Annotated in this window: 54 protein-coding genes, 1 tRNA gene, 2 pseudogenes and 1 riboswitch (2 of these 58 only partly in view); of the genes and pseudogenes, 12 read left to right on the forward strand and 45 right to left on the reverse strand. The window is 69.8% G+C overall.

The genetic code is table 11. The annotated features are described in order from the left end of the window. Positions 1–621, reverse strand: partial view of a bifunctional UDP-N-acetylglucosamine diphosphorylase/glucosamine-1-phosphate N-acetyltransferase GlmU gene (gene glmU, locus QWI33_RS09285; RefSeq protein WP_289956976.1) — the beginning only. It extends 819 nt beyond the left edge of the window; 621 of the gene's 1440 nt are visible here — the first part of the coding sequence; its start codon is at positions 619–621; its stop codon lies off the left edge, out of view. 167 nt (positions 622–788) lie between these two features. Here glmU and QWI33_RS09290 point away from each other — a divergent pair, with 167 nt between their 5' ends. From QWI33_RS09290 to QWI33_RS09305, 4 genes are read left to right on the forward strand one after another with little or no spacing between them, the layout of a single operon-like run. Beyond that, entirely contained in the window at positions 789–1886 is a 1098-nt protein-coding gene (locus QWI33_RS09290) for a sugar ABC transporter substrate-binding protein (protein ID WP_289956977.1), read from the forward strand. 3 nt (positions 1887–1889) lie between these two features. Further along, positions 1890–2663, forward strand: coding sequence for an ATP-binding cassette domain-containing protein (locus tag QWI33_RS09295; RefSeq protein ID WP_353895441.1), 774 nt, complete (start codon positions 1890–1892; stop codon positions 2661–2663). Continuing rightward, the gene (locus QWI33_RS09300; RefSeq protein WP_289956979.1) at positions 2660–3922 is read left to right on the forward strand and encodes a sugar ABC transporter permease; all 1263 of its coding nucleotides are present in this window, start codon (positions 2660–2662) and stop codon (positions 3920–3922) included. The genes QWI33_RS09295 and QWI33_RS09300 overlap by 4 nt, the downstream gene beginning before the upstream one ends. A gap of 3 nt (positions 3923–3925) precedes the next feature. Then, positions 3926–5014 (forward strand): ROK family transcriptional regulator, encoded by a 1089-nt coding sequence (locus QWI33_RS09305; protein ID WP_289956980.1) that lies wholly within the window; start codon positions 3926–3928, stop codon positions 5012–5014. Positions 5015–5121: 107 nt separating this feature from the next. Here QWI33_RS09305 and QWI33_RS09310 read toward each other — a convergent pair. The 19 genes and pseudogenes from QWI33_RS09310 to QWI33_RS09400 all read right to left on the reverse strand — a co-directional run bounded on the left by QWI33_RS09310 (position 5122) and on the right by QWI33_RS09400 (position 23614). After that, positions 5122–5196, reverse strand: a tRNA-Gln gene (locus QWI33_RS09310). A gap of 57 nt (positions 5197–5253) precedes the next feature. After that, positions 5254–5937: a hypothetical protein gene (locus QWI33_RS09315; protein WP_289956981.1), complete on the reverse strand. Its 684-nt coding sequence runs from the start codon at positions 5935–5937 to the stop codon at positions 5254–5256. 66 nt (positions 5938–6003) lie between these two features. Then, positions 6004–6672, reverse strand: a complete 669-nt coding sequence (locus tag QWI33_RS09320) for a hypothetical protein (protein WP_289956982.1) — start codon at positions 6670–6672, stop codon at positions 6004–6006. 76 nt (positions 6673–6748) lie between these two features. Further along, complete coding sequence (locus tag QWI33_RS09325) at positions 6749–7615, reverse strand: LemA family protein (protein ID WP_289956983.1); 867 nt, start codon at positions 7613–7615, stop codon at positions 6749–6751. Between the two features lie 81 nt (positions 7616–7696). Further along, the gene (gene glmM, locus QWI33_RS09330; RefSeq protein ID WP_289956984.1) at positions 7697–9025 is read right to left on the reverse strand and encodes a phosphoglucosamine mutase; all 1329 of its coding nucleotides are present in this window, start codon (positions 9023–9025) and stop codon (positions 7697–7699) included. Between the two features lie 148 nt (positions 9026–9173). Continuing rightward, a complete protein-coding gene (gene rpsI / locus QWI33_RS09335; protein ID WP_353895412.1) occupies positions 9174–9749 on the reverse strand; it encodes a 30S ribosomal protein S9 in 576 nt (191 codons plus the stop codon). Positions 9750–9774: 25 nt separating this feature from the next. Next, complete coding sequence (gene rplM, locus QWI33_RS09340) at positions 9775–10218, reverse strand: 50S ribosomal protein L13 (RefSeq protein WP_270115708.1); 444 nt, start codon at positions 10216–10218, stop codon at positions 9775–9777. 259 nt (positions 10219–10477) lie between these two features. Continuing rightward, positions 10478–11638 carry a hypothetical protein gene (locus QWI33_RS09345; protein ID WP_289956985.1) on the reverse strand — a complete coding sequence of 387 codons (1161 nt, stop codon included), beginning with the start codon at positions 11636–11638 and terminating at the stop codon, positions 10478–10480. Continuing rightward, complete coding sequence (locus tag QWI33_RS09350; RefSeq protein WP_289956986.1) at positions 11625–12857, reverse strand: hypothetical protein; 1233 nt, start codon at positions 12855–12857, stop codon at positions 11625–11627. Before QWI33_RS09350 ends, QWI33_RS09345 begins: the two co-directional genes overlap by 14 nt. A gap of 111 nt (positions 12858–12968) precedes the next feature. Further along, on the reverse strand, positions 12969–14561 hold the full coding sequence (gene thiC, locus QWI33_RS09355; RefSeq protein ID WP_289956987.1) for a phosphomethylpyrimidine synthase ThiC: 1593 nt from the start codon (positions 14559–14561) through the stop codon (positions 12969–12971). After that, positions 14558–16039, reverse strand: a complete 1482-nt coding sequence (thiD, locus tag QWI33_RS09360; RefSeq protein ID WP_289956988.1) for a bifunctional hydroxymethylpyrimidine kinase/phosphomethylpyrimidine kinase — start codon at positions 16037–16039, stop codon at positions 14558–14560. Before thiD ends, thiC begins: the two co-directional genes overlap by 4 nt. Positions 16040–16071: 32 nt before the next feature. Further along, complete coding sequence (locus QWI33_RS09365; RefSeq protein WP_289956989.1) at positions 16072–16872, reverse strand: thiazole synthase; 801 nt, start codon at positions 16870–16872, stop codon at positions 16072–16074. Positions 16873–16874: 2 nt separating this feature from the next. After that, complete coding sequence (gene thiS / locus QWI33_RS09370; protein ID WP_289956990.1) at positions 16875–17066, reverse strand: sulfur carrier protein ThiS; 192 nt, start codon at positions 17064–17066, stop codon at positions 16875–16877. Beyond that, entirely contained in the window at positions 17063–18244 is a 1182-nt protein-coding gene (gene thiO, locus QWI33_RS09375) for a glycine oxidase ThiO (protein WP_289956991.1), read from the reverse strand. Before thiO ends, thiS begins: the two co-directional genes overlap by 4 nt. Before the next feature lie 149 nt (positions 18245–18393). Next, positions 18394–19002 (reverse strand): annotated as a pseudogene (gene thiE, locus QWI33_RS09380) (thiamine phosphate synthase); the annotation flags it as partial. A gap of 29 nt (positions 19003–19031) precedes the next feature. Further along, a riboswitch (TPP riboswitch) is annotated at positions 19032–19140 on the reverse strand. Positions 19141–19230: 90 nt separating this feature from the next. Continuing rightward, positions 19231–20487, reverse strand: a complete 1257-nt coding sequence (locus QWI33_RS09385) for a family 1 glycosylhydrolase (protein WP_289956993.1) — start codon at positions 20485–20487, stop codon at positions 19231–19233. Next, positions 20484–21320, reverse strand: a complete 837-nt coding sequence (locus QWI33_RS09390; protein ID WP_289956994.1) for a carbohydrate ABC transporter permease — start codon at positions 21318–21320, stop codon at positions 20484–20486. The genes QWI33_RS09385 and QWI33_RS09390 overlap by 4 nt, the downstream gene beginning before the upstream one ends. After that, positions 21317–22264, reverse strand: coding sequence for a carbohydrate ABC transporter permease (locus tag QWI33_RS09395; protein WP_289956995.1), 948 nt, complete (start codon positions 22262–22264; stop codon positions 21317–21319). The genes QWI33_RS09390 and QWI33_RS09395 overlap by 4 nt, the downstream gene beginning before the upstream one ends. 93 nt (positions 22265–22357) lie before the next feature. Continuing rightward, entirely contained in the window at positions 22358–23614 is a 1257-nt protein-coding gene (locus QWI33_RS09400; protein ID WP_289956996.1) for an extracellular solute-binding protein, read from the reverse strand. Between the two features lie 299 nt (positions 23615–23913). Here QWI33_RS09400 and QWI33_RS09405 point away from each other — a divergent pair, with 299 nt between their 5' ends. Further along, positions 23914–26013 (forward strand): RICIN domain-containing protein, encoded by a 2100-nt coding sequence (locus tag QWI33_RS09405; RefSeq protein ID WP_289956997.1) that lies wholly within the window; start codon positions 23914–23916, stop codon positions 26011–26013. A gap of 171 nt (positions 26014–26184) precedes the next feature. On the opposite strand, the gene QWI33_RS09410 is transcribed toward QWI33_RS09405, so the two are convergent. Both QWI33_RS09410 and QWI33_RS09415 read right to left on the reverse strand, forming a co-directional pair. After that, positions 26185–27198 carry a LacI family DNA-binding transcriptional regulator gene (locus tag QWI33_RS09410; protein WP_289956998.1) on the reverse strand — a complete coding sequence of 338 codons (1014 nt, stop codon included), beginning with the start codon at positions 27196–27198 and terminating at the stop codon, positions 26185–26187. Between the two features lie 206 nt (positions 27199–27404). Continuing rightward, entirely contained in the window at positions 27405–28022 is a 618-nt protein-coding gene (locus tag QWI33_RS09415; protein WP_289956999.1) for a class I SAM-dependent methyltransferase, read from the reverse strand. A gap of 279 nt (positions 28023–28301) precedes the next feature. Between QWI33_RS09415 and QWI33_RS09420 the strand changes: the two genes are divergently transcribed. After that, entirely contained in the window at positions 28302–29288 is a 987-nt protein-coding gene (locus QWI33_RS09420; protein ID WP_289957000.1) for a hypothetical protein, read from the forward strand. 628 nt (positions 29289–29916) lie between these two features. Further along, the gene (locus QWI33_RS09425; protein ID WP_289957001.1) at positions 29917–30945 is read left to right on the forward strand and encodes a proprotein convertase P-domain-containing protein; all 1029 of its coding nucleotides are present in this window, start codon (positions 29917–29919) and stop codon (positions 30943–30945) included. A 91-nt stretch (positions 30946–31036) separates the two neighbouring features. Here the strand turns inward: QWI33_RS09425 and QWI33_RS09430 are convergent, their stop codons facing one another. The 15 genes and pseudogenes from QWI33_RS09430 to QWI33_RS09500 all read right to left on the reverse strand — a co-directional run bounded on the left by QWI33_RS09430 (position 31037) and on the right by QWI33_RS09500 (position 44540). Further along, positions 31037–32119, reverse strand: a complete 1083-nt coding sequence (locus QWI33_RS09430; protein ID WP_289957002.1) for a cytochrome d ubiquinol oxidase subunit II — start codon at positions 32117–32119, stop codon at positions 31037–31039. Beyond that, positions 32116–33615, reverse strand: coding sequence for a cytochrome ubiquinol oxidase subunit I (locus QWI33_RS09435; protein ID WP_289957003.1), 1500 nt, complete (start codon positions 33613–33615; stop codon positions 32116–32118). Before QWI33_RS09435 ends, QWI33_RS09430 begins: the two co-directional genes overlap by 4 nt. Positions 33616–33824: 209 nt before the next feature. Then, positions 33825–35279: a vWA domain-containing protein gene (locus QWI33_RS09440; RefSeq protein WP_289957004.1), complete on the reverse strand. Its 1455-nt coding sequence runs from the start codon at positions 35277–35279 to the stop codon at positions 33825–33827. Positions 35280–35430: 151 nt separating this feature from the next. After that, positions 35431–36480 carry a glycerophosphodiester phosphodiesterase family protein gene (locus QWI33_RS09445; protein ID WP_289957005.1) on the reverse strand — a complete coding sequence of 350 codons (1050 nt, stop codon included), beginning with the start codon at positions 36478–36480 and terminating at the stop codon, positions 35431–35433. A gap of 201 nt (positions 36481–36681) precedes the next feature. Then, the gene (gene truA, locus QWI33_RS09450) at positions 36682–37572 is read right to left on the reverse strand and encodes a tRNA pseudouridine(38-40) synthase TruA (RefSeq protein ID WP_435367570.1); all 891 of its coding nucleotides are present in this window, start codon (positions 37570–37572) and stop codon (positions 36682–36684) included. A 108-nt stretch (positions 37573–37680) separates the two neighbouring features. Then, positions 37681–38028: pseudogene (gene rplQ / locus QWI33_RS09455) on the reverse strand (50S ribosomal protein L17); the annotation flags it as partial. 67 nt (positions 38029–38095) lie between these two features. Then, the gene (locus tag QWI33_RS09460; protein ID WP_270115736.1) at positions 38096–39142 is read right to left on the reverse strand and encodes a DNA-directed RNA polymerase subunit alpha; all 1047 of its coding nucleotides are present in this window, start codon (positions 39140–39142) and stop codon (positions 38096–38098) included. 96 nt (positions 39143–39238) lie between these two features. After that, entirely contained in the window at positions 39239–39637 is a 399-nt protein-coding gene (rpsK, locus tag QWI33_RS09465) for a 30S ribosomal protein S11 (protein WP_136529806.1), read from the reverse strand. An 11-nt stretch (positions 39638–39648) separates the two neighbouring features. After that, a complete protein-coding gene (rpsM, locus tag QWI33_RS09470) occupies positions 39649–40023 on the reverse strand; it encodes a 30S ribosomal protein S13 (RefSeq protein WP_205325287.1) in 375 nt (124 codons plus the stop codon). Between the two features lie 169 nt (positions 40024–40192). After that, positions 40193–40309 carry a 50S ribosomal protein L36 gene (rpmJ, locus tag QWI33_RS09475; RefSeq protein WP_081913453.1) on the reverse strand — a complete coding sequence of 39 codons (117 nt, stop codon included), beginning with the start codon at positions 40307–40309 and terminating at the stop codon, positions 40193–40195. Between the two features lie 27 nt (positions 40310–40336). Beyond that, a complete protein-coding gene (gene infA / locus QWI33_RS09480; protein ID WP_026929479.1) occupies positions 40337–40558 on the reverse strand; it encodes a translation initiation factor IF-1 in 222 nt (73 codons plus the stop codon). Between the two features lie 350 nt (positions 40559–40908). Further along, positions 40909–41514: a 30S ribosomal protein S4 gene (rpsD, locus tag QWI33_RS09485; RefSeq protein ID WP_344471048.1), complete on the reverse strand. Its 606-nt coding sequence runs from the start codon at positions 41512–41514 to the stop codon at positions 40909–40911. Positions 41515–41711: 197 nt separating this feature from the next. Next, positions 41712–42761 (reverse strand): D-alanine--D-alanine ligase family protein, encoded by a 1050-nt coding sequence (locus tag QWI33_RS09490; RefSeq protein WP_289957008.1) that lies wholly within the window; start codon positions 42759–42761, stop codon positions 41712–41714. Beyond that, positions 42754–43758 (reverse strand): NAD(P)H-dependent glycerol-3-phosphate dehydrogenase, encoded by a 1005-nt coding sequence (locus QWI33_RS09495; protein ID WP_289957207.1) that lies wholly within the window; start codon positions 43756–43758, stop codon positions 42754–42756. The genes QWI33_RS09490 and QWI33_RS09495 overlap by 8 nt, the downstream gene beginning before the upstream one ends. Positions 43759–43769: 11 nt before the next feature. Continuing rightward, positions 43770–44540: a lysophospholipid acyltransferase family protein gene (locus tag QWI33_RS09500; RefSeq protein WP_289957009.1), complete on the reverse strand. Its 771-nt coding sequence runs from the start codon at positions 44538–44540 to the stop codon at positions 43770–43772. Positions 44541–44878: 338 nt separating this feature from the next. On the opposite strand from QWI33_RS09500, the gene QWI33_RS09505 reads away from it, so the two are divergent. The 4 genes from QWI33_RS09505 (at position 44879) to QWI33_RS09520 (ending at position 48006) form a co-directional block, all read left to right on the forward strand. Beyond that, entirely contained in the window at positions 44879–45106 is a 228-nt protein-coding gene (locus tag QWI33_RS09505) for a hypothetical protein (protein WP_270115742.1), read from the forward strand. Positions 45107–45148: 42 nt separating this feature from the next. Then, complete coding sequence (locus QWI33_RS09510) at positions 45149–45364, forward strand: cold-shock protein (RefSeq protein ID WP_289957010.1); 216 nt, start codon at positions 45149–45151, stop codon at positions 45362–45364. Between the two features lie 75 nt (positions 45365–45439). Next, on the forward strand, positions 45440–46357 hold the full coding sequence (locus tag QWI33_RS09515) for an NUDIX domain-containing protein (protein WP_289957011.1): 918 nt from the start codon (positions 45440–45442) through the stop codon (positions 46355–46357). A gap of 365 nt (positions 46358–46722) precedes the next feature. Continuing rightward, positions 46723–48006: a D-arabinono-1,4-lactone oxidase gene (locus QWI33_RS09520; RefSeq protein WP_289957012.1), complete on the forward strand. Its 1284-nt coding sequence runs from the start codon at positions 46723–46725 to the stop codon at positions 48004–48006. Positions 48007–48146: 140 nt separating this feature from the next. On the opposite strand, the gene QWI33_RS09525 is transcribed toward QWI33_RS09520, so the two are convergent. The 3 genes from QWI33_RS09525 to leuC form a co-directional block, all read right to left on the reverse strand. Next, on the reverse strand, positions 48147–48704 hold the full coding sequence (locus tag QWI33_RS09525; RefSeq protein ID WP_289957013.1) for an HU family DNA-binding protein: 558 nt from the start codon (positions 48702–48704) through the stop codon (positions 48147–48149). Positions 48705–48945: 241 nt separating this feature from the next. Then, entirely contained in the window at positions 48946–49545 is a 600-nt protein-coding gene (gene leuD, locus QWI33_RS09530; RefSeq protein WP_289957014.1) for a 3-isopropylmalate dehydratase small subunit, read from the reverse strand. Positions 49546–49560: 15 nt separating this feature from the next. Further along, the gene (leuC, locus tag QWI33_RS09535) at positions 49561–50988 is read right to left on the reverse strand and encodes a 3-isopropylmalate dehydratase large subunit (protein ID WP_289957015.1); all 1428 of its coding nucleotides are present in this window, start codon (positions 50986–50988) and stop codon (positions 49561–49563) included. 67 nt (positions 50989–51055) lie between these two features. Here leuC and QWI33_RS09540 point away from each other — a divergent pair, with 67 nt between their 5' ends. Continuing rightward, positions 51056–51742, forward strand: coding sequence for an IclR family transcriptional regulator (locus QWI33_RS09540; protein ID WP_344469158.1), 687 nt, complete (start codon positions 51056–51058; stop codon positions 51740–51742). A gap of 99 nt (positions 51743–51841) precedes the next feature. On the opposite strand, the gene QWI33_RS09545 is transcribed toward QWI33_RS09540, so the two are convergent. The 5 genes from QWI33_RS09545 to QWI33_RS09565 all read right to left on the reverse strand — a co-directional run. Beyond that, positions 51842–52636 carry a CHAD domain-containing protein gene (locus QWI33_RS09545; protein ID WP_289957016.1) on the reverse strand — a complete coding sequence of 265 codons (795 nt, stop codon included), beginning with the start codon at positions 52634–52636 and terminating at the stop codon, positions 51842–51844. A 91-nt stretch (positions 52637–52727) separates the two neighbouring features. After that, complete coding sequence (locus QWI33_RS09550) at positions 52728–53102, reverse strand: DUF1801 domain-containing protein (protein ID WP_289957017.1); 375 nt, start codon at positions 53100–53102, stop codon at positions 52728–52730. Between the two features lie 80 nt (positions 53103–53182). Continuing rightward, positions 53183–54721: a histidine ammonia-lyase gene (gene hutH, locus QWI33_RS09555; protein WP_289957018.1), complete on the reverse strand. Its 1539-nt coding sequence runs from the start codon at positions 54719–54721 to the stop codon at positions 53183–53185. A gap of 9 nt (positions 54722–54730) precedes the next feature. Beyond that, positions 54731–55891, reverse strand: coding sequence for an imidazolonepropionase (hutI, locus tag QWI33_RS09560; protein WP_289957019.1), 1161 nt, complete (start codon positions 55889–55891; stop codon positions 54731–54733). 220 nt (positions 55892–56111) lie between these two features. Continuing rightward, on the reverse strand, positions 56112–56328 hold the 3' end of the coding sequence (locus QWI33_RS09565) for a formimidoylglutamate deiminase (RefSeq protein WP_289957020.1). 1079 nt of this gene lie beyond the right edge of the window; 217 of the gene's 1296 nt are visible here — the last part of the coding sequence; its start codon lies off the right edge, out of view; the stop codon is at positions 56112–56114.

The following is a 56328-nucleotide window of genomic DNA, read 5'->3' on the forward strand; positions in this document are numbered from 1 at the left end:
GAGCACGTCGGTGAGGTAGAGCTCGCCCTGGTCGTTCGCGGAGGTGAGCTTGGCGAGCTGCTCGCGCAGGACCTGCACGTCGAAGGCGTAGGTGCCGGAGTTGATCTCGCGGATGGCGAGTTCGTCGAGGTCGGCGTCGCGGTGCTCGACGTTGCGGAGCACGTTGCCCTCGCCGTCGCGCACGATGCGGCCGAACCCGGTGGGGTCGTCCACTTCGGCGGTGAGGACGGTGACGGCGTGGCGGGCCTTCTCGTGGACCTCGACCAGTTCGGTCAGGGTGCTGCGGCGCATGAGGGGGGCGTCGCCGCAGAGGACGACGACGGTGCCCTCGAGGTCGGGGTAGGCGTCGAGCGCGGTGCGCACGGCGTGGCCGGTGCCGAGCTGCTCGGTCTGCATGACGGTCTCGGCGTCGGAGGCGGCCTTGTCGAGGAACGCCGTCACCTGGTCGGCTGCCGCGCCGACGACGACGATGCGGTTGTCGGGCTGGAAGGACTTGGTGCTGCGGAGGACGTGCCCCAGCAGGGTCCGGCCCAGGAGTTCATGGAGGACCTTGGGTTTCGCCGACTTCATACGGGTGCCCAGGCCAGCGGCCAGGATGATCGCCGAACGCTCACTGCTCATGATGGGCCATGGTAGTCGGTGGCCCAGTGGTGAACGGCCCTACCCGGGGGCCTGCGTCGTCACCGAATCGTTACGAATGGAAGACGTTCTCCACCCCGCCGACACTTGTGCGAGCTGCGTCACTCATCATATGTTGCAGACAACAACAAACCTCGGAGGTACCTCTCATGCACCTTCTCAGCAGCTCCCGACCCCGAATCGCATTGGCCGCCACCGCAGGCGCGGTCCTCGCCCTCACCCTCACCGCCTGCGGACAAGACGGCGGCGGCGGCGCCGAGGAGACCCCGCTCATCGGCGTGATCCTCCCCGACTCCGCCTCCTCGGACCGGTGGGAGACCGCCGACCGCAAGTACCTCGAAGCGGCCTTCAAGGCGGCCGGCGTCGACTACGACATCCAGAACGCCCAAGGCAGCCGCGAGGACTTCCAGACCATCGCGGACCAGATGATCACCAAGGGCGCCGACGTCCTGGTGACTGTGAACCTCGACTCCGGCACCGGCAAGACCGTCATCGAGAAGGCGAAGTCGCAGGGTGTGGCCACCATCGACTACGACCGGCTCACCGAGGACGGCGGCGCCGACTACTACGTGAGCTTCGACAACGAGCAGGTCGGCGTGCTCCAGGGCGAAGGCCTCGTCTCCTGCCTCGAAGGCGCCGCCGCCCCGCTCGTGGCCGAACTCAACGGCTCCCCCACCGACAACAACGCCACCCTCTTCAAGAACGGCTACGACTCGATCCTCGACCCGCTGTACGCCGACGGCACCTTCGTCAAGGGCCCCGACGAATCGGTGCCCGACTGGGACAACGCCCAGGCCGGCACGCTCTTCGAGCAGATGCTCACCGACACCGGGACCGAGATCGACGGCGTCCTCGCCGCCAACGACGGCCTCGCCCACGCGGTGATCACCGTCCTCCAGCGCAACAACCTCAACGGCACCGTGCCCGTCACCGGCCAGGACGCCACCATCCAGGGCCTCCAGAACATCCTCGCCGGCGACCAGTGCATGACCGTCTACAAGGCGATCGAGGAGGAGGCCAACGCCGCCGCCGAACTCGCTGTGGCCCTTGCCAACGGCGAGAAGCCCGAGACCGACGCCACCGTCGCCGACCCGATCTCCGGGGCCGAGGTGCCCTCCGTGCTGCTCGACCCGGTCGCCATCACCATCGAGAACATCCAGCTCGTCGTCGACGACGGCTTCGCCGACCCGGCCGAGCTGTGCGCCGGCGACTACGCCGCGCTCTGCACCGAGCACGGGATCGGATAGGGGCTGCGCGTGCTGCTCGAACTCACCGGGCTCTCGAAGCGCTTCGGACCGGTTGAAGTCCTCTCCGACGTCGATCTCACGATCGACGCCGGAGAGGTCTGCGCCCTGGTCGGCGACAACGGCGCCGGAAAGTCCACACTCGTCAAATGCGTGGCCGGCATCCACGGCATCGACGGCGGCGCCATAGCCGTCGACGGCGAGGCCCGCACCATCTCCGGGCCGCGCGACGCCGCGGCCCTCGGCATCGAGGTCGTCTACCAGGACCTCGCGCTGTGCGACAACCTCGACGTGGTCGAGAACCTGTTCCTCGGCCGCGAGAAGGTCCACGGCCTCATCCTCGACGAGGACTCCATGGAGCAGCTCGCCGCCGAGACCCTCTCCTCACTCGCGGTGCGCACCATCAGGAACCTCCGCCAGCCCGTCGCCAGCCTCTCGGGCGGGCAGCGCCAGACCGTGGCCATCGCCAAAGCGGTGCTGTGGAACTCGCGGCTGGTGATCCTCGACGAGCCGACCGCGGCCCTCGGGGTCGCCCAGACCCGGCAGGTGCTCGAACTCATCCGGCGCCTCGCCGACCAGGGCCTGGCCGTCCTCTACATCTCCCACAACCTCAACGACGTCTTCGCCGTGGCCGACCGGATCGCCGCGCTCTACCTGGGGCGCATGGCGGCCGTGCTCGACGCCGCCGACGCGACCCAGTCGCAGGTGGTCGAACTCATCACCAGCGGCCGGTCCGGGTCCCTCGGGCTCGGCGCGGACACGAACGGAGCCCGGACGTGAGCACGCAAGTCGAAACCCGGCCAGAGGCCGGGACGGAGCCGGGCGCGGTGCGCGCGGTCGCCGACCACCTGCGCGGCTACTGGGCCGAGGTCAGGTCGGGCGAGGTCGGCGCGCTGCCGGCCGTCGCCGGGATCATCGCGCTGTGCGTGTTCTTCGGGATCTCGCAGCCGGTGTTCCTCTCCGTGGGGAACCTCGCCAACCTCTTCGGGCAGGGCGCGGCCGTCGCGTGCATCGCCATGGGGCTGGTGTTCGTGCTGGTCATCGGCGAGATCGACCTGTCGGCCGGGTTCGCTTCGGGCGTGTGCGCGGCGGTGATGGCGGTGATCCTCACGGACTGGGGGATGCCGTGGCCGCTCGCGATCGGCGCGGCCATCGCCACCGGCGTGGTGATCGGGCTGCTGCTCGGCACACTGGTGGTGAAGCTCGGCATCCCGTCGTTCGTGGTGACGCTCGCGGCGTTCCTGGCCTTCCAGGGGATCGTGCTCATGATCCTCGAAGAGGGCAGCAACATCACGATCCACAACGAGACGGTGAAGGCCGTCGCGGGCGGGAACCTGGAGCGCTGGCAGGGCTGGACGCTGCTGGTGCTGACGATCGCCGCTTACGCCGCGCTGCAGCTGAACCGGTGGCGGCGGCGGGTGGCGCGGTCGCTCGTGCACGAACCGCTCGCGGTGGTGGCGGCGCGGATCCTCGCGCTCGGGGCCCTGCTGACGGCGACCGTGTTCCTGCTGAACCTGGAGCGCTCGGCAAACCCGCAGATCATCTCGCTCACCGGCGTGCCCGTCGTGGTCGCGCTCCTCGGGGCGTTCTTCGCGATCTGGACGTTCGTGCTGCACCGCACCAGGTTCGGGCGCCACCTGTATGCGGTCGGCGGCAACGCCGAGGCCGCGGTGCGCGCGGGCGTGAACGTCGACCGGGTGCGCATCGCGGCGTTCGTGATCTGCTCGGGCATGGCGGCGATCGGCGGCATCGTCGCGGCATCGCGCGCGGCCTCGGTGGACCCGAACACGGGAGGGTCCAATGTGCTGCTGCTTTCTGTCGGGGCGGCCGTCATCGGCGGTGCTAGCCTCTTCGGTGGCAAGGGCACGGTGCGGGCGGCCCTGCTGGGAGGAGCGGTCGTGGCGATCATCAACAACGGGATGGGCCTCATGGGGCTGAGCGCCGGGGTGCGGTTCGGCGTGACCGGCGCGGTGCTGCTGCTCGCGGCGGGCGTGGACGCCATGTCCCGGGGCCGGGGCAAGCTCTTCGGCAGGCACTGACCGGTGGCCCTGCCCCCGGCCGTGGAGCTGCGGCGGCGCAACCGCGCGGCGCTGCTCGAGCAGCTCCACCGGCACGGTCCGCAGACCCGCGCGGAGCTCACCGAGGCGCTGGGGCTCAACCGGTCGACGATCGGCGCGCTGGCGACCGACCTGGCCGATTCGGGACACCTGCAGGAGACGACGGGGCAGTCGACCGGTTCGGCCGGTCGACCGTCCACGCTGGTCGCCTGCGTGCCGCAGTCGATCACGGTCGCGGCGGTGGAGCTCCGCGCCGACCGGCTGCGGTTCGCGCTCGTGGGCCTGGGCGGTGAGGTGCTGGAGCGGTCGGAGACGGCGCTCGACGAGGGCGCCGATCCGATGACGGCGGTCGCGGTGATCACCGGCGGGACCGCTTCGGAGGCGGTCGAGGCGGTGGCGGCCATGCCGGGCCTGGTCGACGAGGGCACGGTCGCGCACTCGACCGAGCTGGGCTGGGTCGGCCGGGCGGTGGCCGACGATCTGGAGTCGGCGACGGGCCGGGAGTGGAAGGTCGTCGACACGGCGACGGCCGCGGCGGTCGGCGAATGGACGCGCGGCGACGCCCGCGACGCCCGCAAGCTGCTGTACCTGCACGGCGGCCGGGGTTTGACCGCGGGCCTGGTGATCGAGGGCCGCGCGCAGCGCGGCGGTTCGATCCAGTTGGGGCACATCGTGGTCGAGCCCGGCGGACGCGAATGCGAGTGCGGGCTGCGCGGGTGCCTGGAAGCCGAGATGGAGGTCCTCGCGTACGCCGAGGACATCTTGCGCACCACGCTCGCGGCGGGCATGGGCGACGCCGCGGCGCGGGACTGGCTGCGCCGCTCGGGCGAGGAGCTGGGCCGGGCCCTAGGGGCGGTCGTGACCGCGACGGGCCCGGACGAGATCCTGTTCGGCGGCTGGCTGCGGGAGCTGTACCTCTCGACGGCCGCGCCGGTGCGCTCGGCGCTGGCGGAGACGACGCTCCCGCATCTGCGCTCGAAACTGCGGCTGCGCACGCCGGTGCTCGGTGACGAGGGCGCGCTCATCGGAGCGGCGGAGACGGGTTTCGAAGCGGCCTTCGACCGCATGCGTTGAACGCTCGCGTCTTGTTCGAAGCGAGGGGTGTCGTACCCGCATGGGAGGATGAATTTTCGGGGGTCCCCTGAAGTCCGATTTGAGCGGATTCACATTCGGGGGTGAGGTGGCTGGCCCGCCAGGACTCGAACCTGAAATGACTGAACCAAAATCAGTAGTGTTGCCAATTACACCACGGGCCATCGCGGGCAGCGCTTCTCAGCGGCCGCGCGCAGCAATCTTAGCAACCCGCCGGGCCGCTACCTTGCCGACCACACGTGCTTCGGGACCTGGGCGAGCAGGTCGATGAGGAAGTCCGCGGACGGCAGCACTTCGGCCGTGTTCACCCCGCCCCGCCGGAACGTCATCAGCCACCCGCCCTCGAAGCGCCAGGGGATCGACCGCGCCCGCCCGTCGGCGAGCATCCACTCCATCGTGCGGGCGTGCAGCACGTCGTGCGCGAACCGCGGGTTGTCCGACATGACCCGGAAGACCTGGTTGAACTCGTGGTTCTCGAACTGCAGGTCCTTCTCGAGCGCCCGCGAGAGGTCGCTCTCCGGGCGGATGTCGAGGAACGGGCGCGCCGTCGGCAGCGCGATCGCCACCACCTGGAAGCCGGCCTCGTAGCTCTCCCACTCCGCCTTCTTGACCCGGCACTCGTAGGCGAGCATGTGGTGGCCCCGGTAGGTGCCGCGCATGACGTGGAATCCGTCCCAGGTCGCCCCGAGTGAACCGACCGGATCCTGGAACGGGGTTCGGAGCGAGGGCGGACCGATGTAATGGTCCTTGTACCGGTACTGGAGCCCGTGCTGCTGCGCGAACGCGTGGCGCTCCGATGTCTGCCGGCGCTCACCGCCGCCCGACCACGGACCGAAGCGCCGGAGTGCGGTCGCACCGGCGATGACGACACCCGCAAGGGCGAAGATCCAGACGTAGGAATCCATGGGCGCGTCCTCCGATCCCGTCGGGTAGGCGAAAGGGCCGCGTCGGATGACGCGGCCCCGCTGCTGCTAGTTGTTCGCCCACACGTGTCTGGGCACCTGGCCGAGGATGTCGATCAGGAAGTCCGCGTAGAAGAAGACCTCCTCGAGCTTGAGCGCGCCCGAGCGGGAGGTCATGAGCCACGGCCCCTCGAACCGCCACGAGTACGACCGCGCGCGCTGGTCCTGGAGCATCCACTCCATGGTCCGGGCGTGGATGATGTCGTACGCGAACCGGCGGTTCGGCGACTTGATCCGGAACGTGTCGTTGAACGCCTGGTTCTCGAAGTCGATGTCCTTCGCGAACCGCTTGGTCAGGAAGTTCTCCTGGCTGATGTCCAGCAGCGGCCGCGCCGCCGGCAGGCCGATCGCGACCACCTGGTGGGTGTGCGTCTGCGACTCCTTGCCGCTGCCGGTCGTGTACTGGTACTGGAAGAACACGATGTGCACGTTCTTGTACATGCCGCGGAAGACGTCGATGCCCTTGCGGGAGTGGCCGACGTTGAACGGCTCCTCAGTGGACAGGCCTGTCACTGAGTTGTCGCTGGGCTCGTAGTGGAATCCGTACTGGGCCGCCCAGGCCCGGAACATCGCGATCTTCTTCTGCCTGGCGCGCCAGGCGAAGTAGACGCCGGCACCGACCACGAGGAGGCACAGGACGTAAGCCCACCACGGCATGTCGCCGCTGGAATCAGACACGGGGTGTTTTCCTTCTTACACGGGCGTTCAGGGCTGGGGCACGGCTCGCAAGCTTCGCCGAGAGAGCAGGTGCGGCCTACCGGCCGTAGGGCTGCTGGCCGTAACCGGGCTGCTGCGGCTGCTGGGGCTGCTGCGGGTAACCGGGCTGGGGCGCGGGCTGGCCGTAACCGGGCTGCTGGGGCTGCTGACCGTAGCCGGGCTGCGGTGCAGGCTGGCCGTAACCGGGCTGCTGCGGCGGCTGCTGCTGGTAGCCGACCTGCTGCGGCTGGCCGTAGCCGGGCGGCATCTGGCCGGGCGCGGGCTGCGGCGGCATCTGCTGCTGCTGGACCGGGGGCTGCTGCATGTAGGCGGGCTGGCCCATGTCGCGCATCTTCGGGGCCGTGCGGGCCGCCGGGTTGTCGAGCTCGAAGTACTCCTCGGGCTTGAAGCCGCCCATCTTCGCGGAGATCGAACCGGGGAAGACCTGCAGCGCGGTGTTGTACTCGCGCACATTCGCGTTGTAGAACCGGCGCGGAGCCGCGATGCGGTTCTCGGTCTCGGTGATCTCCTGCTGGAGCTGCAGGAAGTTCTGGTTGGTCTGCAGGGCGGGGTAGGACTCCTGCATGTGGATCACGCCGCGGATGGCGTTCCCGAGCTGGCCCTCGGCCGCACCCTGCTGGGCGTGGCCGGCGTTCGGGTCCTGGCGGGTCTGCATGGCCGCCGCGCGGGCCTCGGCGACCTGCCGCAGCGTGGCGTTCTCCGAGCCGGCCGCCTGCTGCACGACGTACATCAGGTTGTCCAGCAGGTCGTACCGACGCTGCAGCTCGACATCGATCTGCGCCCAAGACTCCTGGGTGATGTTGCGCATTCGCACCAGTTTGTTGCGTCCGCCGAGGGCGGCGAACACCAGGATCAGGCCGATCAGCAACAGGAGGATCAGGATCCAGACGATTGGGTTGCTCATAGAGCGTGAGCTTAGTGCATCTATGCCAACGGGAGGGCACCGCTCAGGTGCCCTCCCGTTACGCAAAGCAGATGGTCGGAATCAGCCCATGGCGTGTTCGACGACCGCTACGAGCTCGGCCGCGACCGTCCGCGCCAACGGCTCCTCCGAGGCCTCGACCATGACCCGGACGAGCGGCTCAGTGCCTGAGGACCGCAGCAGGACGCGGCCGTCGGAGCCGAGCTTCGCCTGCCACAGCGCCACCGCGCTGCGCACGTCGGCATGGTCGATCACGGACTTGTCGGTCACCCGCACGTTCACCAGCACCTGCGGCGCGGGCGTGAACACGGAGGCGAGTTCCTCAAGGGACTTGCCCGTCGCGGCCATGCGCGCCAGGAGCAGGATCGCGGTGAGCGTCCCGTCTCCGGTCGTCGCGTAGTCGGAGACGATGATGTGCCCGGACTGCTCGCCGCCGAGCGAGTAGCCGCCCTCGCCGAGGCGCTCGAGCACGTACCGGTCGCCGACCCCGGTGACCTCGAGCTTGATCCCCGCCGTGCCCATCGCCTGGTGCAGGCCGAGGTTGCTCATCACCGTCGTGACGAGCGTGTCGCCGCGCAGCTGCCCGGCCTCGCGCATCGACAGGGCCAGGATCGCCATGATCGCGTCCCCGTCGACGTCGGCGCCGTTCGCGTCCACCGCGAGGCAGCGGTCCGCGTCGCCGTCGAGCGCGATGCCGGCGTGCGCGCCGTGCTCGACGACGGCCGCGCGCAGCCCGCCCATGTGGGTGGACCCGCAGTCCTCGTTGATGTTGAGACCGTCGGGGTCGGCGTTGATCGTGACGACCTCCGCCCCCGCGCGGCGCAGGGCCTCGGGCGCCGCGCCCGTGGCCGCGCCGTTGGCGGGGTCGAGCACGACCTTGATGCCCTCGAGCGGGTGCGGGCAGGCCGCGACCAGGTGCTCGATGTACGACTCGACCGGGTCGACCGAGCGCACGATGCGGCCCACGCCGTCGCCCTGCGGCAGCGGCGTCGTGTCGTTCATGGCCGCCTCGATGGCGTCCTCGACGTCGTCGGGGAGCTTGCGGCCGCCGGCCGCGAAGAACTTGATGCCGTTGTCCGGCATGGGGTTGTGGGAGGCCGAGACCATGACGCCGAAGTCGGCGCCGGTCAGGGCCGTGAGGTGGGCGACCGCGGGCGTGGGGAGAATGCCCAGGTCGATGACTTTGACGCCGGCCGCGGCGAGGCCGGCGGCGCTGGCGGCGGCGAGCATCTCGCCGGAGGCTCGGGGGTCGCGGCCGATGACGGCGACGGGGCGGTGGTCAACCGCACCGAGTACCCGCGCGGCGGCGATGTTGAGGCGGAGTGCCAGGTCGGGCGTGAGGTCGGCGTTCGCCCGCCCCCGTACGCCGTCGGTGCCGAACAGTCGTGACACGGTGTGGCTTCCCATCGTTGTGGCATAAAAAAACGGGGGCCGCCGAGGATGTCCTCCTCGGCAGCCCCGTCGCTTGTGCAGACTAGCGTGTTCTCCGGACCGTGCGAACGTGCGGCTTGCAAGCGTCGCCGTGGCCGGAGAAGGCGTGCTAGCGCTTCGAGTACTGCGGTGCCTTGCGGGCCTTCTTGAGGCCGTACTTCTTCGATTCCTTCTCGCGGGCGTCGCGGGTCAGGAAGCCGGCGGCCTTGAGGGCCGGGCGCATGTTCGGGTCGACCTCGAGCAGGGCCCGGGCGATGCCGAGGCGCAGCGCGCCGGCCTGACCGGTGGCGCCGCCGCCCTTGATGTTGACCAGGACGTCGAAGTTGTCGCCGGCCTCGACGGTCACGAAGGGCTCCGCGACGGTCTGCTGGTGGACCTTGCTCGGGAAGTAGTCCTCGAGGGTCTTGCCGTTGACGACGTACTTGCCGGTACCGGCGACCAGGCGGACGCGGGCGATCGCGCGCTTGCGGCGGCCCACGGTCTGGATCGCGCGGTCGGACGGCACCACGGGGATGCTCGGCACGGACGGCGCGGCGGCGACATCGGCGGGGACGTCGACAGGGACCTCGGGAACCTCGACGGCGGTCTCGGCGACCTCGACGGGGGCCTCGGGGGCTTCGGTCTCGACGACCTCGGCGGCCTCGGTTGCTTCAGTGGCCTCGTTGGCCTGGATCTCGTCACTCATGTGGATGCTCCTGTTCCGCCCGCGCCTACTGCGCGATCTTCTTGATCTCGTACGGCTTCGGCTGCTGGGCGGTGTGCGGGTGGCCAGGACCCGCGTAGACCTTCAGCTTCTTGGACACGGCGCGACCGAGCTTGTTCTTCGGCAGCATGCCGAAGACGGCCTTCTCGACGACCTTGTGGGGGGCCTTCTCCATGAAGTCGGCGTACGACTTCTCCTTGAGTCCGCCCGGGAAGCCGGAGTGGCGGTAGGCCTTCTTGGTCTGGAGCTTGTTCCGGGTCAGCACGACCTTCTCGGCGTTGACGATGATGACGTAGTCACCGGTGTCCGCGTTCGGTGCGAAGGTCGGCTTGTGCTTGCCGCGGAGCAGTTCGGCAGCGTGCGTCGCGAGCCGGCCCAACACCACGTCGGTCGCGTCGATCACGAGCCACTGCGGGTCAATGTCACCCGGCTTAGGGCTGTACGTGCGCACAGGTTTACCTAGCTTTCGTTGTCGGTGTGGAACGAATCCCGCAGATGAGGGCGGGACCGCCTGAATCCCCGGGGCCGTGATCGGCGCGCTCCGCGGCGCTGGGCCGCGGGCGTGGGATTCGTTGGACAGTGGTTTCGCGGTGTAGCTTGCGGGCCGTTAGCGGGCCCGGTGCGAAGTCACTCGAACAACAGCTGCCAAGTCTACGCGGTGGTGGCGGCCCCCCTGAAGGCGGCCGCCGTGACCTCGGCTACAGCCCGTTTCAGCGCGGGCGTTCGGCGCCTCGGGCGAACTCGAGTCCGGGTTCGGCGGCCGCCTGCTCGGCGACGGGCCGGTACCGGTCCACGGCGCGCAGGATCCGCTGCCAGCGCGAGGCGACCTGGGGTCGGGCGCGTTCGCGCTCGTTCACCATGTCGAGGAAGTTGAACCAGGCGGTGACCTCGGCCGCGCCGGTCGCGGGGACGCGCACCTCGGTCTCGGCTTCGAACGCCGGTCCGGCCGGTTGCGCGCCGCGGGGGTCGCGGATGCCGCCGACGCTGACGTACAGGCGCGCGGGGCCCTGCGGGGCGGGGATCCACCAGGTGCCCCAGGCGGAGCCGAGCGGCCGTCCGTCGAGGTGGACGTGCGGGGCGTCGACCCAGTCGGCGAGCTCGTTGCCGAAGAACTCGTACCGCTGCAGGCCGATGGTGTCGCGCAGGCGCTTGTCCATGCCGATCATGTGCATGGTGCGCGGGCGGGGGCGGACGCGCAGGAGGATGCCGGTGCCGGGGGGCGGGGCCGCGGCGGCGGGCAGGATCAGCGCGGGCGAGTCGGGCAGTGCGAGGGGGTCGGGTGCGGTCGCGGCGGGGTCGACCGGGTTGCGGCGCCTGCCGTAGGCGGCTGCGACCCCGGCGATCAGCGAGACGGCCGTGGCCGTCCCGACGATGCCGATCATGACCGGCCCGTCGCTCCAGCCGAGCGGTTCGCGCAGGAGGAGTCCGGCGACGAACGCGACGATGAGCGCCGGGAACCACAGGCCGCAGCCCCACCGCACGCCGCTGACGACGCTCGGCGACGAGGATTGCGCGAGGGCCTGTCCGACGTGCTCCTCGGTGCCGGCGTGCACCCGGTCCTCGCCGCGGCCGTGGCGGTCGAGGTGGTGGCCGATGTGCAGGTCGGTGGTCGCCCCGGTGCGGATGTCGACGGCGACGGTCTCGTAGACCTGCCGGATCATGACTTCGACGCGGTGGCGGCCGGCGTGGAGCGGCAGCTCGATGCGGCCGTCCTCGGCGGTCCCGGCGGGGCGGCCGTCGACGAGGATCGCGGGTGCGGCCTTCGCCATCGAGACGGTCCCGAGCGCCGAGTCGGGGTCGAGGTCCTGGATCTGGAGGTCGGGGACGTGGAGGCGGAGCGTGCCGCGTCCCCTGGCGTCAGCAGGGGGCATTCGGGTTGGTGGGGACGATCTCGATTTCGAGGCCCTTGAACAGGTCGCCGAGTTCGCGGTCGGCGGCCTCCCAGTCGGCGGCGCAGGCGTCGATGTTGGTCGCGAGGAGGTTGACGGTCTCTTCGGCGAAGTTCATGAGCCGGCCGAACTCCTGCGCTTTGGAGTTGTAGTCGCCGGCGAAGAACCAGCCGGTGATGCCCCAGGTGAGGTCTTCGGCGGCGGTCTCGTCGGCGACCGTGCCGACGCCGCCGGCGTCGGTGGCGATCGACTTGAACGTGGGGACCGCTTTGCGGATCTCCTCGGGGTCGACCTGGACGGGACCGGTCCCGCCGGAGAGGGCGCCTTGGCTGCCGTTCGCGTCGCCGACGGAGCCGACCAGGCCCGGGAGGCTGTTGCGGAGCGCGTCGATCGCGACCATGCCGGCGCGGCTGCCCGCGATCTTCACGAGGATCTGGGAGAGCTTGCCGAACATGGTGGTGATCTTGGCGATCTTGGCGCTGACGGCGGCGGCCGTCTGGGAGGCCCGCAGTGCGGCCCAGGCGATGCCGGTGGCGGCGCTGGCGCCGAAGGTCGCCGGGGAGGCCAGGATCATCGGGGCGATCTCGACGAGGAAGTACTCGATGAGCTTGGAGATCAGGTACTTGATGATCGCCTGGATCGTGTCGGCGAGCAGCTGCGCCGCGCCCAGGAGCGCGCTGATCTCGTTGCCCATGGTCGCGGCGCCGTAGAAGCCGGCGGCGATGACGTCGCCCTTGAGGCGGGCCATGCCGCCGTCGGAGCTGGACCAGTTGCTCAGCGGCTGCAGGTTGTCAGAGACGGCCTGGCTGAGGTCGACGTTCGCCTGGGCGATGCGGTCCCACAGTTCGGCGGTGTCGCGCATCTGCGACGGGCTGCCGGTGACCCAGTCGAGGGCGTCCTGGAGCGGTTTGACCAGGGCCAGCAGCACGTCGAGGCCCCAGCCGGCGAGAGTGGCGACGGGTTCGAGCGCGAACGCCGTCGCCTGCGCGCCCAGGTGCAGCGCGTCCATGCCGACGGCGCTGATGGCCTCGGCCACGCCGGTGTCGCCCTGCACCGCGCTCCAGATCGAGGAGCCGGAGTCGACGACCTGCGTGACGCCGGGCATCGCGCGGGCGCCGTTGAGCCATGAGTTCTTCTCGGACGCCTGGTCGAGACCGTTCTTGGTGTCCTTGTCGACGGCGATGGTCTGGTAGTCGCTCACGACTGCTCCTCGGGATCGGGGGCCGGGCTGGGGGGCCGATGGATCGTCTCACGATACCGGCCCCCCACCAGCGGGCCTACCGGTCGGCGGGGGCCGCCGACCGGTGCGGGCTCAGGCGGCGTCCACGACCGGGAGGTACACCTTGCCCCCGGAGGCGGTGAACTCGTCGCTCTTCTCTGCCATGCCCTGCTCGGCGTACGCCTTCAGTTCCTGGCTGATCTTCATGGAGCAGAACTTGGGGCCGCACATGGAGCAGAAGTGCGCGGTCTTCGCGGGCTCGGCGGGGAGGGTCTCGTCGTGGTACTCGCGGGCCCGGTCGGGGTCGAGCGAGAGGTTGAACTGGTCCTGCCAGCGGAACTCGAAGCGGGCCTTGGAGAGCGCGTCGTCCCAGGCCTGCGCACCGGGGTGGCCTTTGGCGAGGTCGGCGGCGTGGGCGGCGATCTTGTAGGCGATCACGCCCTCTTTGACGTCCTCGCGGTTGGGCAGCCCCAGGTGCTCCTTCGGCGTCACGTAGCAGAGCATCGCGGTGCCGAACCAGCCGATCATGGCCGCGCCGATCGCGGAGGTGATGTGGTCGTAGGCGGGCGCGACGTCGGTGGTGAGCGGGCCGAGCGTGTAGAACGGGGCCTCGCCGCAGAGCTCCTGCTGGAGGTCCACGTTCTCCTTGATCTTGTGCATCGGCACGTGGCCGGGGCCTTCGCACATGACCTGGACGTCGTACTCCCAGGCGATGTGGGTGAGCTCGCCGAGGGTGCGCAGCTCGGCGAACTGGGCGTCGTCGTTGGCGTCGGCGATGGAGCCGGGGCGCAATCCGTCGCCGAGGGAGAACGCGATGTCGTACTTCGCGAAGATCTCGCACAGCTCGCGGTAGTTCGTGTAGAGGAAGTTCTCCTCGTGGTGGGCGAGGCACCAGGCGGCCATGATCGAGCCGCCGCGCGAGACGATCCCGGTGACGCGGCGGGCCGCGAGCGGGACGTACCGCAGGAGGACCCCGGCGTGGACGGTCATGTAGTCGACGCCCTGCTCGGCCTGCTCGATGATGGTGTCGCGGTAGACCTCCCAGTTGAGTTTCACCGGGTCGCCGTTGACCTTCTCGAGGGCCTGGTAGAGCGGGACGGTGCCGATCGGGACCGGCGAGTTCCGCATGATGTGCTCGCGGGTCTCGTGGATGTGCTTGCCGGTGGAGAGGTCCATGACGGTGTCGGCGCCCCACTTGGTGGCCCAGGTGAGCTTCTCGACCTCGGCGGCGACGGAGTCGGAGACGGCGGAGGTGCCGATGTTCGCGTTGATCTTGGTGAGGAAGTTCTTGCCGATGATCATCGGCTCGGTCTCGGGGTGGTTGATGTTGGCGGGCAGGATCGCCCGGCCCGCGGCGATCTCGGCGCGCACGAACTCGGCGTCGAGCCCTTCGCGGACGGCGACGAACGACATCTCGGGGGTGACGATGCCCTGCTTGGCGTAGTGGAGCTGGGTCGGGCAGTCGATCTCGTTGCCGCCGTGCTCGATCTTGCTCGACGCGGCATCGGCGCGCTCGGCGATCCAGGCGGCGCGGAGCTTCGGCAGCCCGACCTCGGGGTCGGACCCGGGCCCGGACGTGTCGTAGAGCCGCACCGGCGGCTCGCCACCGGCCAGCTCCACCTGGGTGAACGGCACCTGGATGTCGGGACGCGGGCCTTCGGCGTAGACCTTGCTTCTGGCGTTCATGCTGTCTCCTTGCAGTGGTTCAGTGTGAATCTCGATCGGTCCGCGCGCACTGTTCGAATCGTGAGCGGCGCGGCAGTGTCAGACCCTGCTGTCAGGGTTGAATCCGGGGGGCCACTCGGGCCGAGGCGCCTTCGTGTCCCCGAAAACCAAGCGGCGCTTCGGAAGACGACCGCGACGGTCGCGGCCTGCCGGTTGCGCCGGAGCGGCCCGCGGCCCGCAATGGCATCGGGCGAAGTCCGCCTGCGTCCGGTTGCGCCGGAGCGGCCGGCCATGGCAACGGGCGAAGACCGCCCGCCACCGTGATCCGGTTGCGCCGACACGGACCGCTCGGCGTCCCTTTGCCGCGGTGACGCCCGCAGGCCGGGAGCGCGCCGGGTACCGGCGACGCTCGCGACGCGTGGCCGCGGTGACGCTCGCAGGCCGGAAGCCCACCGGATACCGGCGACGCCCGCGGGCCGGACGCACTCCGGACACCGGCGAAGCTCGCGACGCGCGGCTTCGGCGATGGCCGCGAGCCGTAAATGCGCATGGTGGTGATCGACCGGTCCCGGGCCGAGGCCGAGCCGCCAGTCGGCCGCGGCCCGCAATGCCTCGGTCACGTACGCCTTCGCACCCGAGACCGCTTGCGGCAGTGGGTGCCCGAGCGCGAGCCGGGCCGCGATCGCCGAGGCGAGCGTGCACCCCGTCCCGTGGTCGTTGCGGGTCGCAACGCGCGGCGCGGCCAATTCGAGCATCTGCCCGTCGCACCACAGCACGTCGATCGCCGAGCCCGAATCGCCTGCGGCGCTGGCGGCCTCGCCGGAACTGCGCGGAGCGCCGCCGGTCTCGCCACGGCCGCTTCGGGCTCCGCCGGGTTCATCCGAACCGCGCGTACCGCCGTGCTCGCGGTGGCCGCCGCTCGCCAATGCGTCTTCGTGCAGGCCGCCGGACGGCGCCGGTCCGCTGGCGGCCTCTTCTCGGTGGCCGCCTTTGACCAGGACCGCCCGCGGCCCGTAGGTCGCGAGGGCTCGGGCGGCCTCGCGCATGTCGTCGACAGTGGTGATCTCGCGGCCGAGCAGCTGTCGCGCTTCGATCAGGTTGGGCGTCAGGACGGTCGCGAGCGGGCCGAGCCGCGCGAGGTACGCGGCCGGGTCGCCCGAGAACAGCGAGTCGCCGGTCGTCGTCACCATCACCGGGTCGACCACGAGGTTCGGCAGCCGCCCGGCCTCGCCGTACTGCGCGACGAGCGCGAGCAGCGCCTCGCCGCCGAGCATCCCGGTCTTGACGGCAACGACCGAGAAGTCGCCGAGGACCGCGTCCAGTTGCGCCCGAACCAGATCCACCCCGACCGACTCGGCGGCGGTGACGCCGCGCGTGTTCTGCGCGGTGATCGCGGTGACGACACTGGTGCCGTGCACCCGGTGCGCGGCGAACGTGTGGAGGTCGGCCTGGATGCCCGCGCCGCCGCCGGAGTCCGATCCGGCGATGGTCAAGGCCACGGGCGGCTGGCGCTTCCCAGGTTCCGTGCGGCTCACAGGTCGGCCATCCCGTCGAAACTGGACGAAGCGTTGGCCAAGTGGCGCTTGGGGATGCGCCCCGCGAGGCGGGCGGCGCGGCCGGCGCTGACGGCGTCGCGCATCGCCGCGGCCATGAGCGCGGGGTCGGCCGCGCGGGTCACCGCGGTGGCGAGGAGGACCGCCGAGCAGCCGAGCTCCATCGCCAGCGCGGCGTCGGAGGCGGTGCCGATCCCGGCGTCGCAGATGACCGGGACGTTGGCGTTCTCGCAGATCAGCGCCATGTTGTGCGGGTTGCGCACGCCGAGGCCGGTGCCGATAGGCGCGGCGAGCGGCATCACCGCGGCGCACCCGGCGTCTTCGAGCCGGCGGGCGAGCACGGGGTCGTCGCTGGTGTAGGGCAGCACGGTGAAGCCGTCGCGGACCAGGGTCTCGGCGGCGTCGAGGAGTTCGACGGGGTCGGGCAGGAGCGTGTCCTCGTCGCCGATGACCTCGAGCTTGATCCAGTTGGTGCCGAAGGCTTCGCGGGCGAGCTTGGCGGTGCGCACGGCCTGCTCGGCGGTGAAGCACCCGGCGGTGTTGGGGAGGAGTTCGACGCCGCATCGCTCGATGACGTCGAGAATGGACCCGGACGCGCCGGGGTCGACCCGGCGCAGTGCGACGGTGACGAGTTCGGTGCCGGAGGCGGTGATCGCCTCGGCGAGCTGGGCGTGGTTGGCGGCGCCGCCGGTGCCGAGGATGAGGCGCGAGGTGAAGGTCTTGTCGGCGATCTTCAGGTCGGCGTCGCGGGCGGTGTGGGCGGTGGTGTGCTGGTCCATGGCTAGCCTCCTTGGGTCGCGGTGAGCACTTCGACGGCGTCGCCGTCGGTGAGCGGGCGGTCCCATTCGGACCGCGGCACGACTTCCCCGTTGAGCGCCACGGCGATGCCCCGGCGGGCGGCGGTGACGGCCGCGACCGCGTCGGTGATGGTGGCGATGCCTTCGCGCGCTTCGCCGTTGACCTCGATCTTCATGAGTCAGCCTCCTCGTGGGTGGGTGTGGATTCGGCCGCTTCGGAGCCGCTCGGCGCATGCTGGCGTTCCGACCGCTGGAACCGCCGCGGGCCGTCCGAGCGGCGGTCGGGCACCGGTCCGAAGCGCAGCGGGTCGAAGGCCGCTGGGGCCGCGTTCTCGTTGCCGTCGAGCAGGGCCACGACTGCGGTGGCGGTCGCGGGGATGAGGGCGATGCCGTTGCGGTAGTGGCCGGTCGCGGCGACGGTCCGCGTGTCGAGGCGGCCGATGAGCGGCAGGTTGTCCGGGGTGCCGGGGCGGAAGCCGACGCTCACTTCGGCGAGGTGGTATTCGGCGATCTCGGGCACGAGTTCGATCGCGAGTCGCAGCAGGTCGTGCACGGCTCCGGCCGTGCCGGTGCGCCGGTCGAACCCGCGTTCGTCGCTTGATGCGCCCACGACGACCTCGCCGCTCTCGCGCGTCACGATGTAGATCGGGCGGCCTTTGACGAAGCCGCGGACGGTGGTGCGCGGCATCGGCTGGTCGCCGACGGCCCGGAGCCGCAGCACTGCGCCGCGCACCGGCCGCACCGGCAGATGCCAGGCGGCGCCGAGGAATCTCGCCGATCCGCATCCGGCGGCGATGACCAGCTGGTCGGCGTCGATCGCCGCGAGGTCGTCGACCCGTTCGGTCCGCAGTACCACTCCGGCTCGTTGCGCCGCGATCAGTAGTGCGTCATGTACTACTCGCGGGTCCACCGCCCGGTCCTCCGGCGCGAGCACGCCGCCGCGCACCCGGTGGCTCAGCAGCGGCTCGATCTTGCGAGCGGCGCGCGGCGACAGCGTCTCGACGTTCCTTGCGGTGAACCGATACAGCTCCGCCTGCCGGTCGACCTCGGCGCGGTCGCCGTCTTCGACGCCGACGACGAGCGTCGGCACCTCGCGGAAGCCGATCTTCAGGCCGGAGGCCGCTTCGAGTTCGCGGGCGAAACCGGGCCAGGCGTCGGCCGACTCGGCCATGAACGGGGCGAGCGCTTCCTCGCCGTAGTGGGATTCGGTGACGGGGGCGATCATGCCGGCGGCCACGCGCGAAGCGCCCGAGCCCGGATCGGGGTCGTGCACGACGACCTCGGCGCCGGACTGGGCGGCCCGCCACGCGACGGCGAGCCCGATCGATCCGGCGCCGACGATGGCGATGCGCATCAGGCCCTGCCCACCCCTCGCAAGAGGCCGGTATCAGGAGTCTCCTCGGTGTGCCCCGCGCCGACGGCTCGAACGCGTTCGCTCCGCGAATCGCCTGCGGTACGGGTGTTCCGGCTGTCGTCCTCACGTCCCGCTGTCGGGCTTTCGCCCACGGCCTCAAGGAGTTCCACGGTCGCTTGGCGCGGGTCCGCGGCTGCCGCGATCGCGCCCACGACCGCCACGCCGTGGGCTCCGGCCGCCCGGCACAGCGCCGCGCGTTCGGCGGTGATGCCGCCGATGGCGATCACCGGGAGGTCGACGGCCTCGCAGACGGCGGCCAGGCCTTCGAGTCCGATCGGCTGGGGCAGACCGGTTTTCGTCGTGGTCCCCCAGACCGGCCCGACACCGAGATAGGTGGCGCCGGCCCGCCGGGCGGCCCGTGCCGATTCCGGGTCGCGAGCGGTGCCGCCGATGATCGAGGCGGGGGGGAGGATGCGGCGGGCGGCGTCGATCGGGAGGTCGTCGGCTCCGAGGTGCACGCCGTCCGCGCCGACCGCCTGGGCGATGTGCACCCGGTCGTTGACCAGGCACGCCGCCCCGTACTGGTCGCAGAGTGCGGCGATCGCGGCGGCGAGGTCGAAGGCCGCCCGGTCGGTGTAGTGGTCCTCGGGCCGGATCTGGACGAGCCGGGCCCCTGCCGCCAGGGCGGCCTCGGTGGCGATGATCGGATCGTGAAGGGGGCCAACGGGTGCCGCATCGAGGACGCGGGTGTCGGTGATGACGTGAAGTCGGGGTAGACGAGTAGCGCGCACGCACAGCTCCTTCTCCCTGCGCCAGCATGATCTGGATCAGGTTCGACGGTCGGGACTACCAAGTCCCCTCTCAGCCCGATGCATCGGACTCCCGTGGGTGTTATTCGTTTACGGCCGTTACGCTACGTCATCGCGAGACGCTTTCGCAAGTGCGGTGTCAGGTAGTGGACATCCCTGACCGGCTCCCCGCTCCGGCTACGCGCCTGTCGCGTGCCGGCGGAAGCGGTCGACGATGTCGGTCCGCACCCGCTCGAGGCCGGTGGCTCGCTCCTCGAGTCGCCACAGCCCCATGGTGAGCCGATGCGCCTCGCGCGGCTGCTCGGAGTGGCGGTAGGTCCACTCGTACATGTCGAACAGGGGCCACCACGTGTACCCGACCACCTCGACGCCGGAGCCGCGCAGGTCGTGCAGCGCCGCAACGGATTCGTCGAGCCAGTCGATCCGCTCCTTGACCGAGCCGGTCACGCACGTCTCGGTCAGCATGACCGGCGCCCCGTACCTGGTGTGGGCCTCGCGAATGAGCTCGTTCAGGCCGGTGACGCCGTCGTCGCGGGTCGGGCGCGGGTCGCGGAAGCCGCCGCCGTGGAAGACCCCGGCCTCGAATACCTCGGTCGAGTGGCGCGGGTAGTAGTTGACGCCCATCACGTCAGGGTGCACGGGGTCCTCCGCGAACCAGGCGAGGTCGGCGTCGTCCCAGCCGTAGGCGCGCAGGTGCGGCGTGAGCGGGTGGGCGTCGTCGACGCGGCCGGTGACGAGGTCTTCGACGAGGAAGACCTGGTGCTTCAGGCGTGCCGCGTGCTCGCGGTGCTCGGGTGCGTCGATGTCGCCGACGTACCGCATGCCGGCGTCCACGTGGACGAAGACGCCGCGGTCGCCGAGGACGTCGCTCATGGCGCGCTGGGCGAGCACGAAGCCGCGGGCGAGCTGCCCGACCATGGTCGAGAGTCCTTGCGGCCCTGAGAGGTACGGGGGCCAGTAGGCGTACTCGCCGGAGAAGAGCGCGTGGATCATCGGCTCGTTCACCGGCGTGTAGTCGTACACGCCCAGGTGCGCGTAGCGCTCGGCGACGCGCGCGGAGTACTCGGCGACGAGCTTCGGGTAGTCCGCGTTGGCGAACTGCCGCTCCAGCCACAGTGGAGTGCCGTAGTGCATCAGGTCCACAATGGGTCGCAGCTGCAGCTCCGAGTAGCGGTCCATGACGCGGTCGAGCCAGTCCCAGTCCCAGCGGCCGGGTTCGGGCTGGATGCGGTGCCACGGCACGCCCCACCGCACGAGTTCGGCGCCCGCCTCGACGGCGAGGCCGAGGTCCGCGTGCCAGCGCTCGTAGTGCTCGGTGAGCTCGTACTCGTCGATCGGCCGCTCGCCCGGTCCTGCCTGGGGCACGAAGGTGTCCTCGATACCGACGGCGAAGTGCAGGCCGCCGTCGCGGTACCAATTGGGAGAGCCGGTCATTTGAGTCCTGTCGTTGCGATGTTCTCGATGAAGCGCCGCTGGATGAAGAGGAACGCGATGACGAGCGGCAGGATCGCGATGAGCGAGCCGGCCATCATCACGCCGTGCGGCACGATGCCGCTGGGCCCGGTGAGCTGCGTCAGGCCGGAGGTGATGGTGCCCATCTCGGCGTCGGTGGTGAACACCAGCGGCCACAGCAGGTCGTTCCAGTTGTTGACGAAGGTGAAGAGCCCCAAGGTGAGCAGGGCGGGGACGGCGTTGGGGAGCACGACGGACCGGAAGATCCGGAACTCCCCCGCGCCGTCGATGCGCGCGGCCTGGTCGATGTCGCGCGGGAGCGCGAGGAAGAACTGGCGCAGGAAGAAGATCCCGAACGCGTCGGCGGCGCGCGGCGCGATGAGCCCGGTGTACGTGTTCACCCAGCCGAGGTCGGCCACGAGCTGGTAGAGCGGGATGAGCGTGGCCTGGAACGGGATCATCAGCGTCGCGATGATGACGATGAGCAGGAGCCGGCGCCCGGTGAAGTCCAGGCGCGCCAGGGCGTACGCCGCGAGCGAGTCGAAGACGAGCGCGAAGAGCGTCACTCCGCCGGCGAAGACGAAGCTGTTGCCGACCAGCCGCGCGAACGGGAGGTCGGAGGTCACGGTCTTGAGGTTGTCCAGCGTCCAGACGTCGGGCAGCAGGCTCGGCGGGTAGGCGTTGACCTCGGCCGCGGGCTTGAACGCGGTGAGCACGATGATCGCGATCGGCAGCAGCACCAGGGCGGTGACGACGACGAACGCGATCGTCGCGAGCACGGTGGAGGGCGTGGGCGCCTTCAGTCTGGTCCTCATGCCAGGTCCTTTTCTTTGCGGCCGAAGAACACGAACTGCGCGAGGCTCAGCAGCAGGGTCGCCGCGAGCAGCACGTACGACAGCGCCGAGGCGAAGCCGATGTCGAGCTTGCGGAAGCCGGACTCGTAGATCTCCATGACGAGGGTCTGGGTGCTGCCGTAGGGGCCGCCGCCGGTCATCACGTAGATCTGGTCGAAGGCCTGGAGGGCGGCGATCATCGCGAAGATGAGCACGAACGCCATCGTGTTCGACAGCATGGGGAGGGTGACGTTGCGCAGGCGCGACCACGCCCCCGCGCCGTCCATGCGGGCGGCCTCGTAGACCGAGGTCGGGATGTCCTGCAGGCCGGCCAGGAAGATCACGAAGTAGAAGCCGAAGAGCTTCCAGACGGCGACGAGCACGACCATGGGCATGGCCAGGTGCGGGTCCTCCAGGACGTTGCCGATCTGGATGCCGAGGCCGCGCAGCCAGTAGTTGAGCAGGCCGACCTGCGGGTCGACGAGGTAGCTCCAGGCGAAGGCGGCCACGGAGAACGAGACCACGAAGGGCACGAACAGGGCGGTGCGGAAGAAGCCCCGGAAGGGCAGGCGCGGGTTGTTGAGCAGCAGCGCGAGCCCGAGCGCGGAGACGACCGCGACGGGCGTGAACAGCACGGTGTAGAGCGCGGTGTTCGTGACGGCGTTGAGGATGTCGGGGTCGGTGAAGACCCCGATGTAGTTCTCCAGGCCGATGAACTCGGGTTCGCCGAAGCCGCTGGCGTCCGTGAAGGACAGTCGCAGGGCCGAGAGCATCGGCCAGATGGTGAACGCGCCGAGGACGATCAGGGCTGGGGCGAGGAACGCGGCGGCTTTGGCGGTGCGGCGCATGGGACTGTCGGCGCGGCGGCGTCCGCCCAGCGGTGCGGGCGGGCGGTACCGGCGGCCCGTCGGTGGTGCGGTGGTCATGGTCTCCTTCACTCCCCTTGGTGCGGCGGGGACGCCGAGGGGCGGCGTCCCCGCCGGTCGCTGTCCTGTTCGGACGTCGTGCCGGCTGAGCGGCTAGAGCGCGCCCTGGACGGCCGCTTGGGCTTCGGCGAGCAGTCCGGCGATGTCCTCGCCCGCGATGGCGCGCTGGGTCAGCTCGTCGACGGCGGCGAGCACGTCGACGCTGTTGACGACGCCGGGCAGCAGCGGGCGGCCGAGATCGGCGATCTCGGTCAGCGAGGCGACGACCGGGTTCGAGTTGACCGCTTCGGCGGGCACGTCGGTGCGCAGCGGCGGCCAGCCGGAGCCGAGCGACCAGGCGGCGGCGTTCTCGTCGTTGAGGAAGAACGCGAAGAACTGCTCGGCGGCGGCGCGGGCGTTGTCGTCCGCGTCCACCGTGACGGCCATGGAGATGCCGATGGCGGAGGCGGCCTGGGTCGCGGGCCCGGCGGGGATCGCGGCGATGGCGCACTCGATGCCGTTCTCGGCGGCGATGGAGGCCATCCAGGGGCCGCCGATCGTCATGGCGGCCTTGCCCGCGCCGAACAGCTCGTCGGCGCCGACGCCGTCGATGCCGGTGGGCGAGATCTTGTCATCCACAATGGCCTTGCGCCAGTACTCGAGCGTCTCGGCGTTCTCGGGCGAGTCGATGACCGCGTCGATCTCCTCGCTCACGATGTCACCGCCGTTGCCGTAGAACAGGGACGGCCAGAGTCCATTGGCGACTGTGGCGTGGTCGGGGAGGACCACCCCGTACTGCTCGGGCGTACCGTCGCCGTCTTCGTCCACAGTGAGCTGCTTGGCGGCGGCGACCCATTCGTCCCAGGTGGCCGGGAACTCGGTGACGCCGCCGGCCTCGAACAGCGCGGTGTTGTAGTAGACGGCCAGCGGCACGAACCCGGCGGGCACGCCGTACTTGGTGCCCTCGACCTCGATCATCGCGACCGCGCCCGGGATGAGGTTCGCGGTGTTGGAGGAGTCGTCGGCGTAGAAGCTCGTGAGTTCGACGAAAGCGCCCTTGTCGGCGTACACCGGGAGCCGCTCGGCGGGCATCGCGACGATGTCGGGGCCCTCGCCGGCGGACAGGGCCGTCAGCAGGGTGTCGTCGATGCTGGCCCAGGTCTTGACCTCGGTGTTCACCGTGATGTCGCTCTGCGAGGCGTTGAAGTCGTCGACGATGCCCTGGAGCACGTCGCCGTCCGCCTCGGTGTAGCCGTGCCAGAACGTGAGCGTCGCCGGGCCGCCGGTCTCGCCGCCGCCCGAGCATCCGGAGCCGAGGAAGGCCAGCGCGGCGCTGCCGGCGCCGCCGATGAGTACCGTTTTGCGTTTCATTTCAGTTCCCTCCCAACGCAGCTGTGCTGTCACAACCGGCGCTGTCAATTGGTGGTGCTGCATGCAGTTGGTACGAACAACGTCGAGGGGGTCCTGTACTGGGGGAACCGTTTGTACAACGTTGTAAGTCCGGGAATCGTACGCCCGCCGCGCCGAGCCTGTCAACGCGACCCGCCGATCATTGCCACTTCGTTTCCGATCCGTGATCACTTTCGCGACCGAGGGCTTGACCTGCGGGCATTGATGGCCATACGATGTCCCGCACGCATGATACAACGTTGTAAAGATTGGATGTCGCCATGCGAAGCCCGCAACTCCTCACCCTCAGGCGAGGCGGCGCCCTGCTCGCCGCCGCCGCCCTCCTCCTCACCGTCGTCGCGGCCTCGGTCGGGCTCACCCCGTCCCCCGCCGCGGCCGTGACCACCGGCAACGGCGCGCTCGTGTACTCCCCCGCCGCCGGCAGCTCGTTCAACCCCGAAGGCGGCACGCCCGCCGGCACGACCTACGCCAAGATCATCGTGCTCAAGAACAGCGGCAGCGCCAACGGCACGCAGCTGGTCACCTTCGACAAGCTCGTACTCCAGAACGGCGTGCAGGTCTACCCGATCTACCGGAGCACGAACAACGGCACCAGCTGGACCCATGTCGCCGACGTCAACCCGAGCGCGACCTTCCCGGCGCTCACCCGCACCTCGCAGCCGTTCCTCTACGAGGTCACCCAGACCACCGGCGACCTCACGGCGGGCACCATCCTCCTCGCGGGCATGATCATGCCCGAGAACCGCTCGAGCAGCCGCCTCGTGGTGTACAAGAGCACCAACCAGGGCACGAGCTGGAGCTACCTGAGCACGATCGACTCGGGCGGCCCGGCCGTCTACGACCCGTCCCCCTCCTCGACGACCACCACCGTGTGGGAGCCCTCGCTGGCGATCGACGGCAACGGCGGCCTCGCCGCGTACTACTCGGACGAGCGCCAGAAGTCGAACGGCGTGCTCCAGGCCGTGTCCTACCGCCGCTCGACCGACGGCGGCAAGACCTGGGGCTCCCTGGTCAACGTCTCGGCGCCGACCAACCAGAGCGACCGGCCGGGCATGATCACCGTGACGAAGCTGCCGGACGGCCGCTACATGGCGACCTTCGAGGTCGTGAACCGGCCCAGCCAGTCCCAGAACACCGCGCCGGTCTACTACAAGATCTCGGCCGACGGCCTGAACTGGGGCTCCGCCAACAGCATCGGCACGCAGATCAAGCTGGCCGACGGCCGCGGCATCGGCTCCTCCCCGTACGTCAAGTGGGTGCCCTCGGGCGGTCCTAAGGGGATGGTCGTGGTGGCCTCGAAGTGGTCGCTCGACGGCAACGGCAACATCGACGGCGGCCAGAACTTCTACGTGAACTACAACCTCGGCGAGGGGCCGTGGGAGCGGCTGCCGATGGCGGTCACCTACGACGCCAGCGACACGCAGGGCGGGAACTTCAGCGGGTTCGCGCAGGGCATCGACTACAGCGCGGACGGCCGCACCCTCTACCAGGCCGTGAACGTCGAGAACACCGTCACCGACCTCAACGACATCCGCGTCGGCTCGATCCCGCTCGACGCCCAGCAGTACGAGGCCGAGAACGCGACCCTGAACGACGTCGCGGCGGTCAACCACGTGCAGGCCTCGAACGGCTCGAAGATCGGCAGCATCAACAACAGCGGCAGCTACGTGCAGTTCACCGTGAACGTGCCGACCGCCGGGACCTACACGATGAACGTCCGCTACGACAACGGCTTCGGCTCGGCCGCGACCCATTCGGTGAGCGTGAACAGCGGCTCCGGCTCGTCGATCAGCTACCCGGCCACTGTGGACTGGGGCCGGTACGCCTGGGCGCAGAAGACGGTCACGCTGAACGCGGGCGTGAACACCATCCGGTTCACCAAGGGCACGAACTTCGCCGAGCTGGATGCGATCCACCTGTACTCCAGCAGCGCGCTCGCGCCGGTCTTCCAACTGCAGAACCGCAACAGCGGCAAGTACCTGGAGGTGCTGAACGCCTTGACGACCGATGGTGCGGCCACGGGCCAGTGGGGCGACACGAACCACGCGACGCAGCGGTGGACCGTCAGCGGCGGCACCACCGTGCAGCTGACCAACCGCAACAGCGGGAAGCTCCTCGAGATCCCGTCCGCGCAGACCGCCGACGGGGTCGACGCGGTGCAGTGGGGCTCGACGGGGAATTCGACGCAGTCGTGGAACGCCGCCACCAGCGGCGGCTGGTGGACGTTCGCGAACGCCAACAGCGGCAAGCTGCTCGAGATCAACGGGTGCTCCACTGCGGACGGCGCGGTCGCGCAGCAGTGGACCGCGACCGGCGCGACCTGCCAGCAGTGGCGGCTCGTGAAGGAGGGCATCCAGTAGCGGATGCCGGGAGCGGCGGACGCCAGGCGCCTCGCCGCTCCCGGACCGACCCAGTCGCGCGCGGCGGATCAGTGATCCGCCGCGCGGTCTCGTTCAGGGACCGGGGACGACGGCGTTCGGCGCCGCACAGTCGGCCGCGCGGAGCACGTTCCGCGGTCGCCGGGGCGCCGTTCAGTCCCGCAGCGCGGACTCCCGCTCGACGATCGTGAAGTCCGCCAGTTCAGTCCGGGGCGGCTGCTTCGGACCGACCTCGGCGATGCGTTCGAGCAGCGTCTCGAGTGCGGTGCGCGCCAGCCACTCCCGGCCTGGGTCCACTGTGGTCAAAGAGGGAATCGAGTAGGCGGCCTCGTCAAGGTCGTCGAAGCCGATCACGGCCACGTCCTCGGGGACGCGGCGGCCGGCCTCCTGGAGGACGCGCATCGCGCCGAGCGCCATCGTGTCGTTGAAACCGAAGACCGCGTCGAACGGCACGTCCCGTTCGAGCAGCTCGTGCATCGCGCGGGCGCCGTCGGCGCGGTGCCACAGGGTCGCGCGGACCACGAGCGAGGCGTCGTACGGCACGTCGTGGGCGGCGAGCGCCTCGCGGTAGCCGCGCAGGCGGAGCCGGGCCGATCCCATGACCTCGCCCTCGTACTCGCCGATGACGGCGATCCGGCGGCGGCCCGAGGCGAGCAGGTACTCCGTGGCCGCGCGGGCGGCCTCGACGTTCCGCATCGTCACGTGGTCGCACGGCCAGTCGAAGGTTCGCTCTCCCAAGAGCACCAGCGGGAACGGGACGTCGAGCGCGTCGGCGTCCTCCTGGCCCATGCCGAGCGGGCTGAGGATGAGGCCGTCCGTCATGCTCAGGCGGGGGCTGCGCAGCAGCGCGAGTTCGCGGTCGCGGTCGCCGCCGGTCTGCTCGACAACCACGGTGAGGCCGGATTCCTCGGCGGCGGCGATGACCATCCCGGCGAGTTCCGCGAAGTAGCTCAGGTTGAGCTCGGGGACGGCGAGGGCGATGGTGTCGGTGCGGCCCGAGCGCAGGCTGCGGGCGTTGAGGTTGGGCTTGTAGCCGAGCTCGGCGATCGCGCGCTCGACCTTCTCCCTGGTCGCGGGGCGGACGTGCGGGTAGTCGTTGATGACGTTCGAAACGGTCTTGAATGAGACGCCTGCCAGTTTCGCGACATCGCGCAAAGTCGCCGCCATCGCACCTCCTCGGTCCGCGAGAATTCTACAACGATGCAAACCAGTCCTGCCGGACCGACGCAGTACGGTCGGCCCGCTCACGGCCCGACCGGCGACAGTTTATCCGCACATTTCGATCAACCGATTCGTCGGCGTCCGCCGACTACCCGAGGCGCGCAATGGGCGCGCCCCGTCCCACTCCGACTCGGGACGGGCGGTCCGCGCCGCTATGCCTCCGCGCGTTCGACTTTCAGGACGCGGTAGCCGTTGGCACTCGCGTGCTTGTCGACTTCCCAGCCGTTGCCGGTGAGCCAGCGCGCGAGCGAATCGGCGCCGAGGTGCTTGGAGACGACGAGCCAGGCGACGCCGCCGTCCTTGAGGCGCGGGAGCCAGGTCTCGAGCAGTTCGTGCAGGGCCTCTTTGCCGACCTTGATGGGCGGGTTGGACCAGATCTCGTCGAACCGCACGTCGGCCGGCACGTCCTCGGGCGCGGCGACACGCACCTTGCCAGGGGCCTTCTCGGTGTTGCGGCGGGTCAGGTCGAGGGCGCGGCGGTTCACATCGACGGCCCAGACCTCGGCGTCGGCCCGCTGGGCGAGCACGGCGCTGATCGGCCCGTACCCGCAGCCGAGGTCGAGGAAGGTCCCGGCGGCGTCGGGCGGCACGACCTTGTTCAGCAGCACGCTGGTGCCGGGGTCGAGGCGGTAGCCGGAGAAGACCCCCGTGGAGGAGGTCAGCTTGTATTCGACGCCGTCGAGCGTGAACTCGACGGTGCGCTCGCGGTCGTCGACGGCGGGCTGCTCGCTGAAGTAGTGCTCTGGCTGGTCGGCTGGGCCTTTGGACATGCCGACCATTGTCGCCTGCCCGCCCTGCGCGGATCGCCCGGATCGGCCGGTTAGAGACCTGCGCCGGTTCGCGCGCCCTGCCGTGCCGCGTGACACGTGATATGCCACCGACAAGGCGCCGCGATGACCGCCGCCGCTCAAGTCCCCGGCCTGCAATGTGACACGTGATATGTCACGTGGCACCGCTCGTCACCCGGGGAGATGAACGACGCTCGACGCCGTCCTTCTCCCGGGGGAACGTTTCCCGGTTTCAGCGCCGCCCGGGTCTAAGCTGCCTCCATGGCACATGGCCCGTCACCGTTCGGAGTTCCCCAGGAGACGCAGGCGCACCGGCCTCCGGACAATCCAGGATTCGACTGGTCGGAGTACGACGAGCGCTCGCAGATGCGCGCGCCCACGACTCGGCTCAGCCCCGAGGACCGCACGCCGACCGTGCGGCTCGGCACGGGAACGCACACGCGGCGCTCGCCCGAAGAGGAGATGGAGGAGCACCTGGACCAGATCCAGGCCTCGCGCCCGCTCCGGCGAGCCGCCCAGCGCGCCCGGCGCCGCACGAAGTGGTGGCTGGTCGCGCTGGTGATCGTGAGTGCGATCGCGGTCGTCGGGGCCTGCGCGGCGGGGGCGTACATCGTGCTCCGCGAAGGCGAACCCGACCCGGCCGCGCCGAGCGCGGAGCCTGCCGCCGGTCAGCCGTCCGCAGCGGACGACACGGAGGCCGCGCCCGAGGTGGTCGACCCGATCGCCAGCCGCGCGACCGACACCGAGCCGATCTCGACCGAAGAGCTGTTCGGCGCGAACTCGATCACCCCGGCCGGCGGCACCGGCGAATACAAGGTCCTTGAGACCGAAGAACTCTCGAACTGCGCCGACGCCGGCCTCGACGAGCTGGCCGAGCTGCTGGCCGACGCCGACTGCACCCAGACCGTGCGCGCGACGCTCATCAACCCCGACGGCGAGTACGCGGCGACCGCTGGCGTCCTCAACCTGGCCGACACGGCCGAGGCGGATGCGCTGCGCGCCGAGATCGAAGCGGGCCTCGAAGGCGGCTTCGCCGCACTGCGGACCGACGGCGAAGCCGAGGAACTCGGCCGCGCCGCGACCATGGTCGGCTACAACACCTACGGCCACTACCTGATGTACGTGGTCATCGGCCGCACCGACGGCGAGCCCATCGAGGAGGCCTCGGAGCCGGTGCGCGCCATCGTGAGCGACCTGGTGGACGTGTGGTTCATCGACCAGCTCAACCCGAGGCGCGACGTGCAGTAGCGACCTGCAGTAGCGGAGTGCGATCGCCGGGGCCCGAACGTGAACGGAGGGTCCCGGCAAATCGGACACCCGGGGACCCCCCGATTTCATTGTCCCGCAAGGGTGCGACAGCGGATCACGGCCGAAACGTGAACGGAGCGTCCCGGCGAAACGGACATTCGCAGGCGCCCCCGATTCAACTCTGCCCCACCGGTGCGACACCGATTCCCCCAGGCGCGTGCCGCGACCGCGCCTTACCTCTCGAACAGGACCGCCCGCGCCTGTCCGTGCGGGCGGTTGTAGTGGTGGTTGTGGTGGTGGTTGCGGTCGTGGTTGCAACCCTCGATCTCTCGCCGACGGTCCTCCGTCCGCGCTCTTTGGTGCGGGCGGTTGCCGTTGCACCCCTGAATCGTTCGGCGAACGCCGTCTCGCACTCGACCGACCGAGCAGTGTCGGGAATGTGAATAATCTACTGTGACTGTTGCCATAGCCGATCATCCCATGATTTGATCATTTCAGGCCTGCGTCCCATCCGTCCCCGGGCAGGCCGACCGGCATCCACCTCCGATGCCATGTGACATGTCACGCAGCACCAGTCTCCGCGACCGGCCCGCCGGTCACCCCCGACCGCCTCACCTCAGGAGCCGAAATGCCGTCCTGGACCCTCCCCGCCCGCCGCGCCCTCGCCGCGCTCGCCGCGACCGCGCTGGCCGTCCTCTCGGTCGTCGTCCTCGACGCCGCGCCCGCCGAAGCCGTTCGCCCGCCCGGCATCCCGTCCACCGCCACCGCCCAGTCCGAACTGAACGCGCTCACCGTCGCCGCCGAGTCCCACGGCTCGACCTACGACCGCAGCCTCTTCCCCCACTGGAAGTCCGTGAGCGGCACCGGCAGCTGCACCGCCCGCCAGCACGTGCTCAAGCGCGACGGCCAGAACGTCGTCACCAGCGACGGCTGCCAGCCCACCTCCGGCAACTGGCAGTCCGACTTCGACAACACCTGGACGACCACGGTCTCCAACGCCACCATCGACCACGTCGTGGCCCTCTCCGAGGCCTGGGCCTCCGGAGCCTGGTCCTGGACCACCGCGCAGCGCCAGGCCTTCGCCAACGACATCAACTCCCCGCAGCTGTGGATCGCCACGACCTCCGCGAACTCCTCGAAGAGCGACTACGACCCCGCCGAGTGGATGCCCGTCAACACCACCGGCCTGCGCTGCGACTACGTCAAAGCCTGGACGCACGTCAAATACCTCTACAACCTGTCGATCGACGCGGCCGAGAAGTCGGCGATCCAGTCGCACCTGACGAACTACTGCGGCTCGGGCGGCGGCACCCCCACGAACTGCACCGGCGCGAAGACCACCGCCGCCGCGATCCCCGAAGGCTCGCCGCTGAACTCGACCATCCCCCTGTCCTGCACCGGGACGGCGTCCTCGACGAGCTCGGTCACGGTCAACATCACCCACCCGTACAGCGGCGACATCACCATCGCGCTCATCGCCCCCGACGGCACGAGCCGCACCCTCAAGGCCGCCGGCGGCTCCGGTGCGAACATCGCCACCACCTACAGCGTCAATCTGTCCTCCGAGAACCGTTCGGGCACATGGACGCTGCGCGTCACCGACACGTATTCGGGCGGTTCGAGCGGCACGTTGAACAGCTGGTCCCTCAGCATCTGACGCACTGACCGCAACACCAAGGAGGGCCGGGCACTGGCGCGCCCGGCCCTCCCTCCCATCCACCGCAGGAGCAAAGCTTCGTTCGAAGCGGTCAGTTCCCCAGCCGACTGCTCCAGTGCGCGGCCCCGCGGCGGATCGGACCACCCTCGCCGGCTTTGACGCCGCCGCCCGCCTCGCCGTTCCATTCGGGCGACTGCGTCAGGTAGAACAGGTACCCGAGCGCCGGCCCGACGATCACCGCCGCGATGCCCACGGCCACGAGCAGCCCCTGCAGGGTCGCCGTCGCGCCCGCGCCCTCGGCGATGCTCACCTGGTCGACCAGCACCCACGGGTACTGCCCGATCCCCCAGCCGGCCATCACGGCCGCCACGGCGATCACGGCGGTCAATCGGGCCGGGCCGAAGCGCCCGCGCCACAGCAGGACCAGCGTCGCGATGCCGCCCAGCGCCGAGAGCGCCATGACGGGCGCGGCGCGGCCGGTCAGGCCGTCCCAGAACGTCGGCGCGTCGTGCTCGATCGGGATGAGCCCGGCGAACACCACGATCCCCGTGCCCGCGCCGACCACAAGGGACCGCACTCGGAGCTTCGCGGCCAGCGCGGTCTCGCCGCGTCGTGCGGCGTCGGCGGTCAGGAAGGTCGCGGCGAGGAACGCGCAGGTCCCGACCGAGATGCACCCGGTGAACAGCGCGGTCGGGTTGATCCACGACGACCACGGGTCGCCGTTGCCGCCCGCCGGGACCCGACCGGAGGCGAGCGCTCCGACGATGGTGCCGAGGAAGAACGGTGCGAGCACCGATGAGGTCGCGAAGACGACGCCGAACAGCTTCGCCTGCCAGAGGGTCTCGCTGTACTTGCGGAAGGCGAAGCTCGCGCCGCGCAGCACGATGCCGATGAGCGCGAACACGAACGGCACGTAGAGGGTCGTCATGGTGGCGGCGAACGACTCGGGGAACCCGGTCCACCACATGACCAGCACGTAGATGAGCCATACGTGGTTGGCCTCCCAGACGGGGCCGATGCTGTGGTCGATGAGCGTCCGCAGTGGAGCGCCGCGCCGGGCGCCGCCGGCGGTGAGGTCGTGGAATCCCGAGCCGAAGTCCGCGCCGCCGAAGACGGCGTAGGCGACGACTCCGGCGAACAGTGCTGCGGCGACGGCGAACTCGAGCGAGATCATTGTGCGGTCTCCTTCGCGTCGGCGGCCGGGGCGGCGGTGCCGTCCTTCTCGCCAGGGCCGTCTTTTTCATCGATGCAGTCGCGGACCTCGGCGGGCCCGTCTGCGGTCAGGAGCTTCGGCCCGTACGGGCTCGGCAGGTCGGCGGCGCCTTCGCGCCAGCGGCGGGCCATCGAGCGCAGGATCGCGATCGCGGCGATCGTCATGCCGCCGTAAAGGAGCATCGAGCCGCCGTAGACGGCCCAGAGCCCGGCCGAGTGGTCGGCGGCGGCTTCGGGGGTGCGCATGACGCCGTAGACGATCCACGGCTGCCTGCCCACTTCGGTGGCGATCCAGCCCGCCTCCATCGCGGTCATCGCAAGGAGCCCGCTGAGGGCCGTGAACCGCAGGAACCACTTGTTCTTCAGCAGGTCGCGTCTGCGCCAGCGCAGGAACCAGAACAGCGCGACGGTTCCCAGGAGGAGGAATCCGATCCCGACCATCGCCTGGAACGAGTAGTGCGCGAAGTTGACCGGCGGCTCGTCCTCCTCGGGGAACTGGTCGAGGCCGGGAACGGGTTCGGTGAACGAGTTCAGCGAGGCGACCGAGGAGAGGTACGGGATCTCGATGGCCCACTTGACCTCGCCGTCGATGTAGATGCCGCCGATCGTCAGCGGGGTGGCCCCGTCTGCGGTCTCGTCGGCGAATTCGAACGCGGCGAGCTTCGCGGGCTGGCGTTCGGCCAGGTCGTGCCCGAGGAAGTGTCCGGCGAACGGCTGGGCGAGGGCGGCGATGGTGGCGAAGGCGAACGGGACCATGAAGCCGAGGCGGTGGTGGCGGTCGCGGCGGCCCTTCAGCATGCCGACGGCGTAGACCGAGGCGATCGAGAAGCCGGCGACCATGTACGCGGCGAGCCACATGTGCCCGAAGGCCAGGAAGGCGTGCTGGTTGAACAGGACGGCCCACGGCTCGATGTTCACGACCTCGCCGTTGACGATGTCGAAGCCGGTGGGCGCGTTCATCCAGGCGTTCACGGCGAGCACGCAGTAGGTGCCGATCACGCCGGTGATCGCCATGGGCAGCACCATGAGCAGGTGGAGTTTCGGGGGCATCTTGCCCCAGCCGTAGAGGTAGATGCCGAGGAAGATCGCTTCGAGGAAGAACGCGAGGCCTTCGAAGGCGAACGGGAGTCCGAGCACGTCGCCGAAGGTGCCCATGAGGCCGGGCCACAGGAGGCCCATCTCGAAGCTGAGGACGGTGCCGGAGACCGCGCCTATCGCGAAGAGCACGGCGGAGACCTTGCCCCAGCGCTTGGCGAGGTTGAGCGCGACGGGGTCGTTCTTTCGGATGCCGCGCAGGTGCATCACGAAGATGATGGCGGGGAACGCGACTCCGAAGCAGGCCAGGATGATGTGCCATCCGAGGGACAGCGCCATCTGCTGGCGGGCGGGCATGAGCCCTGCGGGGTCTGCGGCGGCGACCACATCGGACGCCTGGGCGAGGAGCTGGGTTGCATCCATGCTTTGAAGCTACGGCTTCGAAATGCCGAACACACGCTCTTGTGAATGCTTTCACAAGGCCGCAGAAGGCAAGATCGAACGTGTTCAAAAACGTCAGGACCAGCGGATACGCGTCGCGACCTCGGCAACCTGCCGAGCGGCTAGCGGTCGGAGGTCGCAGCGCTCAATTTTTGCGCGAACCCCCGAACGCCCGCCCGCGAGCCCCGCCGCTACGCCCCCAGTTCCGAGGCGATGGCGATCAGCGCCGCCAGTTCCTCCACGTCCGGGTCCTCGCTCGTCTCGGCGAGTTCCCGAGCCGCCTGCAGCAGCGACTCGCAGTCGAAGTCGGCGCTCCCGCGCAGCACCTCGGCGAAGGCCGCCGCGACCAGGTCGACGCTCAAATGCGCGTCCGGGTCCGTGTCCAGGACGTTCACCGGCAGGGACGCCTCCGCGGAACCGGTGTGCTCGCCCTCCGGGTCCTGCCAGCGCACGCCGACCGTGGCCACGTCACCGGCATCTCCCGTCAGCGTCAGCGCGTACAGCGCCGTCACGCTGTGCCCCGGGCCGACTTCGCCGCCGTCGACCTCGTCGTCCTCGAAGTCGTCGTCGGCGATCGCGCGGTTCTCGAAGCCGATGAGCCGGTACTCGGCGACCGTCGCGTCATCGAACGTCACTTGGATCTTCGCGTCCCGGGCGGCCACGCCGAGCGTCGAGGTCAGGCGCTCCGAGAAGACCCGCTCCGCCTCGGTCTCGGTCGCGAAGTACACCGCCCAGCCGTCGCCGTTGTCGGCCAACTGCTCCAGCAGCTCCTGGTTGTACGAGTCGCCGACCCCCACCGTGAGGAGGGTGATGCCCTCGGCGATCTCCTCGCCCAGCGCCTCCAGCATCGCGTCGTGCTCGGTGATCCCCACGTTCGCCTCGCCGTCGGAGAGGAGGATGACCCGGTTGTCCTTCGCCGGGTCGAAGACCTCGCCCGCGAGTTCGTAGCCGTCCCGCAGGCCGGCCTCCATGTTCGTGGAGCCGCGCGCGTACAGGTCGTCGATCGACGCCCGCAGCTCCTCCCCGTCGCCCACGTCCGTCATGCCCAGCAGCACTTCGGAATCGGACTCGTACGTGACGATCGCGACCGAGTCGGTCGGCCGCAGCTGGCTGACGAGCAGGTCGAGCGAGTCCCGGACCAGCGCGATCCGGTCGCCCTCCATCGAGCCGGAGACGTCGATGACGAAGGTGAGGTTCACGTCGGCGCGATCCTCGTCGGACGCGCTCTGCGTCTGGAGGCCCACCCGCATCACGTGGGTCGCGTCGCCCGTGTCGTACCAGTCCGGCAGCTCGGTCCCGTCGACGCTGACCGCGAAGCCGCTCCCTTCGGGCTCGGCGTACCCCTGGTCGAAGTAGTTCACGAACTCCTCGGGCCGGATCTGGTCGGCCGGTGGCAGGACCCCGTCCTCGAGCGAGCGCCGCGCGTAGTCGTAGGAGGCCGTGTCAACGTCGACGGCGAACGTCGATTCAGGATCGTCGGCCGGGGACACCGGCTCATTGGCGCCGTACGTCTCGTCGGGGGCCGGGGGCTCGGCCGCGCCCATGTCCTGCGCGGCACCGGATTCGCCGCCGTTCGTGGCGGTGCAGGCGGCAAGGGCGAACAGCAGGAGGGCAGCCGGAATACCGGCCACTTGGTGGCGTCTCATGGAGGGGTTCCCTTCTCACTCGGGATAACGGGTCACCTCCATGAGACCGCCGATTCAGCGTTTCGGTTCCCCTCGTGGCCGAACCGTGATGGCTCGGTGAGCAAACAGGTCTCTACCGAGACCGAGTCGTCACCGTGTCACAGTTCGGTCACTACCGGTCGCAGTAGCGTTTCGGGAGGCGGAAGCCGTAGTCCCGCATGACCTCTCGCAGCACGTCCGGGTAGTCGGTGATGATGCCGTCCACGCCGTCGTCGATGAGCTTGCGCATGGTGGCCTCGTCGTCCACGGTCCAGGGCACGACCTCGATGCCGTAGTCGTGCGCGTGGTCCACCATCGCCTCGGTCACGTACGGCACATAGCCGGGGTCGGTGACCTTGCCGTTCTGCGGCGAGCCGTGGACGGGCGAGAACGCGTCGGCGCCGAACGAGTCGATCGCGGCGATCGGGTCGCCGCCGAAGTCGTCGATGTCGATGCCGCCCAGCCAGGGCGAGGCCCCGGCCTGGCCGGTCTGAAGGAACGAGATGTTCGTGAGCGCGACGATCGGCAGCTCCGGCGCGGTCGCGTTCATGAGCATCAGCGCGCCCCAGTCGAAGCTCTGGATCGTGACCTGGCGGCTGATGCGCGCCTCACGGATGTCCGCGGCCACGGCCTCCACGAAGGCCTCGCGCGGCGCGGTCTCATGCGGCGCCCCGGCCTCCACTTTGGTCTCGATGTTGAGCTTCACGCCGCGAGCGTGGTAGTCGCGCACGAGGTCGAACACCTCGCTGAGCAGCGGCATCGGCTCGCCGGGACTGGTCTCCTGGTTCGGGTGGGCGGCCTGGACGAGGCTCCCGCAGTCGAGCGTGCGGACCTGGTCGAGGGTGAGGTCCTTGACGTACTCGCCCACGTACGGGTACTCCGGGTCGCCCTCGAAGGCGGGTGCGGTGTCGAGGCACTTGCCGCCGCTCACGCGGCGGTCGTGGGTGACCACGGCATGCCCGTCTTCGGTGATCTGGATGTCGAGCTCAAGGGTGGTCACGCCGAGTTCGAGGGCGTTCGCGAAGGCGGGCAAGGTGTTCTCGACGACCAGCCCGAGCCCGCCGCGGTGGGCCTGGAGGTCGAAGCTGCGGGAAGGGTGCGCGTCGGCGGGGTCGGGGAGGGCGACGAACAGCGCGGAAGCGGCAACAGCCGTCACCGCGCCGGCAGTGAGGAAGCGTCTCATGGCCTCAGCTTCGGGGCTCGGCCTGACCCTGCGGTGAACGCATCCGTTCGCGCGGGTGACAACTCGGCCGCTGTAGCCGCTCGCACGCGCAACGTCCCCCCGCGGCCGCCCTTTCGGGTGACATTTCGGCCCGCGACCGCGTTTGCGGCGGTTTGCTGTCGGGGCCGGCTGGGACGCTCGGCCCGGACTGATCTTTCCCCTCTAGTGGTGGGTGGGGGTTGGTGGACGGTCGATCTCGGGGCCGTCCGCATCGCCGGGGAGCGTCCGCACCCGCCGCGTGAGGTGGACGCGGGCCTGCCAGTCCTTCGGGTCCTCCGAGTAGGAGACCTCGACCAGGGTCAGGCCGTGCGGGCCCACCACGTGCACATCGTTGGCCCGCTCTCCGATGGTCAAGATCGAGGCGAGCCACTGTTCGTCTCTGCGCCCGTCGCCGACCGCGAGTGCCGCGCCCACGAGGCTCCGGACCATCGAATGGCAGAACGCGTCCGCGCGCACCGTCGCGACCGCGACGCCGTCCTCGTCCCGCGCCCAGTCGTACTGCTGCAGCTCCCGGATGGTCGTCGCGCCCTCGCGCGACTTGCAGAAGCCCACGAAGTCGTGTTCGCCGAGCAGGCTCTGGCACGCCGCGTGCATCCGCTCGACGTCGATGGGCCGCTGCCAGGCCAGGGTGTCCAAGCGCCGCAACGGGTTCACGCCCCACATCGCGTCCGCGACCCGGTAGCGGTAGCGGCGCCACCGGGCCGCGAACCGCGCGTTGAAGCTCGGGTCCACCGCTTCGGCGGACACGGCCCGCACGTCGGGCGGGAGGATGCCGCGCAGCCGCCACAGCAGCCTGTCGCCGAGCGCCTCCCACTTCGCCGTGGGCACATCCACGTGCAGGATCTGGCCCGTCGCGTGCACCCCGGCGTCCGTCCGGCCGGCCACGGTGAAGTCGCCGATCTCGCCGAACAGCAGCTCCAGCGCGCGGATGACCTCCGAGGCCACCGTCCGCAGCCCGGGCTGGAGCGCCCAACCGGAGAACTCGGCCCCGTCGTAGGCGACGCCGAGCCGCAGCCGCGTCGTCCCCCCAGGGGCGCCCACGTGGGAATCCATGCCGTCCCCCGCGTTGTCCACAACCTCGTCCACAACCCCGACCTTCCGGATAAAGCAAACCGCGCGCAGAGCATGAGCCCTGCGCGCGGTTCAGCAGACTTGCTAGTCGACCAACTGAATGATCGCCATAGGAGCGTTGTCGCCCTTGCGGTTCCCGGCCTTGATGATCCGGGTGTAGCCGCCTTCGCGGTTGGCGAAGCGGGGCGCAACCTGCTCGAACAGGTCGTGCGTGGCGTCCTTGTTGCGCAGCTTGGCCAGCGCCAGACGGCGGTGGTGCAGCGTGCCCTTCTTGCCGTGAGTGATGAGCTTCTCGGCGTAGGGACGCAGGCGGCGAGCCTTGGTCAGCGTCGTGGTGATGCTGCCGTGCTCGAACAGGGAAGCCGCGAGGCCCGAGAGCATCAGCTTCTCGTGAGCCGGGGAACCACCCAGGCGCGGGCCCTTTGTGGGTTTGGGCATTGTCTTGCTCCTCTTGGTTTGACGCGGCCGGCCGTCTTACGGAACCGACCGCCAATGGTCGGGAAGCTTAGAGCTCCTCGGTCTCGCGGAGATCTTCACCGTCTTCTTCGTACTCGTCGTTGTCGGCGACCGGCGACCCGCCGTAGGCCACAGCGGCCTCGCTCGGGTCGAAGGTGCCGGGCGAGTCCTTGAGGCTCAGGCCCATGCCGGCGAGCTTCATCTTGACCTCGTCGATCGACTTCTGCCCGAAGTTCCTTATGTCGAGCAGGTCCGCCTCGGTGCGGTTGATCAGTTCGCCAACAGTGTTGACGCCCTCGCGCTTGAGGCAGTTGTACGACCGGACGGTCATGTCCAGGTCCTCGATCGGCAGGGCCAGATCAGCAGCGAGCTGCTGGTCGGCCGGGCTGGGCCCGACGTCGATGCCCTCGGCCTCGGTGTCGAGCTCGCGGTACAGGCCGAACAGCTCCACCAGGGTGGAACCGGCCGACGCGAGCGCGGTGCGCGGCGTCGTGGACGGCTTGGACTCGACGTCGACGGTGAGCTTGTCGAAGTCGGTGCGCTGCTCGACGCGGGTCGCGTCGACGGAGTAGGCCACCTTGAGCACGGGCGAGTAGATCGAGTCGACCGGGATGCGGCCGATCTCGTTGGTCTCCCCCTTGTTGGCCGGCGACGAGACATAGCCTCGGCCGCGCTCCACCACGAACTCCATGTCGATGCGGCCCTTGGAGTTCAAGGTCGCAAGCTTGAGTTCGGGGTTGTGGACCTGCACGCCGGCGGGCGGCTGGATGTCCCCGGCGAGCACCTCGCCCGGGCCTTCCTTGCGCAGGTACATGGTGGCCGGCTCGTCGTTCTCCGAGGAGACGCAGATCTGCTTGACGTTCAGCACCAGTTCGACGACGTCTTCTTTCACGCCGGGAATGGTGGAGAACTCGTGCAGGACGCCGTCGATCTTGATCGACGTGACCGCCGCGCCCGGGATGGACGACAGCAGCGTGCGCCGCAGCGAGTTGCCGAGCGTGTAGCCGAAACCGGGCTCCAGGGGTTCGATCGTGAACTTGGAGCGGGTCGGGCTGATCTGCTGCTCGGAGAGCGTGGGCCGCTGAGTGATAAGCACTGTTGCGTGTTTCCTTTGTTCGGGGCGCCCACTATTTGACGCCTAAAACTCATGGATTCTTCGGTGACGATATCCGCTTGGGTGACGCTGCGCGTATTAGACGCGGCGACGCTTCGGCGGCCGGCAGCCGTTGTGCGGCTGCGGGGTGACGTCGTTGATCGAGCCGACCTCGAGGCCGACGGCCTGGAGGGAGCGGATCGCGGTCTCGCGGCCCGAACCCGGGCCCTTGACGTAGACGTCGACCTTGCGCATGCCGTTGTCCATCGCACGGCGGGCGGCGGCCTCGGCGGCCATCTGCGCGGCGTACGGGGTGGACTTGCGCGAGCCCTTGAAACCGACCTGGCCGGACGAGGCCCAGGCGATGACCGCACCGGTCGGGTCGGTGATCGACACGATGGTGTTGTTGAAGGTGCTCTTGATGTGGGCGTGCCCGTGGGGCACGTTCTTCTTCTTGGCGCGCGGGTTCTTGGAACCGCCGCGAGTCTTCGGTGGCATCAGCTGGTCTCCTAACGTGCCTTCTTCTTGCCCGCGACGGTCTTCTTCGGACCCTTGCGAGTACGGGCATTGGTCTTGGTCCGCTGACCGTGGACCGGAAGGCCGTAGCGGTGACGGAGACCCTGGTAGCAGTTGATCTCGATCTTGCGGCGAATGTCCGCCTGCACCTCGCGGCGCAGGTCACCTTCGACCTGGTAGTGCTCTTCGATGTGGGTACGAAGCTGCACGAGCTCTTCGTCGGTGAGGTCCTTGACGCGCTTGTCGCGGTCGAGGCCGGTCGCCGCGATCGTCTCAAGCGAGCGCGTGCGGCCGATGCCGAAAATGTAGGTGAGTGCGATCTCCAGGCGCTTGTCGCGCGGGAGGTCGACTCCAACCAGGCGTGCCATTCAGGCGTACTCCTAGCGTTGTCGGAGGTCTGACCACTGCCTTCTCGTCGGGGTCTGATCCCCTGCCCTGATGGGCGATGCGAGCCTCGGCCTCCGAGCCGAGGGTTGTGCTTGCGCACTGGCGGCGGTTTCCCCTTCTGGGGCCTTTCTTGCTGGCGTATGTGCTGCGTTAGCCCTGACGCTGCTTGTGACGCGGGTCGGACGAGCAGATAACCATCACTCGTCCGTGCCTGCGGATCACGCGGCAGTTCTTGCAGATCACTTTGACGCTCGGCTTGACTTTCACGAGTCCTACTTACGTGTAGAAGTCAGGTCAGCGGTAGCGGTAGACAATCCGCCCGCGCGACAGGTCGTACGGCGAGAGCTCCACCACGACCCGGTCCTCGGGGAGGATTCGGATGTAGTTCTGGCGCATCTTGCCACTGATGTGGGCGAGTACTTTGTGGCCGTTGGTGAGCTCCACCCGGAACATTGCGTTCGGGAGGGACTCGACGACCTTGCCCTCAATCTCGATGGCACCGTCTTTTTTCGGCATGTCCTCCGCTACCGTGACAACTCGGTCTGAAAACCCCGCACCCATGATCAGGTCGGAGCTACTGGCACGCCGGTCCGAGGATTCGGGCGGCGCGGAAACGGTGCTGCGCTTCGCCGGTCGCATCCGGTTTCGTTCTGCAACGACATTCGGAGCGACCCATGGCGACCCACTCGGGGACGCACTGCACCACTGAGCGAGTCTACTCGCGTCCCAATACCGCCTACCAGGGGGTTGACCGTGACGGAGGGCACTGGAACGAAAGCGGGGCGCCGCCCGGTCTCCCGGTCGCCCGGGAAGCCGGGCGGCGCTCACTGCTCGGCTGAACTTCAGCCGAGCAGAGCTCGCACGCTTTACTTCGAGTAGAACTCGACGATGAGCTGCTCGTCGCAGATCACGGGGACCTGCTTGCGCTCGGGCACCGAGAGGAAGCGGGCGATCAGGCCTTCGAGGTGAGCCTCGATGTAGGCCGGAGTCACTTCGCCCGCCCAGGCGCCGGCGGCGGCCAGCTGGAACGGCGTGGTCTCGCGGGACTTCTTGCGCACCTGCACGAAGTCGCCGGCCTTGAGCCGGTAGGACGCGATGTCGACCTTGCGGCCGTTCACGGTGAAGTGGCCGTGGTTCACGAACTGCCGCGCCTGGTAGATGGTGCGGGCGAATCCGGCGCGGAGCACGAAGGCGTCCAGGCGGGACTCGAGCAGCGTCACCAGGTTCTCACCGGTCTTGCCGGGCTTGCGCACGGCCTCGGCGTAGGCGTTCCGCAGCTGGCGCTCAGAGATGTTGTACTGGGCGCGCAGACGCTGCTTCTCGACGAGCTGGTTCTTGTAGTCCGATTCCTTCTTGCGGCCGCGGCCGTGCTGCCCCGGAGGGTAGGGACGGCGCTCCATGTACTTGGCGGCCTTCGGCGTCAGAGCGATGCCGAGGGATCGGGAAAGCTTGACTTTCGCCTTAGCTTGCAATGATCTCTCCAGTAATTCATGCGTCGCCTCGAAGAAGATACGAGGCACAGTACGCTCCTGACCAGCAGGAACGCGTGAGTGTAGCGCGCTCAGTTATGCACTCAAGGGAACCTCGAGGACTGGCGCGCACACGGTGATGCAGTAGCCGACGCCGCGGAGAAGACCGCGGGTCAACTCAGCCAGGGTACTCGCCGTGCTCAGGAGCGTCGAGCACGGGCCTCTGCGAGAGTGACCAGGCGCTCTACGAGCTCGCCGTACGAGATGCCGTAGGCCGCGAAAGCCTGGGGCACGCCGCTCATCGGCGTCATGCCCGGCATGGTGTTCACCTCATTGAGGTAGACGACACCGTCCTCGCCGAGGAAGCAGTCGACTCGGGCCAGGTCGCGGCAGTCCAGCAGCCGGAAGACCTTGCGCGCGAGCGCCTGGGCCTGCTCGGCCACGCCCTCGGGGTAGTCCGGGTGGAGGTTGAACGGCTCGGGGTTGTCGAGGTACTTGGCCTCGAAGTCGAACCAGCCGTCCTCGCCCTTGGCGAGGACCTCGAGCGGGAACGTGATCTCCAGGTCGCCGTCGAGCGTCTCGACGACGCCCATCTCGATCTCGCGGGCGTTCTCGAAGGCCGCCTCGAAGACGACCTTGTCGTCGACCTCGCGGGCCTTCTCGACGGCCGTGGCGAGCTCGGCGCCCGAGTTGACCTTGCTGATGCCGAGGCTCGAACCCGCGCGGGCGGGCTTGACGAAGATCGGCAGGCCGAGCTTGTTGATCACGGCTTCGGCGTCGAGCTTCTCGCCGGCCTTGAGGACGTCGAACGCGCCCTGCGGCACGCCTTCGGCGGCGAGGAGGCGCTTGCTGAACTCCTTGTCCATGCACAGCGAGCTCGAGAGCACGCCGGAGCCGACATAGGGGGCGCCGGCCATCTCGAACAGGCCCTGGATCGTGCCGTCCTCGCCGAAGGGGCCGTGCAGGACCGGGAAGAGGACGTCGGCGATCGGCTGCGAGCCCGGGCCGAGGTCGATCGCGACGGCCTTGCCGGCTTCGGCGGTGACCTCGGGAAGGGCCTCGGGGGACTCGATCGCGAACGTGGTGTCGGGCGCGAGCTCGACCCATTCGCCGCTGCGGGTGATGCCGATCGTGGTGACGTCGAAGCCCCGCTCGCGCAGGGCCTTGGCCACGCCGGAGCCGGAGGCGCACGAGACCGGCTGCTCCACACTGCGTCCGCCGAAGAAGACGGCGACGGTCGGTTTACTCATTGTCGGACCTCAAACTGTCGATTTCGGGTTTGGTCTCGCGTCCCATGAGTTCGGCGACCGCGGCTCTGGGGTCGAGTCCTTCGTGGCAGACCCGTTCCACGGCATCGCAGATCGGCATCTCCACGCCCACCTTGCGGGCGAGGTCGGTGATGGAACGGCAGCTCTTGACGCCCTCGGCGGTCTGCTTGGTGACGCGGGCGGCCTCTTCCAAGGTGGCCCCGAGCCCCAGCTGCTCGCCGAAGGTGTGATTGCGCGACAGGGGGGACGAGCAGGTCGCGACGAGGTCGCCGAGCCCGGCGAGCCCGGCGAACGTGGTCGGGTCCGCGCCCAGCCGCGTGCCGAGACGGGTGGTCTCGGCGAGGCCGCGGGTGATGATCGTGGCCTTCGTGTTGTCGCCCATGCCCATGCCCGCGGCCATGCCGTAGGCGAGGGCGATGACGTTCTTGACCGCGCCGCCGAGCTCGCAGCCGACGACGTCGGTGTTCGTGTACGGGCGGAAGTAGGAGGTGGTGACGGCCTTCTGCACGTCGACCGCGCGGCCGTGGTCGATGCACGCCACGACCGAGGCCGTGGGCTGCTCCTCGGCGATCTCGCGGGCGAGGTTCGGGCCCGACAGGACCGCGATGCGCGATTCGGCCGCGCCCGTGACCTCGGCGATGACCTCGGTCATGCGCTCGGTCGAGCCGAGCTCGATGCCCTTCATGAGGCTCAGGAGGGTCGCGACCGGCTCCAGGTGCTCCTTCCAGACGGCGAGGTTGCCGCGCAGCGTCTGGCTCGGGACGGACAGGACCACGAGGTCCGCGCCGCGCAGCGCGACGGCCGCGTCGTCAGTGGCGCTCACCAGGCGCGGCAGGTCGATGTCCGGGAAGTAGTCCGGGTTGCGGTGGGTCGAATTGATCGCCTCGGCGATTTCGGCCCGCCTGGCCCACACGGTGACCGGCGTCCCGGCATCGGCGAGAATCTTGGCGAACACGGTTCCCCAGGAACCGGCCCCCATGACGGCTGCTCTCACTCGGAAGACTCGCTTTCGTCGGATCGGTGCTGCCGGGGATCGAACAAAGGGGGTGCTTTCTGGCCGCGGATCTCGGCGAGGCCGTCGCGCAGGGCCTCCATGATGCGGTCGGTGACCGCGGCGAGGTCCTCGCGGGTGGGCTCCTTGCCCTCCCAAGGGGAGAGGTCGACGGCCGGGAGCGCCCGGACCGTGACGGGCTTGCGGCCGATCTTGAACTTGGGGTCGCGCTTGCGGTCGTGGATGCCGAGGGCGCCCCACTGCACGATCGGGACCACGGGCGCGCCGGAGTCGAGCGCGAGGCGGGCGATGCCGGTCTTGCCGCGCATCGGCCAGCGGTCCGGCTCCTTCGTGACCGTGCCCTCCGGGGACATGATGACCACGTGCCCTTGGGCGAGTTCGTGTTCGAGGGTGCGCAGCGAGTCGGCCGCCTCGGCGCTGCCGCGCTTGACGGGGATCTGGCCGGTGCTGCGCACGAGCGGGCCGACCACGGGGATGCGGACGATCGACTCCTTGAGGAGGAACCGGGGGTGGCGGCCGGCGTTGTACACGTAGTGGACGACCAGGAGCGGGTCGATGTCCGAGTAGTGGTTCCAGACCAGGATCGCGGGGCCCTCGAGCGGGATGTTCTCCATGCCCGACCACGAGCGCTCGGTGAGTCCCAGCATGGCGCCCTTGACGAGGTTCGCGTAGATGCGGACGTCGGGGCGGAGGGCGTCGCCGCCGCGGCGGCGGAAGGTGTACTGCGCCTCGGGCCTCGGCTCGGTCACCTGCTGGCTCGCTTTCTCAGGAGTCGGGCTGCGGCCGGATGGGCTCGGCCTGTGCCGTCGTGTACGGGATCGTCAGTGCATTGCACTCTAACGCCCGCGCCGGGCCCTTCAGGCGACGGTAAGCAAAGGGTGGGGTTTGACTCCTCACCGCTGGTCTCGCCGCTACGTCGAGTGAACTCCCAGGTACGCGGCGCGCGGCCCGCGAACCGCCGCGCAGGGGCGGCGGTACCCGAGGGTTGCGCGAAACCCGCTATGATGTCATCATAGAGTCACTGTGACATCTACCTTGCCGACCGGACGTGTCGGCTCGATTCTCGACTCGACTCGGAGTGAGTGACATGAACTGGCGTCTCTTCGGCTGGCTCGCGGCCCTGTTCGGCGGCGCGGTCCTCGCCGTGATCATCGTGGTGAACGTGATCCAATTCGTGCTCGGAGCGATCGGCGGCATTCTCGCCTTCATCTTCAACTTCGCCCTCTTCATCGCCATCGTCGGCGGCATCGTCTGGCTCGGCCTCAAGGCCAAGAAGGCCATCGGCGGGCGCAACAACCCCCAGATCCGGAAGTAACCCCCGGCGCTCCCCTGGCGGCCGCTCGCTTTCCCGGCCCGCATGGGCCAAGCTGAAACCATGCAGGGCACCGTCTCGAACTTCAACGAGGACACCTCCGGCGAGGTCGTCCTGGACAACGGCCGCCGCGTCGCCTTCGACGCGGCGGCCTTCGCCGTCTCCGGCCTGCGGTTCCTTCGCCTCGGCCAGCGCGTCCAGCTCGACGCCGACGCCGACGGCCGGGTCGTCGCCGTCAGGATCCCCACCATGCGCGCCTAGACGCCGCGTGCACGGCCTCCTCCGCGCGAGTGGCGGGCTTTCCGCGATTGGGCGAGTCCCAGTACCGTATGAAGCGTGAGTGTGGAACAGGACACTGTCGGGAACGGGGCGCCGCAGAGGCAGATCGCCGCCGCTGGCGGCCTGTTGTGGCGCAACGGCGAGCGCGGCCTCATCGAGGTGATCGCCGTGTGGCGCCCCCAGGTCGGGAACTGGTCGCTGCCGAAGGGCAAGCTCGACCCCGGCGAGCACCCGCTCACGGCGGCGTGCCGCGAGGTCGAGGAGGAGACCGGGATTCCGGTCATCCCGCAGATGCGGCTGTGCCGGGCCTCGTATGTGCTGCCGAATCCCGAAGGGGACGTGCTGAAGTACGTCGACTACTGGTCGATGCGCACGGAGAAGCCGGATGCGGCGTTCACCGCTGACGAGGAGATCGGCGAGCGGCGCTGGATCACGCTCGCGGAGGCGCGTGAGGGGCTGACGCGGCCGCGGGACCAGCAGGTGCTCACGGCGTTCAGTGCGCTGCCGGCGGTGACCGCGACGGTGCTGCTGATGGCGCCGGCGGAGGTCGAGCAGACGTGGGACGGGCCCGAGGTGACCCGGCCGTTGAGCCGGCGGGGGCAGGACCAGGCGGTGCGGATGGCGGCGCTGGCGGCGCTGTACCAGCCGGATCGGGCGTTCAGCGCGACCGGCCGGGCGAGCGTGCAGACGCTGGAGCCGATCGCGCAGGCGGTGCGGTGCACGCTGAGCGGTGACACGGCGTTCGACACCGAAGCGCACGAACGCAATCCCGAGCGCTCGGGTGCGCGCCTGCGGGAACTGGCGGGCGGAGGCGGGACGGCGATCGTCTGCGCGGAGCCGGAAGTCGTGAGCGACACGGTCGCGATCCTCGCGGACGAGGACGGTGTCGAGACCGCGGATGTGTCGACGAGGCCCGGCGAGGCGTGGGTGCTGTCGCTCTCGGGGCAGAAGCTCGTGGGCGTGGAGCGGCTCTAGCGGATCGCGGTCGCTGCGGGGCGTTTCGCGCGCATGGGCAGAGGCGCTGGGGGCCGTGTTTCGGGCCCCCAGTACACACCCTGGCATAGGGGTACGACAGTCCCCTGGTTCCCCGGTTCGGCCGCGAGCGGTCGCGTTTCACGGGCGCGGGCGGCGGTCCTGAGCGCCGGGTCGGAGGCCTCCGATGAGCACTCCTGCATTGGGGTCCGACGTTCCTCGCGGCCGTGGCGGGCGTCACGGCGCTCAGCAGGACCGCATTCCCGCCCCCTGGACCGCTCAGGTGCCTCCTGCGGGGGCTGCGCGGTACCGTTGGCCGCCCACTGCTCTGTGTGCGCCCTGGCGCGCCTACAAGGAGGAATGCCGCCGTGCCGGACCGCTCCCCCACCGCCCTCCAGAACTGGGCCGGGAACATCCGCTTCTCCCCCAGCCGCTTCGAGGCGCCCGCCACGCTCGACGAGGCCCGCTCGGTCATCGCCGCCGCACCGCGCCTGCGCGTGCTCGGTTCGGGCCACTCGTTCAACACGATCGCCGCCTCCGACGCGACGATGGTCTCCCTCGCGGGCATCGAGCCCGAAGCGCACATCGACGCCCTCACCGGCACCGTCCGCGCCTCCGGGTGGATCACCTACGCCGCCTTGAGCGACGCCGTGCACCGCGCCGGGTTCGCCCTGCACAACATGGCGTCGCTGCCGCACATCTCCATCGCCGGCTCGATCGCGACCGGCACGCACGGTTCGGGCGACCGCAACGGGAACCTCGCGACCGCCGTGGCCGCCATCGAGTTCATCGGCCCCGACGGGGAGCTGCGCACGGTCTCGCGCGGCGACGAGGACTTCCCCGGTTCCGTCGTCCACCTGGGCGCCTTGGGCGTCGTGCACACGGTGACCCTGGACCTGCTGCCCGGCTTCGAGATGCGCCAGTACGTCTACGACGGCCTGGCGTTCGACCAGGCGCTCGCGCACTTCGACGAGCTGACCTCCTCGGCCTACAGCACCAGCCTGTTCACCGCCTGGGGCGCGTCCCCGGTGTTCCAGTACTGGGTGAAGCAGCGCACGGCCGACCAGACCCACCCGTTCCCGCAGGCGAACTGGTACGGGGCCCCGCTGGCGGACGGCAAGCGGCACCCGGTGCCGGGCGTCGACCCCGAGGCGTGCACCGTGCAGCAGGGGCAGACCGGCCCCTGGCACGAGCGCCTGCCGCACTTCAAGCCCGAGTTCACCCCCAGCGCGGGCGACGAGCTGCAGTCGGAGTTCCTGATCGACCGGGCGGACGCGCCCGCGGCGCTCGAGGCGCTGGCGGGGCTCGGGGAGCGGCTCGGCTCGGTGGTGCAGATCTGCGAGGTGCGCACGATGGCGGCGGACGACCTGTGGCTCTCGCCCGCATTCGGGCGCGACACCGTGGGGCTGCATTTCACTTGGGTGAGCGACTTCGAGGCGGTGGCTCCGGTGATGTCGGCGGCCGAAGCGGCTTTGGAACCGTTCTCACCGCGACCCCATTGGGGCAAATTGTTTTCGATACCAATGGATGAGGTCCGCTCGCGTTATCCGCGAATGGGGGACTTCGAGAAACTCCGGGCTCGCGTCGATCCAGAGGGGAAGTTCGGCAATGACTTCTCCGACGCAGTCGCGGGCGGTGCCGCGAACCAGTAAGCGGTGCCGTCTGAGGCACGACCCGCGTAAAGCCGTGTAAAGCAGCGAGGGCATTCAGGTGGCTCCTGAATGCCCTCTTCCCCGTGCGAGTTCGGACGGGCGCCTCACCGCGTGCCCCGAACCGCTTCGGGGCCGCGGCATCAGCTGCGTCCGCGCTTCGTGGTCTTCTTCGCCGCGGTCTTCTTCGCGGCGGGCTTCGCCGCGGTCTTGCGCACGGCCTTCTTCGCGGTCGTGGCCTTCTTGGCCGTGGTCTTCTTCGCCGCGGTCTTCTTGGCGCCCACGCGGCTCGTGGCCGTCGAACGGGTCGCCGTGGAGGCGGCCCGCGTGGTCTTCTTGGCGGCCGTCTTCTTGGTCGCCGCCTTCTTCGCGGTGGTCTTCTTGGCCGGCGCCGCCTTCTTGGCGGTGGCCGACTTGACCGCCTTGCGCTTGCCGGTCACGAGCTCCTTGAAGCCGGTGCCCGGGCGGAACGCGGGGACGACGGTCTTCTTGACCTTCACCGCTTCCCCGGTACGCGGGTTGCGCGCCATGCGAGCGGCGCGAGCGCGCTTCTCGAAGACGCCGAAACCGGCGAAGGAGACTTTCTCCCCTTTCACCACCGCGCGCTGTATCTCGTCGATCGCGACATCCACGACTTCTTTCGCAGCGGCCCGGTCGCCAGTGCGTGCGGCGATCCGTTCGACGAACTCTGCCTTGTTCACGAGTCCTACCCTCCCGATAGTCCTTGAAGCCATACCAGCTTGTTAAGCGCACGTTATGACGTTTCGAAAGCGAACGCAACTGTTTCCGCGAAAATAGACCCGTTGTGTCGCAGGGAATTTTTATTCAGGTGCCCGAAATCGACGCTCGCAACCCCGTTGGGAGGGACCCGAACACGCCTGGAGCCGGTGGCATCGCCACCGGCTCCGTACGTGATTGCTAACTGGATCGGGCTCCCGGACACTAGACCTGAGCGGGGAGAGTCCTAGGCCGCCAAGCGTCCCGGTTCGACTCGAAGCCCGCGATCTTGTCCTCGTCGCGCAGCGTCAGGGCCACGTCGTCGAGCCCTTCCATCATGCGCCAGCGCAGGAACTCGTCGAACTCGAAGCTCCAGGTCCGCTCGCCCGCACGGACTTCGCACGCCTCGAGGTCGACCGTGGTCTCCGCCTCCGGGTGGAGTTCGGCGCGCAGCCACAGCTCCTCGACGGCCGCCTCGGGCAGCTCCACAGTCAACAGACCGTTCTTGAGCGAGTTGCCGCGGAAGATGTCGCCGAAGCGCGGGGCGATGACCGCCTTGAACCCGTAGTCCTTCAGGGCCCAGACGGCGTGCTCGCGTGAGGAGCCGGTGCCGAACTCGGTGCCGGTGACCAGGATGGTGGCGCTGCGGTACTCCGGCTGGTTGAGGAGGAACTTCTCGTCCTCGCGCCACTCGGCGAACAGGCCGTCCTCGAACCCGGTCTTGGTGACCCGCTTGAGGTACACGGCCGGGATGATCTGGTCGGTGTCGACGTTGGAGCGTCGCAGCGGGGCGACGCTGCCGGTGTGGGTCGTGAACTTGTCCATGATTCCCTGCCCTTCCTACAGATCCGCCGGGCTGGCGAGGTGGCCGGTCACGGCCGTGGCGGCGGCGACGGCCGGGCTCACCAGGTGGGTGCGCCCGCCCTTGCCTTGGCGTCCCTCGAAGTTGCGGTTCGAGGTGGAGGCGGCGCGCTGGCCGGGCGTCAGCTGGTCCGGGTTCATGCCCAGGCACATCGAGCAGCCGGCGAAGCGCCAGTCGGCGCCCGCGTCGATGAAGACCTTGTCGAGGCCTTCGGCGATGGCCTGCTCGCGGACCTTCGCGGAGCCGGGCACGACCATCATGTTGACCGTGTCGGCGACCTTGCGGCCCTTGATGACCTCGGCGGCGGTGCGCAGGTCCTCGATGCGGCCGTTGGTGCACGAGCCGAGGAAGACGACGTCGACGTCGATCTCGCGCATCGGCGTGCCGGCTTCGAGGCCCATGTACTCCAGGGCCCCGGCGGCGGTGGTGCGCGCGATCGGGTCCTCGAAGTCCTCGGGTGCGGGGACGGTGCCGGAAAGCTCGACGCCCTGCCCGGGGTTGGTGCCCCAGGTGACGAACGGGCTCAAGGAGGCCGCGTCGATGACGATCTCCTTGTCGAAGACGGCGCCCTCGTCGGTCTTGAGGGTCTGCCAGTACTCGACGGCGGCGTCCCAGTCCTCGCCCTGGGGCGCGTGCGGGCGGCCCTTGACGTAGGCGGCGGTCTTCTCGTCAGGCGCGATCATGCCGGCCTTGGCGCCCCACTCGATGGACATGTTGCACACCGTCATGCGGCCTTCCATCGAGAGCTCCTCGATGGCCTGGCCGCGGTACTCGACGATGTGGCCCTTGCCGCCGCCGGTGCCGGTGATGGAGATGATCTTGAGGATCAGGTCCTTCGCCGAGACGCCTTCGGGCAGCGAGCCGTTCACGGTGACGGCCATGTACTTCGGCTTCGCCTGCGGCAGGGTCTGCGTGGCGAGCACGTGCTCGACCTCGCTGGTGCCGATGCCGAACGCGATCGAGCCGAACGCGCCGTGCGTGGAGGTGTGGGAGTCGCCGCACACCACGGTCATGCCCGGCTGGGTGAGTCCCAGCTGGGGTCCCACGACGTGGACGACGCCCTGGTTCTCGTCACCGAGCGAGTGGATGCGGACGCCGAACTCTTCGCAGTTGGCGCGGAGCGTCTCGATCTGCTTGCGGCTGGTCGGGTCCGCGATGGTGAAGAGGTTGTCGGTGGGCGTGTTGTGGTCCTCGGTCGCGATCGTGAGATCGGTCCGCCGGACTTTGCGCCCCGCCTGCCGCAGGCCGTCGAAGGCCTGGGGGCTGGTCACCTCGTGAAGGAGGTGCAGGTCGATGTAGAGCAGGTCGGGTTGCTGGCCGCCCGTGCGTACCACGTGGGCGTCCCAGACCTTCTGCGCGAGGGTGCGCGGTGCCGTTCCCTCGGATTCGTGTGGTGTAGGTGACATCTCTGTTCCCAGTCGTTGGACTTCTCGAAATATGGGAGGTAATGTTCAGCTCGTGAGAACGAATACTATCAGCGGAGTCGGCGTCCTTGACAAGGCGGTGCTCATCCTCACGGCTTGCACCAACGGCGCCAGCCTGGCTGAGCTCGTGCACGAGACCGGATTGCCCAGGGCCACGGCCCACCGGCTCGCACAGGCCCTCGAAGCCCACGAGATGCTGCAACGCGACCACGAGGGCCGTTGGCGCCCCGGCCCGAAACTCGGCGAGCTCGCCGGGTCGACGGCCGACGTCCTCCTCAGTGCCGCCGAACCAGTGCTCAACCTCCTCCGCGACCAGACGGGCGAATCGACCCAGCTGTACCGCAGGCGGGCCGACGAGCGCGTCTGCGTGGCCGCCGCCGAGCGCGCCTCCGGGCTGCGCGACACGGTGCCCGTCGGCGCGGGCCTCCCGATGACCGCCGGTTCGGGCGCGCAGGTGCTGCTCGCCTGGGAGCCGCCGGAAGGGATCCTGCCGCTGCTGCCCAAGTGCCGGTTCTCGTCGAAGACCCTCGCCGAGGTCCGCCGCCGCGGCTTCGCGCAGTCGGTCGCCGAACGCGAACCGGGCGTGGTCAGCGTCTCGGCTCCCGTACGGGACAAGACCGGCCGCGTCGTCGCCGCGATCTCGGTGTCCGGGCCCATAGAGCGTCTCGGACGCCGCCCGGGCGACCGCCTCGGCATGGCCGTCATCCGCGCCGGGCAGAAGCTGTCCGGCCTCTAACCCCATCGTCCAACCCCTATTGTCGTCCCGAAGACGGCCCGGCGGAACCACGCTTCGAAAGAAGCGCGGCCGCCGGGCCGTTCCGCGTCGTCTGCGGGGTCAGGAGCCGCTTCGCTCGGCCAGCGCCGCTTCGACTTTGGCGAGGTGCTTGGCGTGGGCCTGGCGCTCGCGTTCCAGGACCGGCGATTCGGGGGCGTGGGCCTCCAGGTACCGGATCGCGACCACGTCGTCCTGGCAGCGCCCGAACAGGTTCTGGAGGCGCTTGGCCCCGGACGCGATCGCCGCGGCGGGCTCGCCGAGGTCGACGGCCGCTTCGGCGGTGTAGCGGGTCCGCTTGGCGGCGTTGCGCGCCGTGTGTCGCGCCGCGTCCGGATCGGCGGCGCCGTCGATGGCGTCCAGGGCCCGTTCCAGGTCGCGGCGGGAGGCTTCGACGATCGGTCCGAGGACCGATTCGACCGGTTGCGCGGCCGCGGCCGAATACTGCGGTGCGGTGGCCATGGCCTGGGCCGCGGCGAGGAGTTTGGTGGTGCGCTCGCGGGAGCAGGCCCGCGCGAGCGGTTCGTAGGCGAGGCGTTCCTGCTCCGCGAGGGCCTCGAACCAGTCCGGGCGCTCGTCGCCGAGGCGCTTGGCGAACCGCATCCGGAGCACTTCGAGGTCGCGGACGGTGCCGAGTTCGTCGGCGAGCCAGCGCAGCCGCCTGCGGTTCAGCGGCATGGTCTCGTAGAGGCCGGAGTAGGTCGACAGCAGCGAGCGCAGCCGGCGGGTGGCCACCCGCATGCGGTGCACGGCGTCCGGTTCGGCGCGAATGACCGGTTCCCGGAACTCGTGCAGCGCCTCCACCTGGAGTGCGAGGTAGGTGTGAACGCCGGTCACGGCACTGGGTGTCGCTGTCATGGAACCTCCGCTGTCGCTGGGGCACCAATTACAGCATCATGCGAAGACGCGGCCCGAACCCCAAGGCCCGCAATCACATCCGGGTCACCGTTCAGGCGGCGATCCAGCGCTTCACGAGGCCGCTGAGGGCCTGCTCGTTCGCGCGGGCGTCGGCGAGGTCCTTGAAGGCGACCACGGCCCGGTCGTTGGACCGCCACCGCATCAGGCCCGTGTCGTCGGCGAACTCGAAGGCGTCCTTCCGGACCGCGGCGCCGCGGTGGAAGACGAGCTGCACGTCCTTCGCCTTGAGGTTGAAGGTCACGCGGTCGACGCCGCCGTGGACGAAGCTGGGCGCGTTCCATTTGACGTGCTCGGTGATCCCCGGGTCGACGGCGAGGATCACCGCGCGCAGGTGCTCGACCGCGTCCTTGTGGGGGTGGTCGGCGCCCGCCATCAGCGCATCGACCTCGTCGTTCGGGCTCGTCATCGTCCGCACCCCGTTCTCGTCGTCGCCGCTGCGCGGCCGGTGGGCCGATGGTATCGGCGCGCACCGACACCTGGTGCTCGTCAGCGGAGCGGGCCCACCGCCGCTTCGATCTCGTCCTTGAGGGCCGGGCTTTCGAGGAGGTGTTTGACCTGCTCGATGACCGGGGCGAGGAAGTGGTCGGGGCCGGGCTTGCCCGCGATCGGGGCGACGGCGGCGATCGCGGCCCGCGCGGCCGGGCTGGGGATCAGGGGCTGGCGCAGTTGCAGGCCTTGGACTCCGGCGAGGAGCTCCACCGCGAGCAGGGTGCCCAGGTTGTCGATGACGGTGCGGAGCTTGCAGCCCGCGGCCCAGCCCATCGAGACGTGGTCCTCCTGCATGCCGGAGGTCGGCACCGAGTCGACCGAGGCCGGGGCGGCGAGCCTGCGGTTCTCGGCCACGATCCCGGCCGCGGTGTACTGCGCGATCATGAGCCCCGAGTTCACGCCCGGGTCCGGGCTGAGGAACGCCGGGAGGCCGCGCGAGCGCGTGACGTCCAGGAGGCGGTCGACGCGCCGTTCCGAGATCGAGCCGACGTCCGCTGCGGCGATGCCGAGGAAGTCGGCCGCGTAGCCGAGCGGGGCGCCGTGGAAGTTGCCGGTGGACTCGACGCGGCCGTCCGGGAGCACCACCGGGTTGTCGACGACCGAGCGCAGTTCCCGGGCGGCCACGGTCTCGGCGTAGGCGAGCACGTCGCGCGCGGCTCCGGCGACCTGCGGGGCGCAGCGCATGGAGTAGGCGTCCTGCACCGCGTGCGCGGTGTCGTTGCGGTGGGAGTCCATGACCTCGGAGTCCTGGAGCAGCCGGTGGATGTTGGCGGCGCTGTGCGCCTGGCCCGGTTGGGGGCGGATCTCGTGGAGTTCGGGCTGGAACGGGCGGTCCGAGCCGAGCATCGCCTCGTTCGAGAGCGCGGCGCACACGTCGGCCATGGCGAGCAGATGGCGCAGGTCCGCGACCGCGAGGATCAGCATGCCGAGCATCCCGTCGGTGCCGTTGATGAGCGCCAGGCCCTCCTTCGAGGACAACGTGATCGGCGTCAGGCCGGCGCGTTCCAGGACCGGGCCGGCGTCGAGGCGGGTGCCGTCGTCGGCGCGGACCCAGCCCTCACCGAGCAGCACCATCGCGCAGTGCGCCAACGGCGCGAGGTCGCCTGAGGCGCCGAGCGAGCCGTGCCGCGGGACCCACGGGGTGATGTCGGCGTTGAGCAGCGCGGCCAGGGCATCGGCGACCTCGGGGCGGACCCCGCTGAGGCCCATGGCGAGCGAGCGCAGGCGCAGGAGCATCATCGCTCGGACCACCTCGACGGGCATGGGGTCGCCGACGCCCGCCGCGTGCGAGCGGATCAGCGCGTGCTGGAGTTCGGCGCGGCGATCGGGCGCGACGAACGTGTTCGCGAGCGCGCCGAAACCGGTCGAGACGCCGTAGACGGGACGGCCTTCGCGTTCGATCGAGTCGACGATCGCGCGGCTGCGCGCCATGGCGTCGCGGGCCTCAGCGTCGATGACGACGCGGGCGCGGTCGCGGGCGACCGCGATGACCTCGCCGGGGGTGACCGGGACGGTCGTGATGTGGACTGCGGACATCGTTGCTCCTCAACTCACCGCGGTGCCGGCGCGGAAGACGGTGTCGATCAGGGGCGTCCCCGGCCGGTAGGCCAGGTGGACGTACGAGGGGGCGTCGAGGAGGACCAGGTCGGCGCGGGCGCCGACCTCGATCCGCCCGATGTCCTTGCGCCGCAATGCGTCGGCACCCGCGGCGGTGGCGGCCTCGAGCGCCTCGTCGGGGGTCATCCGCATCTCGCGGACGGCGAGGGCGATGCAGAACGCCATGCTGCTCGTGTACGAGGAGCCGGGGTTGCAGTCGGTCGCGAGCGCGACGCGGACGCCGGCGTCGAGGAGGCGGCGCGCGTCGGGATAGGGCGAACGGGTCGAGAACTCCGCGCCCGGCAGGAGGGTCGCGACGGTGTCGCCGCCCGCGAGGGCGTCCACATCGGAGTCGGTCAGGTGGGTGCAGTGGTCGGCGGAGGCCGCCCCGAGCTCGACGGCGAGCTGCACGCCGGGGCCGGCGGTGAGCTGGTTGGCGTGGACGCGCAGGCCCAGTCCTGCCGCGGCGCTCGCGGTGAGGACCGCGCGGGCCTGGTCCCCGTCGAAGGCGCCGCGCTCGCAAAAGACGTCCGCCCATTTGGCATGGGGCGCACAGGCTTCGAGCATGGGGCCCGCGGCGAGCGCGGTGTACTCGTCAGCGTCCGTCAAGGCGCCGTCGGCGCCCTCCGGAACGGTGTGCGCGCCGAGATAGGTGGTCTCGGTGGTGAACTCGCCGGCGATGCGCAGCGACCGGGCCTCGTCGTCGACGGTCAGGCCGTAGCCGGACTTGACCTCCACGGTGGTGGTGCCCTGGCGGAGCATCTCAGTGGTGAGGCGGGCGCAGGTCTCGCGCAGGCGGGCGTCACTGGCGGCGCGGGTGGCGGCCACGGTGGTGCGGATGCCGCCGCCGGTGTAGGGCTCGCCGGCCATGCGGGCGGCGAACTCGCCGCTGCGGTCGCCGGCGAAGACGAGGTGGGCGTGGCTGTCGACGAAGCCGGGGATCATGGCCTTGTCGCCGGCGTCGAAGTACTCGTCGGCGGCGGGCCGGTTGAGCCGGTGGCCGACCCAGGCGATGCGGCCGTCCTCGACGACGATCGCGGCGTCGTAGTGGATCGTGCCCTCGTCGTCGGCGCTGAAGAGTTCGCCGATGCCGTCGATCAACAGGCTCATCGCCGGTCCTTTCGGTGGGCGGCATGGACATTTCGAGGACGAACGTCGCCGGGTGGCGGGCAGGCCGGGGTGGTGCGGCCGGCCTGCGGTCGATCCGGCGCGGCGCGGCCCGCACGCGGGCCGTCCGGTGCGGAGCTGCGCGGTGACGGGCGATCCGGCGCGGGGCCGCGGGGCGGCTCGCCCGCTACAGCGTGCGAGCGGCGGGCCGATTGCGAGTCGGTCATGTCCACAGCCCCTTGACGGCGGCGGCCAGTTCGGCCCCCGCGTCGATGCGCAGATGCCTGCCGCCCGCGACGATGCGGCGGCCGTCCACGATCACGTCGCTGATGTCGGCGGCCGTGGCGGCGTAGACGACCCCGGAGGGATCGATTCCGGCGGTGCGCGGCGTCCGCAGGTCCACCGTCACCAGGTCGGCCCGCGCCCCGACCTCGATGCGG

This window comes from Glycomyces tritici (genome assembly GCF_030403505.1).

Bases quoted from the DNA above. Each gene is read 5' to 3' on its own strand.
- QWI33_RS09290 (WP_289956977.1), top strand. From the start codon at position 789: ATGCACCTTCTCAGCAGCTCCCGACCCCGAATCGCATTGGCCGCCACC.
- QWI33_RS09315 (WP_289956981.1), bottom strand. From the start codon at position 5,937: ATGGATTCCTACGTCTGGATCTTCGCCCTTGCGGGTGTCGTCATCGCC.
- QWI33_RS09325 (WP_289956983.1), bottom strand. From the start codon at position 7,615: ATGAGCAACCCAATCGTCTGGATCCTGATCCTCCTGTTGCTGATCGGC.
- rpsI (WP_353895412.1), bottom strand. From the start codon at position 9,749: ATGAGTGACGAGATCCAGGCCAACGAGGCCACTGAAGCAACCGAGGCC.
- QWI33_RS09345 (WP_289956985.1), bottom strand. From the start codon at position 11,638: ATGCCCCCTGCTGACGCCAGGGGACGCGGCACGCTCCGCCTCCACGTC.
- thiC (WP_289956987.1), bottom strand. From the start codon at position 14,561: ATGAACGCCAGAAGCAAGGTCTACGCCGAAGGCCCGCGTCCCGACATC.
- QWI33_RS09365 (WP_289956989.1), bottom strand. From the start codon at position 16,872: ATGGACCAGCACACCACCGCCCACACCGCCCGCGACGCCGACCTGAAG.
- thiS (WP_289956990.1), bottom strand. From the start codon at position 17,066: ATGAAGATCGAGGTCAACGGCGAAGCGCGCGAAGGCATCGCCACCATC.
- thiO (WP_289956991.1), bottom strand. From the start codon at position 18,244: ATGCGCATCGCCATCGTCGGCGCCGGATCGATCGGGCTCGCCGTCGCG.
- QWI33_RS09385 (WP_289956993.1), bottom strand. From the start codon at position 20,487: ATGACCGGCTCTCCCAATTGGTACCGCGACGGCGGCCTGCACTTCGCC.
- QWI33_RS09390 (WP_289956994.1), bottom strand. From the start codon at position 21,320: ATGAGGACCAGACTGAAGGCGCCCACGCCCTCCACCGTGCTCGCGACG.
- QWI33_RS09395 (WP_289956995.1), bottom strand. From the start codon at position 22,264: ATGACCACCGCACCACCGACGGGCCGCCGGTACCGCCCGCCCGCACCG.
- QWI33_RS09400 (WP_289956996.1), bottom strand. From the start codon at position 23,614: ATGAAACGCAAAACGGTACTCATCGGCGGCGCCGGCAGCGCCGCGCTG.
- QWI33_RS09405 (WP_289956997.1), top strand. From the start codon at position 23,914: ATGCGAAGCCCGCAACTCCTCACCCTCAGGCGAGGCGGCGCCCTGCTC.
- QWI33_RS09410 (WP_289956998.1), bottom strand. From the start codon at position 27,198: ATGGCGGCGACTTTGCGCGATGTCGCGAAACTGGCAGGCGTCTCATTC.
- QWI33_RS09415 (WP_289956999.1), bottom strand. From the start codon at position 28,022: ATGTCCAAAGGCCCAGCCGACCAGCCAGAGCACTACTTCAGCGAGCAG.
- QWI33_RS09420 (WP_289957000.1), top strand. From the start codon at position 28,302: ATGGCACATGGCCCGTCACCGTTCGGAGTTCCCCAGGAGACGCAGGCG.
- QWI33_RS09425 (WP_289957001.1), top strand. From the start codon at position 29,917: ATGCCGTCCTGGACCCTCCCCGCCCGCCGCGCCCTCGCCGCGCTCGCC.
- QWI33_RS09430 (WP_289957002.1), bottom strand. From the start codon at position 32,119: ATGATCTCGCTCGAGTTCGCCGTCGCCGCAGCACTGTTCGCCGGAGTC.
- QWI33_RS09435 (WP_289957003.1), bottom strand. From the start codon at position 33,615: ATGGATGCAACCCAGCTCCTCGCCCAGGCGTCCGATGTGGTCGCCGCC.
- QWI33_RS09440 (WP_289957004.1), bottom strand. From the start codon at position 35,279: ATGAGACGCCACCAAGTGGCCGGTATTCCGGCTGCCCTCCTGCTGTTC.
- QWI33_RS09445 (WP_289957005.1), bottom strand. From the start codon at position 36,480: ATGAGACGCTTCCTCACTGCCGGCGCGGTGACGGCTGTTGCCGCTTCC.
- truA (WP_435367570.1), bottom strand. From the start codon at position 37,572: ATGGATTCCCACGTGGGCGCCCCTGGGGGGACGACGCGGCTGCGGCTC.
- rpsK (WP_136529806.1), bottom strand. From the start codon at position 39,637: ATGCCACCGAAGACTCGCGGCGGTTCCAAGAACCCGCGCGCCAAGAAG.
- rpsM (WP_205325287.1), bottom strand. From the start codon at position 40,023: ATGGCACGCCTGGTTGGAGTCGACCTCCCGCGCGACAAGCGCCTGGAG.
- infA (WP_026929479.1), bottom strand. From the start codon at position 40,558: ATGCCGAAAAAAGACGGTGCCATCGAGATTGAGGGCAAGGTCGTCGAG.
- QWI33_RS09490 (WP_289957008.1), bottom strand. From the start codon at position 42,761: ATGAGTAAACCGACCGTCGCCGTCTTCTTCGGCGGACGCAGTGTGGAG.
- QWI33_RS09495 (WP_289957207.1), bottom strand. From the start codon at position 43,758: ATGGGGGCCGGTTCCTGGGGAACCGTGTTCGCCAAGATTCTCGCCGAT.
- QWI33_RS09505 (WP_270115742.1), top strand. From the start codon at position 44,879: ATGAACTGGCGTCTCTTCGGCTGGCTCGCGGCCCTGTTCGGCGGCGCG.
- QWI33_RS09510 (WP_289957010.1), top strand. From the start codon at position 45,149: ATGGGCCAAGCTGAAACCATGCAGGGCACCGTCTCGAACTTCAACGAG.
- leuD (WP_289957014.1), bottom strand. From the start codon at position 49,545: ATGGACAAGTTCACGACCCACACCGGCAGCGTCGCCCCGCTGCGACGC.
- leuC (WP_289957015.1), bottom strand. From the start codon at position 50,988: ATGTCACCTACACCACACGAATCCGAGGGAACGGCACCGCGCACCCTC.
- QWI33_RS09545 (WP_289957016.1), bottom strand. From the start codon at position 52,636: ATGACAGCGACACCCAGTGCCGTGACCGGCGTTCACACCTACCTCGCA.
- QWI33_RS09550 (WP_289957017.1), bottom strand. From the start codon at position 53,102: ATGACGAGCCCGAACGACGAGGTCGATGCGCTGATGGCGGGCGCCGAC.
- hutH (WP_289957018.1), bottom strand. From the start codon at position 54,721: ATGTCCGCAGTCCACATCACGACCGTCCCGGTCACCCCCGGCGAGGTC.
- hutI (WP_289957019.1), bottom strand. From the start codon at position 55,891: ATGAGCCTGTTGATCGACGGCATCGGCGAACTCTTCAGCGCCGACGAC.